The organism is Pseudomonadota bacterium (assembly GCA_039033415.1).
Taxonomy (GTDB): Bacteria; Pseudomonadota; Gammaproteobacteria; order Xanthomonadales; family SZUA-38; genus JANQOZ01.
On the sequence record JBCCCR010000034.1, the window covers coordinates 1 to 57,671 of the forward strand.

At 61.4% G+C, this 57,671-nt stretch carries 50 protein-coding genes (1 of these 50 running past the window's edge); 22 read left to right on the plus strand and 28 right to left on the minus strand.

All coding sequences use genetic code 11. From position 1 onward, the window contains the following. Positions 1-235: 235 nt before the first annotated feature. Positions 236-1,423 (minus strand): CaiB/BaiF CoA-transferase family protein, encoded by a 1,188-nt coding sequence (locus tag AAF358_22585; GenBank protein ID MEM7708358.1) that lies wholly within the window; start codon positions 1,421-1,423, stop codon positions 236-238. Between the two features lie 81 nt (positions 1,424-1,504). Here AAF358_22585 and AAF358_22590 point away from each other — a divergent pair, with 81 nt between their 5' ends. From AAF358_22590 to AAF358_22600, 3 genes are all read left to right on the plus strand, one after another. Then, positions 1,505-2,446: a hydroxymethylglutaryl-CoA lyase gene (locus AAF358_22590; protein MEM7708359.1), complete on the plus strand. Its 942-nt coding sequence runs from the start codon at positions 1,505-1,507 to the stop codon at positions 2,444-2,446. After that, entirely contained in the window at positions 2,439-3,002 is a 564-nt protein-coding gene (locus tag AAF358_22595) for a carboxymuconolactone decarboxylase family protein (protein MEM7708360.1), read from the plus strand. The genes AAF358_22590 and AAF358_22595 overlap by 8 nt, the downstream gene beginning before the upstream one ends. Positions 3,003-3,094: 92 nt before the next feature. Next, positions 3,095-3,535, plus strand: a complete 441-nt coding sequence (locus AAF358_22600; GenBank protein MEM7708361.1) for a TerB family tellurite resistance protein — start codon at positions 3,095-3,097, stop codon at positions 3,533-3,535. Between the two features lie 10 nt (positions 3,536-3,545). Here AAF358_22600 and AAF358_22605 read toward each other — a convergent pair whose 3' ends face one another. From AAF358_22605 to AAF358_22640, 8 genes are read right to left on the minus strand one after another with little or no spacing between them, the layout of a single operon-like run. Next, positions 3,546-4,145, minus strand: a complete 600-nt coding sequence (locus tag AAF358_22605; GenBank protein ID MEM7708362.1) for a glutathione S-transferase family protein — start codon at positions 4,143-4,145, stop codon at positions 3,546-3,548. A 10-nt stretch (positions 4,146-4,155) separates the two neighbouring features. Next, the gene (locus AAF358_22610; protein MEM7708363.1) at positions 4,156-5,016 is read right to left on the minus strand and encodes a hypothetical protein; all 861 of its coding nucleotides are present in this window, start codon (positions 5,014-5,016) and stop codon (positions 4,156-4,158) included. A gap of 4 nt (positions 5,017-5,020) precedes the next feature. Further along, positions 5,021-6,049, minus strand: coding sequence for a TRAP transporter substrate-binding protein (locus tag AAF358_22615; protein ID MEM7708364.1), 1,029 nt, complete (start codon positions 6,047-6,049; stop codon positions 5,021-5,023). Continuing rightward, positions 6,046-7,680 carry an alpha/beta fold hydrolase gene (locus AAF358_22620; protein MEM7708365.1) on the minus strand — a complete coding sequence of 545 codons (1,635 nt, stop codon included), beginning with the start codon at positions 7,678-7,680 and terminating at the stop codon, positions 6,046-6,048. Before AAF358_22620 ends, AAF358_22615 begins: the two co-directional genes overlap by 4 nt. Continuing rightward, complete coding sequence (locus tag AAF358_22625) at positions 7,677-8,579, minus strand: hypothetical protein (GenBank protein MEM7708366.1); 903 nt, start codon at positions 8,577-8,579, stop codon at positions 7,677-7,679. Before AAF358_22625 ends, AAF358_22620 begins: the two co-directional genes overlap by 4 nt. Further along, on the minus strand, positions 8,573-9,625 hold the full coding sequence (locus AAF358_22630) for a nitrilase-related carbon-nitrogen hydrolase (GenBank protein MEM7708367.1): 1,053 nt from the start codon (positions 9,623-9,625) through the stop codon (positions 8,573-8,575). Before AAF358_22630 ends, AAF358_22625 begins: the two co-directional genes overlap by 7 nt. Beyond that, entirely contained in the window at positions 9,625-10,338 is a 714-nt protein-coding gene (locus tag AAF358_22635) for a DUF3108 domain-containing protein (protein MEM7708368.1), read from the minus strand. The genes AAF358_22630 and AAF358_22635 overlap by 1 nt, the downstream gene beginning before the upstream one ends. A 2-nt stretch (positions 10,339-10,340) precedes the next feature. Beyond that, the gene (locus tag AAF358_22640) at positions 10,341-11,003 is read right to left on the minus strand and encodes a hypothetical protein (protein ID MEM7708369.1); all 663 of its coding nucleotides are present in this window, start codon (positions 11,001-11,003) and stop codon (positions 10,341-10,343) included. 92 nt (positions 11,004-11,095) lie between these two features. Here AAF358_22640 and AAF358_22645 point away from each other — a divergent pair, with 92 nt between their 5' ends. Continuing rightward, a complete protein-coding gene (locus AAF358_22645; protein MEM7708370.1) occupies positions 11,096-11,812 on the plus strand; it encodes a hypothetical protein in 717 nt (238 codons plus the stop codon). A gap of 8 nt (positions 11,813-11,820) precedes the next feature. On the opposite strand, the gene AAF358_22650 is transcribed toward AAF358_22645, so the two are convergent. After that, on the minus strand, positions 11,821-12,630 hold the full coding sequence (locus AAF358_22650; protein ID MEM7708371.1) for a DUF5694 domain-containing protein: 810 nt from the start codon (positions 12,628-12,630) through the stop codon (positions 11,821-11,823). A 67-nt stretch (positions 12,631-12,697) separates the two neighbouring features. Next, positions 12,698-13,504: an alpha/beta hydrolase gene (locus tag AAF358_22655; GenBank protein ID MEM7708372.1), complete on the minus strand. Its 807-nt coding sequence runs from the start codon at positions 13,502-13,504 to the stop codon at positions 12,698-12,700. Positions 13,505-13,685: 181 nt separating this feature from the next. On the opposite strand from AAF358_22655, the gene AAF358_22660 reads away from it, so the two are divergent. From AAF358_22660 to AAF358_22680, 5 genes are all read left to right on the plus strand, one after another. Then, the gene (locus AAF358_22660) at positions 13,686-15,926 is read left to right on the plus strand and encodes a Calx-beta domain-containing protein (GenBank protein ID MEM7708373.1); all 2,241 of its coding nucleotides are present in this window, start codon (positions 13,686-13,688) and stop codon (positions 15,924-15,926) included. 152 nt (positions 15,927-16,078) lie between these two features. Continuing rightward, positions 16,079-18,106, plus strand: coding sequence for a DUF3604 domain-containing protein (locus AAF358_22665; protein MEM7708374.1), 2,028 nt, complete (start codon positions 16,079-16,081; stop codon positions 18,104-18,106). A gap of 71 nt (positions 18,107-18,177) precedes the next feature. After that, a complete protein-coding gene (serC, locus tag AAF358_22670; GenBank protein ID MEM7708375.1) occupies positions 18,178-19,260 on the plus strand; it encodes a 3-phosphoserine/phosphohydroxythreonine transaminase in 1,083 nt (360 codons plus the stop codon). Then, complete coding sequence (locus AAF358_22675; GenBank protein ID MEM7708376.1) at positions 19,253-20,449, plus strand: phosphoglycerate dehydrogenase; 1,197 nt, start codon at positions 19,253-19,255, stop codon at positions 20,447-20,449. Before serC ends, AAF358_22675 begins: the two co-directional genes overlap by 8 nt. Positions 20,450-20,565: 116 nt before the next feature. Beyond that, entirely contained in the window at positions 20,566-21,936 is a 1,371-nt protein-coding gene (locus AAF358_22680) for an MFS transporter (GenBank protein ID MEM7708377.1), read from the plus strand. Between the two features lie 18 nt (positions 21,937-21,954). Here the strand turns inward: AAF358_22680 and AAF358_22685 are convergent, their stop codons facing one another. After that, entirely contained in the window at positions 21,955-22,656 is a 702-nt protein-coding gene (locus AAF358_22685; GenBank protein ID MEM7708378.1) for a pirin family protein, read from the minus strand. 201 nt (positions 22,657-22,857) lie between these two features. Between AAF358_22685 and AAF358_22690 the strand changes: the two genes are divergently transcribed. The 3 genes from AAF358_22690 to AAF358_22700 are packed head-to-tail and all read left to right on the plus strand — an operon-like array spanning position 22,858 to position 24,846. Continuing rightward, on the plus strand, positions 22,858-23,757 hold the full coding sequence (locus AAF358_22690) for a DUF1838 family protein (protein ID MEM7708379.1): 900 nt from the start codon (positions 22,858-22,860) through the stop codon (positions 23,755-23,757). A 55-nt stretch (positions 23,758-23,812) separates the two neighbouring features. Next, on the plus strand, positions 23,813-24,229 hold the full coding sequence (locus tag AAF358_22695) for a DUF1330 domain-containing protein (protein ID MEM7708380.1): 417 nt from the start codon (positions 23,813-23,815) through the stop codon (positions 24,227-24,229). Positions 24,230-24,267: 38 nt separating this feature from the next. Continuing rightward, positions 24,268-24,846: an acyl-CoA thioesterase gene (locus tag AAF358_22700; protein ID MEM7708381.1), complete on the plus strand. Its 579-nt coding sequence runs from the start codon at positions 24,268-24,270 to the stop codon at positions 24,844-24,846. Positions 24,847-24,885: 39 nt separating this feature from the next. On the opposite strand, the gene AAF358_22705 is transcribed toward AAF358_22700, so the two are convergent. Together AAF358_22705 and AAF358_22710 are read right to left on the minus strand one after the other, a co-directional pair. Then, a complete protein-coding gene (locus AAF358_22705; protein ID MEM7708382.1) occupies positions 24,886-25,740 on the minus strand; it encodes a DUF3667 domain-containing protein in 855 nt (284 codons plus the stop codon). A gap of 78 nt (positions 25,741-25,818) precedes the next feature. Beyond that, the gene (locus tag AAF358_22710) at positions 25,819-29,082 is read right to left on the minus strand and encodes a PDZ domain-containing protein (GenBank protein ID MEM7708383.1); all 3,264 of its coding nucleotides are present in this window, start codon (positions 29,080-29,082) and stop codon (positions 25,819-25,821) included. A 113-nt stretch (positions 29,083-29,195) separates the two neighbouring features. Between AAF358_22710 and AAF358_22715 the strand changes: the two genes are divergently transcribed. The 3 genes from AAF358_22715 (at position 29,196) to AAF358_22725 (ending at position 32,385) form a co-directional block, all read left to right on the plus strand. Next, a complete protein-coding gene (locus AAF358_22715; GenBank protein ID MEM7708384.1) occupies positions 29,196-29,654 on the plus strand; it encodes a RidA family protein in 459 nt (152 codons plus the stop codon). An 86-nt stretch (positions 29,655-29,740) separates the two neighbouring features. Further along, on the plus strand, positions 29,741-30,598 hold the full coding sequence (locus AAF358_22720) for an alpha/beta hydrolase (GenBank protein MEM7708385.1): 858 nt from the start codon (positions 29,741-29,743) through the stop codon (positions 30,596-30,598). A 122-nt stretch (positions 30,599-30,720) separates the two neighbouring features. Continuing rightward, positions 30,721-32,385 carry a hypothetical protein gene (locus AAF358_22725; GenBank protein ID MEM7708386.1) on the plus strand — a complete coding sequence of 555 codons (1,665 nt, stop codon included), beginning with the start codon at positions 30,721-30,723 and terminating at the stop codon, positions 32,383-32,385. A gap of 40 nt (positions 32,386-32,425) precedes the next feature. Here AAF358_22725 and AAF358_22730 read toward each other — a convergent pair whose 3' ends face one another. After that, complete coding sequence (locus tag AAF358_22730) at positions 32,426-32,764, minus strand: monooxygenase (protein MEM7708387.1); 339 nt, start codon at positions 32,762-32,764, stop codon at positions 32,426-32,428. Positions 32,765-32,866: 102 nt separating this feature from the next. Further along, entirely contained in the window at positions 32,867-34,276 is a 1,410-nt protein-coding gene (locus AAF358_22735) for a phospholipase D-like domain-containing protein (protein MEM7708388.1), read from the minus strand. A 167-nt stretch (positions 34,277-34,443) separates the two neighbouring features. Here AAF358_22735 and AAF358_22740 point away from each other — a divergent pair, with 167 nt between their 5' ends. Continuing rightward, positions 34,444-34,659 carry a TIGR02450 family Trp-rich protein gene (locus AAF358_22740; GenBank protein MEM7708389.1) on the plus strand — a complete coding sequence of 72 codons (216 nt, stop codon included), beginning with the start codon at positions 34,444-34,446 and terminating at the stop codon, positions 34,657-34,659. 12 nt (positions 34,660-34,671) lie between these two features. Here AAF358_22740 and AAF358_22745 read toward each other — a convergent pair whose 3' ends face one another. Continuing rightward, positions 34,672-35,202, minus strand: a complete 531-nt coding sequence (locus AAF358_22745; GenBank protein ID MEM7708390.1) for a phosphatase PAP2 family protein — start codon at positions 35,200-35,202, stop codon at positions 34,672-34,674. Between the two features lie 196 nt (positions 35,203-35,398). Here AAF358_22745 and AAF358_22750 point away from each other — a divergent pair, with 196 nt between their 5' ends. Further along, a complete protein-coding gene (locus AAF358_22750; protein MEM7708391.1) occupies positions 35,399-37,084 on the plus strand; it encodes a bifunctional UDP-sugar hydrolase/5'-nucleotidase in 1,686 nt (561 codons plus the stop codon). Here AAF358_22750 and AAF358_22755 read toward each other — a convergent pair whose 3' ends face one another. The 4 genes from AAF358_22755 to AAF358_22770 all read right to left on the minus strand — a co-directional run bounded on the left by AAF358_22755 (position 37,085) and on the right by AAF358_22770 (position 42,535). Beyond that, positions 37,085-38,287, minus strand: coding sequence for a cohesin domain-containing protein (locus AAF358_22755; protein MEM7708392.1), 1,203 nt, complete (start codon positions 38,285-38,287; stop codon positions 37,085-37,087). A gap of 203 nt (positions 38,288-38,490) precedes the next feature. Beyond that, on the minus strand, positions 38,491-40,509 hold the full coding sequence (locus AAF358_22760; protein MEM7708393.1) for a hypothetical protein: 2,019 nt from the start codon (positions 40,507-40,509) through the stop codon (positions 38,491-38,493). 102 nt (positions 40,510-40,611) lie between these two features. Beyond that, entirely contained in the window at positions 40,612-41,814 is a 1,203-nt protein-coding gene (locus AAF358_22765; protein ID MEM7708394.1) for an MFS transporter, read from the minus strand. Positions 41,815-41,908: 94 nt separating this feature from the next. After that, positions 41,909-42,535 carry a molybdopterin-dependent oxidoreductase gene (locus AAF358_22770; protein MEM7708395.1) on the minus strand — a complete coding sequence of 209 codons (627 nt, stop codon included), beginning with the start codon at positions 42,533-42,535 and terminating at the stop codon, positions 41,909-41,911. 123 nt (positions 42,536-42,658) lie between these two features. On the opposite strand from AAF358_22770, the gene AAF358_22775 reads away from it, so the two are divergent. Continuing rightward, positions 42,659-43,237: a TetR/AcrR family transcriptional regulator gene (locus AAF358_22775; GenBank protein MEM7708396.1), complete on the plus strand. Its 579-nt coding sequence runs from the start codon at positions 42,659-42,661 to the stop codon at positions 43,235-43,237. A gap of 236 nt (positions 43,238-43,473) precedes the next feature. Here the strand turns inward: AAF358_22775 and AAF358_22780 are convergent, their stop codons facing one another. Next, a complete protein-coding gene (locus tag AAF358_22780; protein MEM7708397.1) occupies positions 43,474-43,893 on the minus strand; it encodes an Lrp/AsnC family transcriptional regulator in 420 nt (139 codons plus the stop codon). 145 nt (positions 43,894-44,038) lie between these two features. On the opposite strand from AAF358_22780, the gene AAF358_22785 reads away from it, so the two are divergent. Next, entirely contained in the window at positions 44,039-45,088 is a 1,050-nt protein-coding gene (locus AAF358_22785; GenBank protein ID MEM7708398.1) for an ornithine cyclodeaminase, read from the plus strand. Positions 45,089-45,139: 51 nt separating this feature from the next. Here the strand turns inward: AAF358_22785 and AAF358_22790 are convergent, their stop codons facing one another. Then, positions 45,140-46,906: an acyl-CoA dehydrogenase gene (locus AAF358_22790; protein ID MEM7708399.1), complete on the minus strand. Its 1,767-nt coding sequence runs from the start codon at positions 46,904-46,906 to the stop codon at positions 45,140-45,142. Between the two features lie 379 nt (positions 46,907-47,285). Here AAF358_22790 and AAF358_22795 point away from each other — a divergent pair, with 379 nt between their 5' ends. The 3 genes from AAF358_22795 (at position 47,286) to AAF358_22805 (ending at position 52,425) form a co-directional block, all read left to right on the plus strand. Then, a complete protein-coding gene (locus AAF358_22795) occupies positions 47,286-49,088 on the plus strand; it encodes a toll/interleukin-1 receptor domain-containing protein (GenBank protein ID MEM7708400.1) in 1,803 nt (600 codons plus the stop codon). A gap of 205 nt (positions 49,089-49,293) precedes the next feature. Further along, entirely contained in the window at positions 49,294-50,241 is a 948-nt protein-coding gene (locus AAF358_22800) for an SDR family oxidoreductase (GenBank protein ID MEM7708401.1), read from the plus strand. A 63-nt stretch (positions 50,242-50,304) separates the two neighbouring features. Further along, positions 50,305-52,425 carry a PQQ-dependent dehydrogenase, methanol/ethanol family gene (locus AAF358_22805; GenBank protein ID MEM7708402.1) on the plus strand — a complete coding sequence of 707 codons (2,121 nt, stop codon included), beginning with the start codon at positions 50,305-50,307 and terminating at the stop codon, positions 52,423-52,425. A gap of 24 nt (positions 52,426-52,449) precedes the next feature. Here the strand turns inward: AAF358_22805 and AAF358_22810 are convergent, their stop codons facing one another. The 5 genes from AAF358_22810 to AAF358_22830 all read right to left on the minus strand — a co-directional run. Next, positions 52,450-52,956: a hypothetical protein gene (locus tag AAF358_22810; GenBank protein ID MEM7708403.1), complete on the minus strand. Its 507-nt coding sequence runs from the start codon at positions 52,954-52,956 to the stop codon at positions 52,450-52,452. A 96-nt stretch (positions 52,957-53,052) separates the two neighbouring features. After that, a complete protein-coding gene (locus tag AAF358_22815) occupies positions 53,053-55,155 on the minus strand; it encodes a TonB-dependent receptor (GenBank protein MEM7708404.1) in 2,103 nt (700 codons plus the stop codon). Then, positions 55,152-55,613, minus strand: coding sequence for a hypothetical protein (locus AAF358_22820; GenBank protein ID MEM7708405.1), 462 nt, complete (start codon positions 55,611-55,613; stop codon positions 55,152-55,154). Before AAF358_22820 ends, AAF358_22815 begins: the two co-directional genes overlap by 4 nt. A 61-nt stretch (positions 55,614-55,674) precedes the next feature. Beyond that, entirely contained in the window at positions 55,675-57,108 is a 1,434-nt protein-coding gene (locus AAF358_22825) for a DUF4331 domain-containing protein (protein MEM7708406.1), read from the minus strand. 54 nt (positions 57,109-57,162) lie between these two features. Beyond that, a protein-coding gene (locus tag AAF358_22830) for a hypothetical protein (GenBank protein MEM7708407.1) crosses the window boundary here: on the minus strand, positions 57,163-57,671 show its end. 694 nt of this gene lie beyond the right edge of the window; the window shows 509 of its 1,203 coding nt (coding positions 695-1,203); its start codon lies beyond the right edge, outside the window; the stop codon is at positions 57,163-57,165.

A 57,671-nucleotide genomic window follows, 5' to 3' on the forward strand; every position in this document is an offset into this window, starting at 1 on the left:
GGAGCCCCCTTGGGCACCAATAACCGCGTTGCATCGCTTGCCAAGGGCTACGGCCATTGCCGGCGCGATGCGCCTTATTCTTGGCGCCCAACGGGGCTCTGAAACGCAACAGACTTCTAACTCAGGACACTAGCCGCAACCGAACAAAATCGCTCGCTGGTCGAGTCGCTCATCGAGGAGATCGGTGCGTTTCTAGACTAGCGCCCTGGGCTGGTTACCGCGCGCTAAGGATCAATCAAGGCAGTTCGGCGACGCCAGCGTCCACCAGCGACTGGATGTCCTCAGCGGAATAACCCAATCCTTCCAGCACCGACCGACCATCTGCCCCCGGGTGAGGCACCGGCATGCGAACGCCCAGGCGCTGCTGCCCGAGCTGGATCGGCATTGCCGGCAGCTTCGTTTCGCCGCCGTCGGGCAAATCCAGGTCGAGTAATCCGCCCGAGGCGTTGAGATGCGGATCGTCGAACAGATCCTCCGGCTTGCCGATGGGCGCAAAAGGCACGCCACACTGGTCCAGCTCGTGCATCAACTCCGCCTTGTCCATCTCCATAAACCGCGCCTGAACTCGCGGGAGGATGACGTCGCGCTTACCCACCCGATTGCCGTTTTCCTTAAGCTCCGGGTCGTCCGCCAGGTCGTCCAGGCCAAAATGTCGAGTAAAGGTCTGCCACTGGCCATCGCTGACGACACCCACAAATACCTGATCGTCGCCTTGGCACTTGAAAACGTCATACACCGCCCAGGCTGAGACCCTTACGGGCATCGGCTGGGCCGGCTGGCCGGTCACCGCCATCTGCGCCATATGCTGGCCAACGAGGAATGCCGTCGTTTCAAACAGCGCACTGGTGACCTGTTGCCCTTGGCCGGTCGCCTGGCGCTGCTGCAGCGCCGCCAGCACGCCAATGGCTCCGAACATACCGCCGGTCACGTCGATCACCGACGCTCCGGCCCGCAGCGGTCGGCCGGGTGGCCCGGTCATGTAGGCCAGGCCGCCCATCATCTGCGTCACCTCATCCAGCGCCGTACGGTGTTCATACGGCCCGGCAAGAAAGCCGCGCGCTGAGCAGTAGATCAACCCGGGGTTTTCCGCCGAGAGGCTTTCGTAGTCAAACCCCAGCTTGTCCATCGCGCCGGGCCGAAAGTTCTCCAGCAAAACGTCAGCTTTCGTCGCCAGCGAGCGGGCGATCGCTTTTCCTTCGTCAGACTTGAGATTGAGGCACAGGCTTTGTTTGTTGCGGTTGTACATGGAGAAGTAGCCGGCCCCGGACCCTCGCAAACGCCGCGTCTTGTCCCCGCCGATCGGTTCGATTTTGATGACGTCAGCGCCGAGATCCGCCAGCATCAGCCCCACAACCGGACCCATGACCATGTGCGAGAACTCCACGACGGAGATGCCGGAGAGCGGCAGATTGGTGTCATTCATGGGCGGAATCCGGTTGGCTGAGGGATCGAGCAAATATGTTATATGATTATATCATTAGGACAAAAACGCGATGTCACTCCGATGCCCGAATCCTCTTCTACACCTCAGATTCTGATCAGCGAAGTTGGCCCCCGAGATGGCCTGCAGAGCGTTTCCGCCATTATGCCGCTTGAGGCTCGCAAAGCCTGGGTAGCAGCAGAGGCTGCAGCCGGAGTCCGGGAGATCGAGGTGGGATCATTTGTTCCGGCCAAGGTCATCCCCCAGATGGCCGGAACTGCCGAGCTCGTTGCCTACGCCCGTACCATCCCCGACCTGACCGTCGCAGCGCTTGTGCCAAACCTGCGCGGCGCCCAGGACGCCATCGAGGCCGGCGCCCACAAGATTTCGATTCCCTTTTCGGTCAGCGAAACGCACAGTCTGAAAAACGTTCGCCGAACACATGACCAGATGGTTGAGCAGGTTCGCGCGATTGCGGAGCTGGTCGCGCAGCAGCCGGAAGACCAGCGTCCACACTTTGAGGCGGGGCTCTCCACGGCTTTCGGCTGTACCCTGGAAGGGCCGGTGTCTGAAGATCTGGTTGTGCGCAGCGCAGAGCGATTGATCGAAGCCGGCTGCGCGGAAGTTGGACTCTCAGACACCACCGGCTACGCCAATCCGGCGCAGGTCCGGCGGCTGATCCGCAAGGTGCGAAGCGCCGTCGGTGACGACAAGCTGACAGGCGTGCACCTTCACAACACTCGAGGCGTGGGCCTGGCTAACGCGCTGGCGGCCCTCGATGAGGGCATCACGACGCTGGACAGCTCCCTTGGGGGTCTGGGCGGCTGTCCGTTTGCTCCCGGGGCCAGCGGCAACATCGTGACCGAAGACCTGGTTTTTATGCTCGAAGCGATGGGCTTTAACACCGGCATCGATATCCCGGCGCTCATGAAGGTCCGAGACGTCGTGCACAACGCATTGCCGGATGAACCGCTGTATGGATTTATCCCTGACGCCGGGCTGCCGCTAGGTTTCGCCCATGCCTGATACGCCGCTACGGCGGGTTAAGCCGGACCTGATGCCGGAGACGCTGCGCGCCAGCTGGGAAAAATCTCGCAACGTCCGCGGTGACGCCACCTTTATTGAGACCATGGCCAATGAACCGAGGCTTTTTGAGTGGTATCGGGATCAGTTTTATGGCCAGGTATTCCACGGCGGACGCGTACCCACCCGGCTTAAAGAGTTAGCCCGCTACCGTCTGTCGACCCGTCACGGCTGCCACTACTGCAATCAGGGCAATCGGCTCGACGCCCGGGCTGCCGGGCTCAACGATCAAGATCTGACCGCCATCGAAAACGATGAGCTGGACCATTTTTCCGGCCTTGACCGGGCGGTGTTGATGCTCGCCGATCAGATGCTGCTGACCGAACATCAGGGGCAGCTCAAAGGTCCGGTCTACGACTCGCTAAGTTCATTTCTTGACGACGGACAGATCATTGAGCTGGGTATGACCCTGGCGGTCCTGACCGGTATGGCCCGCTTTCTGTTTGTTTTTGACCTGGTGGAGAAAGAGGCCAACTGCCCGTTTCACCTGGGGGATTAAGCTTTTCACACTTTCCAAACCCTGCCGCAGGCCCTACCATTGCCAGCCTTGACGGCAATTCGCGCCCGCCGCGGAAAAATAAGGAGCAGTTCGTGAGCGTAGGAGACTTCAGCAGCATTCTGAAATTTTTCGGCGGCAGCCAGCCCAGCCCGGAGGAACAGGAAGTCCTGTTCAAAGAAGCGGCCATGATGGCGCTCGCCAGGGCCACCAGCGCTGATACCAACATCAAGCAGGTAGAGCTCGAGCACGTGCAGGACCTGCTCCGTGAAGCGACCGGCGACGAGTACAGCATTGGCGACATTCGAACCGCCGCCAAGTCGGAGGTGTTCGAGAGCCAGCCGCTGGAGAAATACCTGGCAGGCGTGGCCAAGAAGCTGGAAAACCACGACCGAATCAAGCTGATTCAGCTCGTCGGGCGTGTCATCCACGTCGACGACCGCGTCAGCCAGCTGGAAATCGACTACTTCAATCGCGTTGCGGCAGCGCTAAACGCCACGCCGGCAGATGTCCTCGGCCTGATTGCCGAGGACTAGTTCGGAGGGGTCAGGTTCGGGCCATCCCGCGGATGACCCCGGGCCTCGATCCGATGTTAGCCGCCCAGCGCTGGATGTTGGGCCAAGGTGGCAGCGAATCGGGTAAGCGAGCGGCCGACGTTGCGGCGGACGGATACGCGAGCAGGTCGGTCACCGTCAGCTCATCTCCCACCAGGTAGTCCCGAGCCGCCAGGTGCTCATCGAGCACCGCAAACAGGCGGCAGGCTGACTCGACGAAATAATCCACCGCCCGCGGGTCCTCCAGCGGGAATATCTCGCTGAACATAAACTGCCCGGCCAACGCGGGACTCAAGTCCGACGCGAGCATCCCGGCCCACTGATACATGTCCCGCCGTTCCGCCAGCGAATCCGGAATCAGCTTGCCGGCCTTTTCGCAAAGATAAAAAGCGATGGCCATGCTGCCGTAGACGGCCTCTCCCTCATCCAGCAGGAACGGCAGCTTGCCGAAGGGATTGAGCTTCAGCATTTCCGGGGTGCGGTGCTCTCCGGCAACTAGGTCTGCGGTTCGCGTTTCGTAGTCGAAACCGAGCTCTTCGAGCACCACCTGGGCTTTCTGCCCGTTGGCCGTCGGAACGGTATAAAGGATCATGGGTTAAGCCTCATTGGGTCACCAGCTCGAGCCATTCGCCGCTGGCTCCCACCACCTGCGCCGCCAAAGCGTCACTGCCCGGCAGCCCGACCGCCGCCGAACCCGGTGGCAGTTCGCTGACAGAAAAACCCATCGAGATTATCCCGGCCGGCACTCCAGCGACCGTCGGCCTCTCATCGGCAGTAGGCATCTGATCGATCTCAACCAGGTAGCCGGGCGCCAGCGGCAGCGCGCAGATCGGGTGCCGGGTCTCACGATCCAGATCAAAAGCAAGCGACAGGCCCTGTACCCGCGCGTCCACCAGCGGGGGGTCTGGCTCGAGCTGAAACTGCTTTCGGTACCACTGCTTCAAGGCATCGCCATCCTGTCCCGCGACAATACCGACAAAACAATGGCCAACACCACGCTCGAGGATCGGTAGATCAAAGCCTGGGATGGGGGCTTTGATCTGAGTGAGATACAGCAGCTCACCGCCCGGACCTTCAACCTGCATAGCGCGGATGTCCTTGGAAATCGACAGCTCAGCCGGCGGCCCAAGAATGCGGAACGGCGACTCCCCCAGCGACTCGGCTAGAGTGTCCACGTCGGCGACGGCAATTTCCGCAGCGTTCCAGCCCGGGTAGCGGAACGGCACATAGCCCGGCGCAGCCTCCACCTGCACAAAGCGCACAAAACCTGATTGTGCACCGCGAGGCAGCAGCTCCGCGCAGGGGGCGTCAGCCAGCGCCGGCGCGCTCCAGAGTTCGGCCAGTGATCCAGCTGACCCTTCCCATCGTCGCTCATACTCAAGAAATGTCTCATAGCAGGAGACCGCAGCGCCGAGGTCGGGAACGCCAACCGTGAACCCCGCAATGATCGGGAGGTGTGCCATGGGCCTAACCTCGCTCCCGGAAGGCCTGCTTGCCTTCCTGAATCAGGTTGTACACTTCCTGGGCCCGGCCGCCGATCTGCTCCAGCATCGCCTCGTGCGTCGCCAGGCCAACGGCTTTCCATTGCGCCATCTGCTCCGGACTGGGCTGGTGCATCGTGACCCCCAGCTCACCAAAGCCCTGCGCGATTCGGGCGATGTCTTCGCGAATGAGGCGACGCCCCTCAGCGGTTTCGTCCAGACTGCTCATGACCCGCGTTTGCCCCTCAGGACCCTGAGCCTCAAACCAGTCGAGGTTGGCCACGGTGAGGCCCGTGTCGAGCGCATGGCGGGTGAGATTGAAGTGTTTGGCCTCGCGGGAGATGCCGCCGATGGCAAACATGCCGATACCCCCCTGACCGCTGGCGATGAGCCCAGTTTGAAGCGACGGGATCACCTCAGAGAACGTCACCGGAATCAGGTCAGCGCCGATCGCCTCGCCAAAGATCCGCGAACCGAGCGCATTGGATGACCGCATGGACAGCCCCGCAGCATCCTCGGGAGTCAGGATCGGTTTGCGCGCATAGATATGAAACCAGCCAACCTCAGACCACTGGAGCAGCGCCAGCCGCTTATCCGCCAGCAGCTCGCGAAACACCTCGGTGAGGTATTCATCGAGCACATAGTCCGCTTCAGCCTGGGTCTCAAAAAGATAGGGCGCCAGCAGCACGCTGAGCTCCGGCACCACCGTTGCCAGCCCCTGGAGCGAGAACCCGCTGATCTGGATTCGGCCGCGACGAACGTTGGAGAGCGCCGTTTCCTCGCTGCCGATCTGGCCGGTAATAAACAGGTCCAGCTTCATGTCCGCCGGCATCTGGGCCTCGAAGCGCTCACCAAACCGCAGCCACATGTCGTGCCAGGGGGTATTGGGTACCGCCAGCGAAGAGACTCGTATAACCTGCGTGCGCTCAGCCGTGCTCGGCTCTGCGTCGTCCCCGCAGCCGCTTAGCAAAACGATCAGCGTGATATTGGCGACTAGCGTTGTTAACGGCTTCATCCATTCACCCTCAGCAGCTCAAGCGCCGCGTGTGCGTGTGCCGACGCCGCAGCGTTTAGGTCGGACACCGTTTGAAGTCGCGCAGCGGCGCTCGATTCCGGGCGCCCTTCGATACCGGTCGTCAACTTGGCCTCGCCCAGGAGACTCGAGAGCTCACTCTCGATCGCTGCCCGCCATAACCCGGTCGCATGCTCGCCGCAGCGGAGCGCGTCAAAGAGCTGCTGCTGAAGCGACTCGGGATCGGGCGGCCTCGTCGATCGGACCGCGCCGTTTGCGGTGTTGTCATACCAGGGAAAAAACAACTGAGCGTGACGCAGCTGTCGCCAGCGGCGAAGCAGGTGGGCTCCGCAGTCGTCCATCGGCAGGAGCGGCCACCATCGCGCCGCATCGAGTGGAACCCCGTCAGGACAAAGCGGTTGGTGCAGAGCAACCGGCACCGCCGGCGTCAGGTTCTGCATGTGAGCGGCGATCGCCGCCGCCCCGCCCAGGGCAACCAGACCCAGACAATGCTCATCCACAAACTGTTCATGGACTGCGCGCGCGATGGCCTCGAGATCATCAGCCGCCGCCTGCAGCGGGCCGGTCTCGCCATGAAACGGCAGATCGGGGAGCACCACTCGGTAGGCGTCGTCGCCGGCTTTTTGCAGCTCGGCGGCAAATTCAGCGGCGCTGTCTCCCGAGCCGCCCAGGTCGTGCAGCAGCAGGAGAGATCGATCGGCGTCTCCAAATTGACGAACACGCCATTGGCCGAACTCGTCGCCGACAAAGCTATCGACCCGGCACGGCGTGGGCTCGACAGCCTCCAGCGCCGGCCCTGCCGTCACCTGGTCAAAGATCTCCCGCACCCGCGCCCGCACCACCTCAGGATTCATGTCGATAGACTCGATGCTCACACCCTCGGGGACGCCGCTCAGGCGGTCTGCCGTGTTCTCCAGTGGGTCTCCGCGGCGGAACAGGATATGGCACGGTCGGGTGATCCGCTCCGCCACCGGGACCGCATCCCAGGAAAAGGCGGCGCCGTAGCCAATCTTGTAGTCTTCACCGGCGTAGAGGTAATCGTGAATATAGCCATCCCAAACCTCGGGCGGTGCCTGGTTAAGCGTCATGCGCGCGGCCGGACGCTGATCAAACCAGGGAAAGAAAATGGTCTGCTCGGCGATCTTGCCCCACAGTTGGATCAGGTGGCTGCCATCCCAGCGCGGTGGGTTGGGCTCAAAATATCCCGAGAGAATGTGCGCCTGCTCCAGCTGATTAAACGCCGGCACGCCGTCGAGCACCATGTGGGCGACCGCATCGGGATGTTGGTCGGCCAGCGCCATGGCAATCTGCGCACCGGTGTGCACACCCATCACCAGCGCCTGGCGGATCCCCAGTTCCTCCAGCACCCGCTGCAGGTTATCGGCAAAGTCCGCGATCCTGGGCTGGTCTTGCGGCAGGAGATCCGAGAGACCAAAACCCGGCGTGTCGGGCGCGACAACCAGGTATTTTGGCGCCAGCTCCTCCATCAGCGTCAGCTGCGTGGCGGAAGTCTGGGGCGACTGATGAAGCAGCAGCACCGGCGGGCCGCTGCCGGCGTAGCGCAGGTGATTGCGCCGACCGTCGATCTCAATGATCTGGCGGCGAATGCTCACTCAGCCGCCGGCGGATCTTCGACCAGCTCGACATATTCTCCGGCCGCCCCTTTTAGCACCACGCTCCGCCGACCGTTGTAGGGAGCGCCAGGGTTAGCGGCCGGAATGCCGAGCCAGCGTTCTCGATAGGGTGAAATGTCGTCCACCAGGAACGTCACCATCGCGATACCCCCAGGCATCCCTTCTGAGGTTGGCGAACGGCTCGCGGCCTCGTCGGGATAGTCGTCCAGCTCCAGCAGGAAGCGCTGCGACAAAGGCACAATCGTCAGCGGATACATGGTGTCGTCAGGCACACCCCAGGCGCGTGACAGTACGCTCACCTTATAGTCGTAAGGACCATTCACTGGCATCCCCAGCGTATCGCGATAAAACGTATCGATCGCGGTGCGATCGCGCGCGGCCAGTACCATGATGAACACCCGGTCCACCGGGCTTGTGGCCGGCAGCAGCCCGAAGCCCGAGTTGTCGGGCGTGATGCGCGTAAAGTAGAGCAGTTCGTTGCCGGGCCCGATGGCCTGCATGGCCTTGATGCGCTTCTGCTCGGTCAGAAAGTTTGGCTGGCCAATCACCTCAAAGTGAGGGCTCGCTTCGAGGCGGAGGTTGAGCGCATCCGGGTCCTCCACCAGGATTTCGATGGCGTTCCAACCTTCGGTCTTGAGCGGCTCGTAGTTGCCCTGGTCGGGCGTCTGGACAAATCGGAGATAGACCGGCTCATTGCTTTCAGGCTGGATGATCTCGAACGGGTTGTCGGCCACGTCCGGCGCGTTCCAGCTGGCTGCGAGCACGGCGCCCACCTCACCGCTCGCAACCTCCTGATAGTTGAGAGTGTCCTGGTAAATGTCAGCGACCTGATTCGGGTCGCTGACCATGACGGTAACCATCAGGATCGCTTTCAGCATGGCGTGATAATACCCCGCTCCAGAAGGCGGCCAATGGCGGCCGCCTGTTGATCGACAAAAAACTTCCGCTCCGGCACCTGATACCCGTCGGGCTGACTTAACCCGTTGGCCGCATGGATCGGCTCGCCGGCATAAATGTGCTCGAACAGCTCCAGCCGCTGGCGGGAAAGCAGATTCGGCATGCCGGGGCGGTTGCGGTAGCGGCGCAACGACGCCAGGTCGAGCGCCCCCGTCGCGGCGCAGGTTTCGCCGGTGCCGGCCTCGGCCATCACCGCGCCCTTGTAGTCCAGCACCTTCGACATGCCGTCGGTGGAGTTCACGGGAATCCCCGCCTGATAAAGACCGGCGCTGTTGGCCGAGACGACATAAGCGAGGTTCTCCATGGCCCGCGCCCGCTTGGCAATGTCTTTTGGCGTCAGCATTGGGCTCCCCATTTCGCTGGTGGAATGGGTCAAGACCTCGGCTCCGCGGAGCGCCAGCGCTCGACTGATCTCCGGATAAAGAATCTCTTCAGACGCCACGCAGGCGATTCGTCCGAGCACGGTGTCGGCCACCGGGAAGACGCCCTCAATGCCGTACCGGTCCAGGTAGGCGTCCCACACATCATGGGGCGTTGGCGCATACATCGAGATCAATCGACGATAGCGCAGCACCACGTCGCCGTTGTCGGCGATGAGAAAGCAGGTCTGAAAATAGATGTCCGAAAAGTGCGGGTCGACCTCATACGCGTTGCCAGCGATAAAAACCTGATTGTCCACCGCGACTTTGCCCAGCGCCTCGTACTCCGGGCCGTCGATCTCGATCGCCGCCAGCGCTTTCCAGGCGGGAATCGGTTCGCCCGCCGGATAGCAGGTGAGAAAGTACTCCGGCAAAACGATCAGCCGCACGTCGGGCCCGGTGAACAGCTTGGCAGCGCGGATCTGGACCGCAATGGCATCGATGGTTTCGAGCATGCGGGCGCGCGCCTGCTCGTGGGTCATGCCGTTTACCGCATGACAGGCGGTTTGCAGCGCAATGGCCTGATACGCGGGATGGTCGGTAGCCATCAGCGCTCGAGTTCAACCAGCTCGTAGAAGGTTTGCATGTAGCCACCGACGGCGCCGCGCACAAAGATGTAGTCGTCGTCCGCCGTGCACCACACCTCGTACGGGGGGTGCTCTTCCGGCAGGCCACCCTCAGCGGTGTCGGTGTACTGGAATTTGTGGCAATCGAACGTCCCGGCCGGCACTTCAATCGTTTCGTCACCGAGATACTCGAGCCCGAAGCCAACCTTAAACAGCAGCGGCCCGGTGGCGCCACGATGGTCTGGGGAGGTCAGCATCATGTTGGGGAAGTATTGCTTCCTGGGACCTGACTGATCGAAGACCGCAAAACACATCCCGTCCGCTACGAGCGGATGGGTTCCCAGCCATGGCACGGGCTGATCCAGGTCCATCCGCTGGCTCAATCTGCCGTCACGCTGGTTGTAGGACTCACACTCGGCCACCCTGTCGGTGAAGCGGAACCAGGCGGTGCCTTCAAACTTGTCAGCGATTGTCAGCCGATTAAAGCAGTCGACGGGCCTCCAGTTCTTGTCCCAGCTGACAGTCACATCACGGAGCACCGAAGGGGCGTCGTCGATTTCGCAGTGAGCCCGCAGCGTGCGCGCACCGTCGCCGTGGACGGTGACAATAAAACTCTCCCGGCCGCGTTCATGGCCCATGCGCTCCGGCTTGGTGCTGGTGTAAAGGAGTTTTCCGCGAATCGTTCGATGGTCCATAGTTAAGTTCCGATGATGTGTAAGCCAAGCATGGCGTTGATCAAAAGCCCCACCCAGATCGTGACGACAAAAGGTTTCACCTTACGCAACGAGGCTTTGATGGTGGCGTTGACCTCGTCGTCAGGCCCGACGGTAACAAGCTTGCCGAAGGCAGGCCCAAACGGTTTCAGGTTGACCCGGATCAGCAGCCCCATGGTCATCAAACCCGCAAAGACGATCAGCTTCCAGGCAAACCAGTCGGCGCGGATCAGCTCACCACCCGCGAGCGTGTAGCCGGCCAATGCCAGCAGGGCGGTAATCACCAGGACCCTACCCCACCAGTCAACCTTCGTCAGAATGACGGCCTGACCGTGGCTGATATGCAGCTTGATCACGGTGGCCACCCAGAGGAGGCCGAAGATCCACAGCCCGACCACCGACACCATGGACATGTCAACGATGCCCAGCCGCCAGGCGATGTGAAATCCCACCGGCAACGACAGCGCCATGCAGATCCGGGGCGCCTGGTCGACAAACAGCATGATGTCCGCCGCCGTCCGGCGCGCCTCGACGCTCCGCGAGTCGTCGGCGATGTATTTGCTGGAATAGAAGACGCCCAGGTCGCCGCCCAGCCAGTACACAAACAGCAGCAGATGAAAGAGCTTTAGCAGCAGGATTTCGGACATCGCGTAGGATCCGAGGGAGAGAGGCGGAATTGTACTAAAAGTATAACTTTAGTACAGTTTCGTCTCCCTTCGAAAACCGGCATCGACGACCTTTGGACTGGCTGACCCCCGAGATTGCAGCCCTCTCCGCGACCGCGGTGACCATCGCGTTTGTCCATACTCTGCTGGGACCCGATCACTACCTCCCTTTTGTCGCCCTCAGCAAAGCGCGCGGCTGGACCGTTAAAAAAACGCTGGCGATTACGGCTGGCTGCGGCCTGGGTCATGCAGCCGGTTCGGTGGCGCTGGGTTTTATCGGCATCGCGCTGGGCACAGCCCTCAGCACCATGACCGGCATTGAAAGCTGGCGCGGCGATCTGGCGGCCTGGGGACTCACCGCGTTCGGCGTTGTGTATCTGGCAATCAGCCTAAAACGGCCGGCCAGGAAGCAGCGCCACAGTCACCCTCACGTACATGCCGACGGCACCGTGCATCAGCATGCCCACGATCATCATGGCGTTCACGTCCATGCTCATGAAGAGGCCAGGAGCAGCAACGTGTCCTGGGCGATCTTTATTGTGTTTGTGCTGGGGCCTTGCGAAGCGTTAATCCCGCTGTTGATGGTGCCGGCGAGTCAGAGCGACATGGCTGGAGTGTGGCTGGTCACCGGGCTGTTCGTCTCGGTTACGCTCGTAACGATGCTGGCTGCCGTGGCGCTGTCGCTGGTTGGCCTGAAACAGGTCAGGCTCCCCGCCATCCAGCGCTATGGCGGCGTGGTGGCCGGCGCTGCTATCTGCTGCTGTGGTCTGGCGATGCTGGCCGGACTTTAGCGGGCCGCTTATAACAGCGGCATCACGTCGATCGGCTGTCGATCAGGGTCGTCTGCCAGAAGACCGCGCAAGATCGCAATATGCCCCTGACCGCCGATAACCACCACCCTTGACCCCGGCGTCGCGTGCCGCTGCACGTTGGCGTACATCCGGAAGTTTCGATGCCACCAGCTGGCTGCCGCATCCGCGCCGACAAAATCCTCTCCCGCACCTAGGTGGTTAGTCAGGAGATAGAACGATCGATTCCGCTGATCCTCCGCGGGGCTATTGTGGTCGTGCAGCAGTTCCGCCAATGGCAAGGTCGCCTGCTTTCGGTTGGTTTCCTCGGTGATTTCCGCAATGAGTGCGTCGAGCCTGGCCTTGGTCTCCGGATCAGATTCAATGCGCTTAAAGAGTTCTTCAGCTTCCCAGCCCACCTCGCGCTCATCGAAGGGGTGCACCTCTTTGAGGTTCGCCAGCGCCGCGACGCGAAATCCCAGCTGATAGATTTCGTTGTGTGTGAGCTCAAAACTTCCGGCGCGATAGCCCTCGTACTCAGCCTGCATCTCCTGCTGCATGGCCGGATCGTACTCAAGCAGCACGCTCGTCGGCTTGAGCGCCGCGATCCGCTGGCTCAGCGCCTGAAGATAAGCCTGATTTTCGTCCGTCATCACGTCTAGGACATCGGTCTTGACCACGTCCTGGCCAGGATTATGGAAATGGAACAGGCCGATGAGCAGCACCTGTGCGGGCGGCTCATCAGCGGCCAGAGCGGGCGATGCGAGCGCCAGCAGGGTGGTCAGTGTCGTGCAGCGCAGAAGAAAACCCTTTCCGATCATCGTTGAAGCTCCGGCCGTTGCTGTACGGATCGTCGCGCTGCGACACCGCCACGTCTACGGTCTAAAGTCACACAGGCGCTGCGCTTCGAACGTAGGCCGCGACCGCCTCAACCCACTCGTGAGGGCGCTGATCCACGATGTCGATAGCGCCGCCCTCGATAGCGACAAAATCGAAGTCCGGGCGCAGCTCGTGGGACCATTTGGCGTGCTCGTAGATCTGATCGCCGGTGTTGGTCAGGATCAGCGTAGGGTGCGTGATTTGGCTGAGCGTTCTCGCGTGGTCGTAGGCAAAAGCGGCGTTGTGCCCGTACCAAAACGGGCCGAAGCCCTGCAGTTGTTCAACGACGTATCGGGTCACCAGGGCGGGATCGGTGCCCTCTCCGGCCCACTGGTAGCGGTTGGCGTAAAGGCTCGACAGATGGCTGCCGTCCACGTGGTGCTCAAAGCCCTTTTCGTTGTCTTCCACCATGTTGATGAACGCCTGCCGCTCATCATGCTTCAGCGGAACCGGGCCGTTGAGAATCAGGCGCTGCACCCGATCAGGAAACTGCAGCGCCACCTCGGTCACGATCAGCGCCCCCGTGTGGTGACCGAGCAGGACGGCCTGATCGATGCTCAGCTGATCGAGCACCGGCGGCACGGCCTGAGCATAGTCAGAAACCGAGGGCACAAAGTCCGGCGCGTCGGACAGACCGAAACCCGGTGTGTCGATGCCCACCGCTCTTAGCCCCTGATCCCGGAGCAGCGGATAGACCGTGTCGAACTGCCGCAGCGTCATCGGTGCCTGATGGCACAAGATCAGGGGCGGACCATCACCCTGGGTATCCATAAAGTGAACCTGGCCAAATGGTCCGTCCGCGTAGCCTCGTTTCATCGTTGAACCCCCTTACTGTCCGATTCTTAGCCCACGACCTGTTTCCGCCGGCTCGGCTGCCTACATCATAAGGCTCGTCAGAGGTTGCTCAAAAAGCCGTCGTCTTAAAGGTGGTGAGACGAATCTGCACCCGGCCGCGTCCCATGGCTCAACGAGAAGGGACTTACAGAGGCGAAAAATCATGGAATGTCTCAACACTTACGCAAAAAGACGATCGTTGCGGGCGCTGCGTTGGGCTTGTGGCCTGCTGCTGGTAGGTAGCTTTCAGCTTGCGCTGGCCGGCGTTGAGCCGGCGGTCAGCATCACCTCGGTTGATTTGACCGCGGACGAAGCCGGCCCTGATACCGCGACTTTCACGATAACGCGGTCGGTGGTAGCGCCACAGCAACTGATCGTCAATCTTGACATCACCGGCTCAGCAGCCAGGCTGACCGATTACCAGATCGACCGCATTCTTAGCGGCGCGCCCCTGGCGGTGGGTATTCCGGCCAACCAGGCCAGTGTAACGGTTACCATTACACCGATTGCCGACAACCAGGTTGAGGGGACGGAGGACGTAGTGGCAGCACTTCAGCCCGGAACCGGCTACCAGGTCGATAGTGTTGATGATGAGGTCACGCTGACCATTGCCGACGACGTGCCCGAAGTGAACCTTACCCTGATCGACGCGGCCATGGACGAGCAGGGCCAGGTGCCGGGCCGCTTTCGGGTTACGCGATCCCCCAACGGCAACACGCTCGCCTCGCTGACGGTCGATATCGATATCGCCGGCACGGCGACACGCAACGTGGACTACTCCATCACGGGGGTAATCGGCGGTAATCCGCTGGCGGTCAACATTCCGTCCAACCAGTTGGAGGTCATCGTAGTGCTGACGCCCCGGCTGGACTCGATGGTGGAAGGCACTGAAACGATTCAGGTGACACTGGTGCCCGACCCAACGAGCTATACAGTGGGTGCCGACACGCAGGCGGAGCTGACGCTGGCCGACTCAGTGCCCGAAGTGAATCTGAGCCTGGTAGAGGGCGCGATGGACGAAGCGGGACCGGTGACCGGGCGATTTCGCGTAACCCGGACCAACGCCGGCAATCCGACCGCGGCGCTGACGGTCAACATCGACATCACTGGCACTGCCCAGCGCAACGTCGACTACAATCTCGGGAGCATCTTTGCCGGCAGTCCGCTGGCCGTCCAGATCCCTGCCAACGTCAACGAGGCGGAGTTTGTTCTCACGCCGCGCCCGGACAATATCGTTGAAGGCGTGGAGGACGTCCAGATTACGCTCCAACCTGATCCGTCGCTCTACACTGTGGGCACTCAGACCCAGGCGGACCTTACGCTGGCCGACAGCGTGACCGAGGTCAACCTGAGCGTCGTCGACAGCTCGATGGATGAGGCCGGACTGGTCGCCGGTACGTATCGGGTGACCCGCACCAACGCCGGCAATATCAACCAGGCGATAACGGTCAACGTGGACGTCACCGGAACCGCCGCGATCAACACCGACTACCGCCCCATCAGTCTGTTTGCCGGCGCACCCTTTGCGGTGAATCTGGGTATCGGAGAAACCGAAGCGATCTTTACCTTCGAGCCTCGTGCCGACAACGTGCTTGAGGAAACCGAGACGATTGTTGTGACCCTGCAGCCGAACGCATCGACCTACACGGTCGGCTCCCAAACCCAGGCCGACTTTACGCTCGCGGACGATCCGGTGGTGGTGACCTTGACCCAGGAAGACGACACCCTGGCTGAACAGGACCTGGAGACCGGCAGCTTTCTGGTAACCCGGAGCAACAACGGCGACCTGACACGCTCTCTTCTGGTCAACCTGGAGGTCGGCGGAACCGCCACTCAAAACGTCGACTACCGCATTGAAGACGTCTTCGGCTCCTCACCCGCAACAACCACCATACCGGCCAACGAGCTGGAGGCGCGAATTGTTCTCACGCCCATCGCCGACCAGCCAGACAACGAGCCGGATGAAAGCATCGAGCTGCGGCTGCTGGAGAGCACCAGCTATAGCGTGGGGACCACCGCTCCGCTGACCTTTACGCTGTTCGATCTGATCGACTTTCTGTTTGCCGACGGGTTTGAGCTGGCGCCTGTGCCCCAGTCTTGCAGTCTCAGCGAACTCTCGAAGTTAGTGCCGGAGCGTTTTGTCGACCAGGGCAGCAGCTTGCTGGACCTGGATACCGGGCTGAGCTGGTCGCGCTGCGGCCTGACCGGCCGCCAGGACCCGCTTGGCTCGGGCTGCCTGCCGGACAACCTAGCCGCCTGGCCGGCGCTGACCGACGGATTCTGGCTCCAGCGATTCAACGAAGGCTGGGTCGGCGACAACGAAGGCTTCAGCGACTGGCGCCAGGCGAGCGAGCGCGAGCTCAAGTCTTTGCCTATGGCGTGCGGCAACGCCCTGGTCCGCTGAGGTGGTCTCCGAAACCCGCTAGATCGGAGTTATGCCCGGGCGCCGAAGCCGTCGGCGTCCGGGCGGCGACCCAATCACCAATCCGCTGGGTAGCTGGAGAGCTTGGCTGGTAAAGTCTCCCCTTACGAGGTGAGAGACCCACGCTACGCATCATGACACCAGCGACCCTGCCCCTTCGTCTTTGGCTGTCCGCTGGCGCGACGCTGCTGCTGGCCGCCTGCGTCAGCCGAGTGGGCCCCGTCACCGAGACCGCAACCGATGACCTGGTCGTCTACAGCGAACAGCGTCAACCCTGTGCGCAGCGATCACCAACCAAACGGGCACTGTTCGGCGACCTGCACATCCACACGGCGTTTTCCTACGACGCCCGCCCACGCGGGACCGAGACCACGCCGGCGGACGCCTATCGATTCGCCAGAGGCGAGCCGCTGGGCATTCCGCCCTATGACGAGAACGGCAGGCCTGCAGCAACCCAGCAGCTCGACTATCCGCTGGACTTCGCCGCAGTCACCGACCACTCCGAGTTCTTTGGCGAGATGACGCGCTGTTACGATGCGGAGAGTGTCGTTTACGACCTGCCGACCTGCCGCCTGATTCGGCAGAACGAAAACGAGGGCATGTTTGCCATGTTTCGTGTCGTTGGCGCGACCGATCCGAAACACCTGCCGGACGTTTGCGGCGAGGACGGCGAGGCGTGCATCGAGCCGGCGAACGACCTCTGGCGACAGATTCAGGACATGGCGGAGGCCGCCTATGATCGGACATCAGCCTGCACCTTCACCACCTTTGTCGGCTACGAGCACACCGGCACACCCAACTCCAACAACATTCATCGGAACGTGCTGTTTCGAAACGCCGTAGTCCCGACCCGCGCGATTTCCTACATTGAGACGCCCAGCGACCGGCTGCTCTGGGATCAACTCAAAGAACAGTGCCTGGAGGGGCTCGACGGCTGCGACGTGCTGGCGATTCCGCACAACGCCAATCTCAGTTCTGGGGCGATGTTCCCCTCCTACATCAGCGGCTTCGAGTCCGTGGAATCCGCCCGCGCGATGGCAGAGCTGCGAAACGCGATGGAGCCGGTGATGGAGGTGTTTCAGCACAAAGGCAACTCGGAGTGTTTCAACGGGCTGCCCGATATCCTCGGCGCACCCGATGAGCTTTGCCAGACCGAGCAGGTCCTGGAGCTAAACCGTGAGGTTGATGTGTTTGGCGAGTACCGGATCGTCGATTTCTGCGAGGACGGCGAGGTCGGGACACGCGGGTTTCTCCGGGTCGGGTGCATCTCGAAGAACGATTTTTATCGAAGCGTGCTGCTGACCGGCCTGCAGGATGAGGCGGCTATCGGCATCAATTCCTACAAGCTCGGCGTCATCGCCTCGACCGATACCCACATGTCGCTGGCCGGCGATACGTCGGAAGAACACTGGAAAGGTCATCTGGTCAGCGAGGTGGACCTCGGCGGCCGGCTGCGGAACATCGAGACGTCCGCCACGAGCCTCGCGGGCAATCCCGGCGGTCTGGCGGGCGTCTGGAGCGTTGAGAACTCGCGCGACGCGATTTTCGACGCGCTGCGACGCCGCGAGGTGTTCGGCACCACGGGAACACGAATCGAGCCCCGGCTGTTCGGCGGCTGGGATTTGAGCAATGACGCCTGCGGGATGAACGACCGGGCGGCTCACGGCTACGCCGTGGGCACACCCATGGGCAGCGACCTGGCGCCCCGGCCGGCAGGTGCCGCGCCGAAGCTGCTCGCCAGCGCCGTTGCGGGCCCGGACGGCGCGCCGCTCCAAAAACTGCAGCTAATCAAAGGCTGGGTCGACGAGGCGGGTCGCTCGAACTACAGGATCTACCACCTCGCCGGGGCGCAGCATCCCTATCACAACGCGCCCGATCCGGCAGAGAGCAACGAGCAGAGCCATGGTGAGCAGGCGCTGTGCCGTGTATTTGAGGATCCCGACTTCGAGCCAGACCAGCCGGCGTATTACTACCTTCGCGCGGTCGAAATACCCACCCTGCGCTGGAGCTCGCACGCCTGCCTTGCCTTGGCGCCGGATCAGCGACCGAGGGAATGTGATAACGAGGCACCCAAAACGATCCAGGAGATGGCCTGGACCTCGCCCATCTGGTACCTCCCCGACAGCCAGGCCGCAACCCCTGATGCCGGAAGCCCCAAATAGCACTCGTCCAACGCCAAACCCGGTATTAAAATCTCCCGCTTTCGGGTCATAACCACAGGAAACCCCAACCCATGAATCGCGTTTTTAACTTCAGCGCCGGGCCGGCCGTTTTGCCGCTTGAGGTTCTCCAGCAGGCCGCGGAGGAAATGTGTGACTGGCAAGGCACCGGGATGTCGGTGATGGAAATGAGTCACCGCGGCCCGCAGTTCATTTCGATCTACGAGCGGGCGGTCGCTGATCTGCGCAAGCTGCTGAGCATCCCCGACGACTACGAGGTGCTTTTCCTGCAGGGTGGCGCAACGGCCCAGAACGCGCTGGTCCCGATGAACCTGCTGCGGGGCATGACAACCGCCGACTATGTGAATACCGGCGCCTGGTCCAGCAAGTCCATTCGGGAAGCCGGGAAGTTTTGCCAGGTAAACGTGGCCGCGAGCTCCGAGGCTCAGAGCTTCACCTGCATCCCAGACGTGGCGGACTGGCAGCTTGACCCCAAGGCTGCTTACGTCCACATCTGCGCCAACGAGACCATCGGCGGCGTGGAGTACCACTTTGTTCCGGACACCGGGGACGTCCCGCTGGCGGCCGATATGTCGTCCAACATCCTCTCACGACCGGTCGATGTGTCCCGCTTTGGCCTGATCTACGCCGGCGCTCAGAAAAACATTGGTCCCGCTGGAGTGACGATCATCATCGTTCGCAAAGACCTGCTTGGGCACGCGATGCCCAGCACGCCTTCAGTGCTTAACTACCAGCTGCAGGCCGAGAAAGACTCCATGCTCAACACCCCTACCAGCTACGGCATTTACGTTGCCGGGCTGGTTTTTCAGTGGATCGACCGGCAGGGCGGCCTGGCGGCGATGGAAACGCGAAATCGAGAAAAGGCGGCCATTCTCTATGACTACCTCGACCGCAGTGAATTCTTCAGCAGCCCCGTGGCGGTCAGCGACCGCTCGTTGATGAATGTGCCTTTTCGACTGCGGGACGAATCACTGAACCAAACATTTCTCGACGGTGCTCAGGAGCGGGATATGCTGCAGCTGAAGGGCCACCGATCCGTCGGCGGCATGCGGGCAAGTATCTACAACGCCATGCCGCTGGCCGGCGTCGAGGCCCTGGCGGCGTACATGGCAGATTTCGAACAGCAGCATGGGTGAGTCACCGACGCGCGCAGCGCCCTTCCGGGTACTCACGCTTAACAACATCTCCGTCCGGGGCCTCCAGCGCCTTCCTCGCGAGCGCTATGAGGTCGCGTCGGAGATCGGCAGCCCTGACGCCATTTTGGTGCGCTCCGCAAACATGCACGACCAGGAGATTGCGGCCAGCGTTCTGGCCGTTGGCAGAGCCGGCGCTGGGACCAACAATATTCCGATCGAAGAGCTATCAGGCCGAGGAATCCCGGTCTTTAACGCGCCGGGCGCTAACGCCAACGCGGTCAAAGAACTCGTTCTTGCCGGCATGCTTCTGGCCGCCCGCAATATCTGTCAGGCGTGGCGGTACACGCTGGCCCTGGACGGTGACGACAGCTCCCTCGCCAAAGAAGTGGAAGTTGGGAAGAAACGTTTTGTCGGCTATGAGCTGCCCGGGCGGACGCTGGGCGTGATCGGCTTAGGCGCCATCGGTGTTGAGGTTGCCAACGCGGCGCACCTGCTCGGGATGAAGGTGCTGGGGTTTGACCCCGCCATCACGGTTCAACGGGCCTGGCAGCTCTCCTCAGGCGTGGAGCAAGCGCTGTCGCTCGACGATCTGTTCACCCGAAGTGACCTGATCACCATCCACGTACCGCTACTGGAGGCAACCCGAAACCTGGTCAACGCCGGGCGATTGGCGCTCCTGCCCGAGGGGAGCGTGGTGCTCAATTTTGCCCGCGCGGGTATCGTTGATGACAAAGCCATGGTGGCGGCCCTGGACGCTGGCCAGCTAGGCGCCTACGTCTGCGACTTTCCCACGCGCGAGCTCAAAGATCATGCAAAAATTGTCACGCTGCCCCACCTCGGCGCGTCAACGGCGGAAGCCGAAGAAAACTGCGCGGTGATGGTGGCAAACACGCTGCGCGAGTTTCTCGAAGACGGCACCATCCGAAACTCAGTCAATTTCCCTCAGGCGGTACTCCCACGGACTCAGCCGGCGGTCCGCATGGCCATCGCCAATCGAAACGTCCCCAATATGGTGGGGCAGATTTCGAGCATTCTGGCGGAGGCCAACCTGAACATTGCCGACCTGCTCAATAAATCTCGCGGGGAGGTGGCATACACGCTACTGGACGTGGACGGTGACGTGGTGCCCAAATCGGTGGTCACGCAGCTCGAGCAGATTAGCGGCGTGCTGTCGGTACGGCTGCTTTAGGCGCTCCAGTAGCGCGTAGCCAGGCTAAGTCTCGAAGATGGGTGGCTGCTACCATAACGAAGCGCGCGTCCGCTGCCCGGGACAGGCCGCACAATTAGTCAAAGGGGAGTCCACCGTTGTCCGAAGTCATCATCGCCAAGGATCAGGGCCTGCGGGGCCGGACGATCGCCTGGTCCGCTGGCCAGATCGCCGTGCAGATCTACCGGGACGTGCCGTCGCTGCTGCTGCTCTTTTACATGACCCAGGTGCTCGGCATCAGCCCCGGGCTGGCCGGCGGCGCCATCTTTGTCCCGAAGCTGATTGTCGCCGTACTGGCCGATCTCGGTGCCGGGTGGTTCAGTGACCGCCTAAAAGAAACCAATCGGCGGGCGCATCTGCTGCTGCTGGGCGCCGTGATTTCGCCGCCACTTCTGGTGCTGCTGTTCCAAGCGCCGGGGGACGGTACCGAGATGATGCGTGCGCTGCAGGTGTCCCTCGTGCTGTCAGCGTACATGATCGTTTTCTCGCTGTTTTCCGTGCCTCATCTCGCGCTGGGCACCCAGATCTCCGCAGACCCCGGGCGCCGCACTGCCGCCATGGCCTGGCGAACCGCCATGGCGGCCGTTGGCCTGCTGGTCGCGGCATCCGTTGCCCCTATCCTGGTTGAGCGCTTCGGCGGCGGTGCGTCAGGCTACAGCCTGATGGCTTGGATTCTTGGCGCAATCTGCCTGGTGACGCTACTGATCGCCTGGTGGGGCAGTCGGCATATCGATATTCGCGATGCCGCCCGAGCGATTCCTCAGGCGGCCGCACAGGCCACTGGAAAGGCGATGGGTCGCTGGCGTGCGCTGGCGGCGAACCGTGCTGCGCTGGGGTTGCTGGGCGCGTTCCTTTGTCAGCTGTGTGCCATGGGCATGGCCTACGCGACTTTGGCCTATCTCTTCAGCTTCAACCTCGAGTTCCCGAATCCCCTGGAGACCATCGGGATTATGGTGCTGCTGACCAGCGTGATGGCCATGGCCATGCAGCCGATCTGGGTGGCTGTGTCCCGCAAGATCGGGCGACGCGCAGTCTATCTGCTGGGTTTGCTGGGCTATACGTTTTCCCTGTGCCTGATCGCGTTTGCGCCGGCTGGCAACAGCCTGTGGGTCTACGTGGGCGGGGTCATTATGGGAACGTTTCAGTCGGCGTGCTTTACCACCGCTTTTTCCTTGCTGTCCGACGTCATCGAGCACGACCGCGAGATCAGCGGTGAATCGCGCGCGGGGTTCTTCTCAGCGTTGTTTACCATCATCGACAAAGTCGGTTTTGCCCTGGGCGGCACGCTGCTGGTGGGCCTGGTGCTTGAGTTCACGGGATTCGCCGCGGGACAGCCGACGCAAAGCAAAGACGCGCTGTCCGGCATCACGCTCGGTTTCGCGCTGCTGCCGGCGTTTTTCAACGTTCTCTCGATGGCGCTGTTGTTGTTTGTTTATCCGCGAGAAAAGCCGGCCGCTACGGTTTCGTAGCGGCCAGACAACGCGGCGTTAGCGCCCCATATCGAAGAGCAGTACCTCGGCGTCACTGACGCCCTCGATCTCATGGCGATCCGCGCCGGTCATCGCGACACCGTCTCCAGCCTTCAGGGTTTTTCCGTTCAGCCTGACCGAGCCGCGCGCGACCTGGAGCCAGCCGTTTCGCTGCGCTGCCAGCTCAAACTCCACCTGATCACCCGCATCGAGCAGTGAGGCGTAGAGGTCCACGTCCTGATGGATCGTGACCGAACCGTCCCGGCCGTCGCGGGAACCGACGAGACGCAGCTTGCCGCGCTTTTCGGCATGGGTGAAGGCCTTTTGCTCGTAGCTGGGCTCCAGCCCCTTCTTTTCCGGCATGATCCAGATTTGCAGGAAGTGCACCGGGTCAACGTCGGAAGCGTTGTATTCGCTGTGCCGCACGCCGGTGCCCGCAGTCATGCGCTGCACGTCACCCGGGCGGATCACCGATCCGGTGCCGAGGCTGTCCTTGTGCTCCAGCGCACCGTCCAGCACGTAGGAAATAATTTCCATGTCGCTGTGGCCGTGAGTATCGAACCCCTTACCAGGCTGCACCTGATCTTCGTTGATCACCCGCAGCGGCCCAAAACCCATAAATTGTGGGTCGTAATAATGGCCAAAGGAAAAGGTGTGCCGGCTGTCCAGCCAGCCAAAGTTAGCGACGCCGCGTTCGTTTGCCGGTCGAATTGCAAGCATGATGTGCTCCTTCAAATTCGTCGCTAATTGATGGGAGCTATTTTCGACTATCCTTCAATAGATAACAATAATACAGATAACTGACATTTTGTCGCCCTTACGACGACAATTAAAACAACCAGTAGTCCCACGAGTTCGTTTTGCGACGTCGAGTTTCCCGAGTATGGTGTGCGCTGATCACCATTTCTTGAGGCCGTGCTCATGATTCGAAAAACGCTTTTTGCCCTGCTGCTCGCCGGCTCCTTTAGCGCCGCCGCCGAAAAACTGACCCTGACCGGCAGCGACGCGTTTGTCGCTATGCAGAAAACGACGTGCGGCACGGTCGAGGCCGGCGTGATCCGCTATGGCGTTTTTGAAGGACGGGCCTACAGCCGCATTCCCGGCGAAAAGGATCGCCATATGTTTGACCTCCTTGGGGTGAACGTTCGTCACTGCAGGGTCAGCGAAGATCCGAAGCGGGGCCGCTCCTTCCGGAGCGTTTCTCGAGAGATCATGGTCTACCTTGATCCAGAGACGGGAGAGCTCATCGACAGCTGGGAAAATCCGTGGACCGGCGAGACGATCAAGGTGCTCCATGTCGCCAACGACCCGGTGAACATGCGGGAGCCGAGATACGAGCAGGAGGCTGACGGCAGCTCCAACCTGTCCATGCCCCTGCGTCGCTATGGCGACATCACCGCGCGATCCTCCGAAATCCCGCTGTTCTATACCAACCCTCTGGGCGGTGACTATCAGCCCTATGTTGGCGGCACTTACCACGCGATGGAGATTTTCGACAGCTTCTACGACACCAAGAAGTTGCTCGACAGCAGCGAGCCCTCGATTGGTCAATCGCATCTCGGATGGGTACGGGTCGCCAAGTGGCTGCCCTGGCTCAAGATGGGCGACCGGCCGGGCTGGATGATTTTTAATGCGACCGGCTTCAACACGTTTGATCGCGAGCTGCTGCCCGAGCGCCTGGTCAAGATCCTCGACCAGCGTTTCCCGGAATACTGGAATCCGCCACCGCTCGACGACGATCGCCCCAACGAGACGTCCTGGACCGTCTTTAAGCAATATATTGAGGAGCATGGCGATGCGAGCAGCAGCGAGGACCACTAAGTACTCACGTGACCTCGGCAGATTGCTGTGCGCCGCTGGGGGTGTGGCGTGCATCTTGGCCTGCGCATGGGCGAGCGCCGAGGGGCAGGCCACGGCCTGCGATGAGCCGGTGCTGATGCTGGTCATCGGCCAGCTCGAGAGCCGTGATGCGCTGAAGGAGTACGGCGTGGCCCTGCGCAAGCTGAACACCTACCCGGAGCAGCAGGGCTATTACGAATTTTCCACCCGACCCAGCGAGACTTTTGAGGGCCAGTGGCCGGACAACCAGTTCATCATTGGGGCCAACTTCCCCTGCGTCGAGGCCGCTCGAGGTTTCTGGTTCTCAGACGACTACCAGTCCATCCGGCACCTAAGGTCCGGGGCCGGCAAGATCTCGGTCACCATCCATCCGGTGAATGAGGTCCCTGAGTACATCGGCAAAGCCGCCCCAAAACGCCTGCTGCCACCGCAGCCCACCCAGTCGCCACCTTAGTCGGCGCGCAAGCACAACGATCACCATAGGGTTCATTGATGGACGGACAATCGGTCAGCTTCTCCCGCACCACCATGACGGAACTGATGATCCCGGCCTACGCCAACTTCGGCGGTAAAATTCACGGCGGACACCTCTTGTCGCTGATGGACAAGGTGGCCTACGCCTGCGCCAGCCGTCATGCGGGGACGTATTGTGTCACCGTCTCCGTCGACACCGTGCACTTTCTCAAGCCGGTTGAGGTCGGGGAGCTGGTATCGTTTCAAGCGTCGGTGAACTATGTGGGGAACAGCTCGCTGGTTGTGGGCATGCGGGTGACTTCCGAAAACGTTCAGTCGCGCGTCGTCAACCACACCAATACGAGCTACTTCACCATGGTGGCGCGCTCCGAGACCGGCGGAAAAGTCCAGGTGCCACCGCTGATTCTCGAAACAACCGACGACGTTCGGCGCTTCTTTGCCGCACTCAAACGTCGCGAGCTCAGCCAGCGCAATCGCGAGACGATGAAAGCCTACGACCACAGCGACTTCCGGCTGAGCGGAGAAGCTGGTGCCGCGCTGGCTGACGAACGCTGCATCATTCACCTGCTAGATGAATCGTCAGACATGGGCTCTTAGCGTCGCGCATTCGGCATGCTGCGAGGGCGGCGGCGACGCCTAGAGGCTCCAAAGCGTAGCCAGCAGGAGCGCCAGTCGGTAGCCAAATGTAATCAGCAGCAAGCCTGCCAACACAATCACGGTAAGGGCAAGCGCCGGTAGCCGCTCAAGGCCGTAGAATCCGCGTAGCGTGAAATACCAGTACACGCCTTTGATTGGCTCGACTCCAAGTTCCAGAACGACCCAGGCCACCGACCGGTAGGAGGCCAACGTGTCCGGGGTGAACACCGCAAAGACCAGGTGCGGCCAGACCGAGGCAAAAAGGCTAAAGATGATCAGCAGCTCAAAGGCGTAGTAGTGAATGGCGATCACGCTGTGTTCGACCATGCGGTTCGGCCGGCGGAACAGGATCATCGACAGGAAGAGCGCCAAGGCTGGCACCATCAGGAAAACCAAGGTTCGCGCCAAGACGTCTGACCGAACGTTGAACACCTGCTCAAAGTCTGCATATCCAAGGTTCAGCGCCGACGACTTAGCCGCCACCCACGCCTCCGCCGGGATATAGTCGCTGTAGATTTGTTGGCTCATCTGGGATGCGAGCGGTGTGTTGTAGCCGGAAAACAGCGCCCAGGACTGAACAAAAAAATAGACGACGTTCGCCAGGAGAAAAAGCTGCAGTGGCCGCAGATAGGGCACCCGGCGCCCTGCAAAATGTTCGCTCGCGAGTCCGCCGGGGCGCAGCGCCAACCATCGAAGCGACCGCAACAGTCTCGAGTCAATATCAGCCAGCTGGCCAAAAGCATCCAAAAGCAGTCGCGAAACGGACCAGTCTTTTCCGACCAGCACGCGCTCACCGCACTCGTGACAAAACGGGCCCGCCAGCGTAGAACCACAGTTGGCGCAACGATTCACCACTTACGGTGAATATCCGATCTCAGCGAGCAGGTTAATAAAGCGCAACTGAACCTAGCTCCGAGCGGCCCGATATGCTGCCTAGTTGCGAGCGGCGCGGGTGGGAAAAGGCGGACGAGTCGGCTTAGTGTAGGCACGGTCTTTTAGCCCCGCCAGCGCCAGCTCGATCGCTTTTTCCAGCTGCGGATCCCGACCGGCGTTGATTTCGCTCGGCCACTGAACGACCTCAACATCGGGAGCGACGCCCACGTTTTCGACAATCCAGCCGTCTTCGTTCCAGATCGCCAGGTTGGGCGCGGTGATGCCGCCGCCGTCCATCAGCGGAGGAAAACCGAGGATCCCAACCAGGCCGCCCCACGTCCGTGTGCCTACCACAGGCCCCAGCTCATACTTCTTGAACATCCAGGGCAGAAGATCGCCACCTGATCCGGCATTTTCGTCAGCGATCATGACCTTAGGGCCGTAAACGGCGCCTCGCGGACTCACCAGATCATCGCCGTAGCGCATCGCCCACCAGGCGGCGAACGGGCGGCTCAGGATGTCGATGTAGTAATCCGCGAACAGTCCGCCGCCGTTGTAGCGTTCGTCGATAATCATCCCGGCCTTGTGGGACTGGGGATAAAAATAGCGCTTGAAGTATTCATGCCCCGCGCCGGCGGTGTTGGGGACGTGCACGTAGCCGATCTGGCCGTCGGTGGCCTCGTGAACTTTGCGCATGTTGTCCTCGACCCAGTGACGATTGCGCAAGGCGGCCTCGTTGGCGATCGGGGTCACCTCAACCTGCCGGGTCTCCGCACCCGGCGATTCGGCCACCGTCAGCGTTACCGGCTGACCGACTTTCTGCTCGAAGTACCGAAACAGACTTTGGCTTGCCGTGACCGCCTGCCCATCAACCGCCAGTAGATAGTCGCCGACATTCACCTGGACGCCGGCCTCGGCCAGGGGCGCTTTGAGCTCCGGACTCCAGTTCAACCCGCCGTAGATTCGCGCAAAGCGATAGAGGTTGTTCTCGATCTTGTAGTCAGCGCCCAGCAGCCCCACCGAGACGTTGTCAGGATCTTCGATGCTGTCCCCGTCGGTCGAATAGCTGTGCCCGACCGCCAGCTCACTGGCCATCCAGCGCATAATCCGCAGCAGGTCATCGCGAGTCGCGACATGGGCGACCATCGGCTGGTAGCGTTCGCGGACCGCCTCCCAGTCTGCGCCGTGGTAGTTGTCGGCGTAGAAATAATCTCGATTGATGCGCCAGGCCTCGTCGAAGATCTGAGCCCATTCCTTGCGCGGCTCGACCCGGACCTTGACCTTGTCCAGCGCGAGCTGACCCTCACCGGGCTTAAGCTCAGCACCCGCGTCAACCACGTACCACTGGCCCTGCTGCAGATAGAACAGCTTTTCACCGTTGGCGCTGAGCTGAAACGCCGCCACGCCCGCCGCCAGGGTTTTGCTTTCCCGATCTTCGAACGAAAACCGCTTGAGTTCACCGGCGCCGCTGAACGCCTCAAAGGAGGTCTTGCCGGTCGTTTCGATCCAGTAAAGCGTGCCGGTTTTGCCGACCGCCAGGCTATGCCGCGTGGCTGCCTCACCGGGCACCACCTGGATTCGATGATTCAGGCCAGCAAAATCCACCCGGGTTTCTGATGCCTTCTCGCCCTCGTCGTCGCCCCCTTCTTCCGAGGCCTCATCCTCGGGCGCACTCTCCTGAATTGCGACCTCGTCGTCCTCCGGAGGCAACGGATTGGGACCGTCTGCCGCCAGGGTCGCCACGTAGATCTGATGTTTCATGGTGACGTCGATGCTCGACTGGGCAAACCAGTCCTTAAGCGGTCCAGCCTGCGTGGAGGCCAGCATATAGAGATGGTCACCGCTGGGATCGAAGACCGGATAGCTGACCTCTGCCATCCCGTCGGTCACCCGCCGCGACTCCTGGCTGGCAACGTCGTAGAGGTGCACCACCTGCGTCAGGCCAGCATCGTTGAGCGTGTAGGCAAGCCACCGCGAGTCCGGACTGAAGCTGTAGGTGAGTGTGATCACCGGGCTGTAGACCGGCTCCTGACCTATCTTCACCACGGTGCCCTTCGCAACGTCCAGCAGGTGCAGGGCCAGCGCATTGTCCCGAAAGGCAAGCTGCTGGCTGTCCGGCGACCAGACCGGGTCAAAATAGAAGCCGGCGCCGTCGAGTTCGATGCGACGCGTTTCGCCATCGGGCATCGACTGGATGTGCAGCCCATATTCACCCCCCTGGTCAGAAAACCAGGCCAGGCTGGCGCCATCGGGAGACCAGGCCGGACTCCGGTCGTGAACACCGGGCGACTCGGTGACGGCTTTAGGGAAACCCTTCTTGGCCGGGACGGTGACAATTTCGCCGCGATACTCCAGCGCCACCCGCTGACCATCAGGCGCTAGGTGCGCATCGCGAACCCATTCTTTGCCGCTGGCCCAGCGCGGTCGGGCCTCGCGCAGATCGGACGCCGCGCCGACCTTTAGGGTCTTCACGGTGTTGCCTTTCGCCTCGAGCACCTTCAGCTGGCCTCCGTGTTCAAACACAATCGCGTTGTCGCCCGACCGCGCGTTCAACACCGGAAACTCATCAAACTCCGTCAGCTGCTCTACCTGACCGTCTGCAAAGCGAAAGAGATTGAACTCCCCCGCCCGGTCGGAATTAAAGTAGACGGTGTCGCCAACCCACATCGGATCGGTGTCGTTCGAACCACCTTCAGGTTTGGGGATTTCCACAACCTCATAATCGTCAAGATCCATGATCCAGATTCGGCTGATCGTACCGCCGCGATAGTTTTTCCACTGCGTGTGGGCAGCGCGATGCGGGGTGTAGGCAATCTTCGACCCGTCGGGCGACAGCGCCGCGAGGAATCCCGTTGGAACGGGCAACCGCGTCGCGGGTCCACCGGAGACCGCCACGGTATAGAGGTGACGGTGCCGTCGCGTATGGACGCTCCGGGCACTCGAAAACAACACCCGGCTGCTGTCACCGCTAAACCCGAGGGTCAAATCGAGACCAGGGTGCCACGTGAGTCGCTGCACCACGCCGCCGCCGGCAGGCATCACGTACACATCGGTATTCCCGTCATAGTTCCCGCTGAACGCCAGCCATCGACCGTCGGGGGACAGCACGGGGCGCGACTCGCCGCCTTCAGCAGTGGTGACCCGTCTGGCGACGCCGCCGTCGCGAGGCGCAATCCAAATATCGTTGTCATAGACAAAAGCCAGCTGGTAGCCGCTAAGGGCTGGCGATCGAAGCAAACGCGTGTCGGCGCTGGCAACCGCCGAAGTTTCGAAGCTGATGGCCAGCAACAGCGTGGCAAAAAGGACTAGCAGAAGTGATCGCACTGGGCAGGCTCCCAAATCGTGATGAGCGGACGTTAGCAGATCCCGCGTGGCGTAGTTACCCCGCCGTCGAGTATTCTCTGGGTCAGACCGGTGCTGACCTCGAGGCGCAACCCATGAAACCACTCATCCCAAACTTCTTGATGCGATTCCTGGCTCTGGCCGCGCTCTGGGCGGCAACGGCGCTGGCGGACACTCCGGTCAAGTACCCCAACACCCAATATCCCGATTTTCCGTTCTCTGAAGCGGTCGCCCACGGCGGCGTGCTGTATCTTTCCGGGGAAATCGGCACGGGCGCCGATGGCAAGCTTGTCGCCGGTGGTATCCAGGGCGAGGCCAAACAAACGATGGACAATATCCGGGACAAGCTCGAGCGCCACGACCTGACCATGGATGACGTCATCAAATGCACCGTGTTTCTCGCTGACATCGACGAGTGGGGGGATTTCAATCAGGTCTACGCCCGCTACTTTGACAAAGGGCGCTTTCCGGCTCGCAGTGCGCTGGCGGCCTCCGGACTGGCCCTGAATGCCAGGGTAGAGGTGGAATGCCTGGCCGCGATGCAGGACAACTGATCGCTGAAACCTAAACCGCAAAGCCTCAGTAGGTCCCATCGAGTCGCAATTCAGCCGCTGGCCCTCCAGGCTCGGAAGGAGTGGGCGTGCCGCTGCTAAGCCTGGAGGACTTCGATCTCCACTATGAAGTGACGGGATCCGGACCTCCCACCCTCCTGGTTCATGGCCTTGGATCGAGCGGCGCCGACTGGGCATTCCAGGTAGCGCGGCTCTCTTCGTCCTACCAGCTAATCTGCCCGGACCTGCGCGGGTCGGGCTTAAGTGGCAAACCCGTTGGCCCCTACAGTGTCCACCAGCTTGCGGCGGACTTGTGGCAGCTGATCGATGAGCTTGGTCTCCAGTCATGCAACTTGGTGGGATTTTCTCTCGGCGGCGCGGTGGCCCTGGAGATGGCGCTGCAGCAGGGCGAGCGTGCAGATCGACTGGTGATGATCAATGCGCTGCCAACCTACCGCATCGATCACTGGCGAAAGTGGATGCAGGCTCAGCTGCAGCTGAATCTGGTCCGCTGGCTGGGCTTACCCCATACCGCTCGGGTCATCGCCAAACGCATCTTTCCCCATGAGTTTCAGGCGCCGATGCGCCGTCGGGTCGAACAGGTTGTCGGGCAGAACGCCAAGGCACCCTACCTGGCAACGCTGCGGGCCCTGATGGACTGGTGCGCCGCCGATCGGCTTCACCAGATTAACAAGCCAACGCTGTTTCTTTCCGCAGAATTTGACTACACGCCGGCCGAAGAAAAGCGTGCGTTCGCCGAAGAGATCGGCGCCGAGTTTCTGCTGGTCAAAGGCTCGCGCCACGGCACACCGTTTGACGCCATCAGCGCAACCAATCGTGTGCTCGAAGCTTTCCTTGGCCAGCAGCCTCTTCCGACTAACGTCTCGGCAGATGACGAAGCCGAGTTTGTCGCCAACACGGAACCGGCAACCCACGCCAACCGCTAGCCTGTTGCACCGCCACACGCGCTGGCTGGCCTCCTTTGGTGAGTTCTTGCGTACATCTCTTTAAGACGCCGGGGCTGCGCCTCGATCAGCAAAACGGCGTCTCTCGCGTGAGGACAACCGCCATGAGAAACCGATGGATAAGCATTCTTTTGCTGCTGCCGCTTCTGGCGGCTGCGCAACCCCTGACCACTAGTTTTTCTTACCAGGGCAGCCTCAGTCGGTCCGGCAGCCTGGCTACGGGCGTGTTTGATCTGCAGTTCGAGCTGTTTGACGCGCTGGAAAACGGCGCGCCCGTTGGCGTGCCAATCATAGTTGAGGACGTGGCGGTGGTCGACGGGATTTTTACCGTCACGCTGGACTTTGGCGCGATGCCGTTTGCCGGCGACCAGCTCTGGCTGGAAATTGGCGTTCGCGAGGGAGCTAGCGTCGATGATTATCAAGGCCTGGCGCCGCGGCAGGCCGTTACCGCAACCCCTTACGCGCTGCATGCGGAAATGGTGGCTATGGACGCCATCACTAGCAACGAGATCGCGGCGAATGCGGTAGGCGTCGGCGAAATCGATTCATCCGAGGTGCAGCGCCGGCTGCAGGGCGCCTGCGCCGCTGAGTCCGCGATCCGCCAGATCAATGCTGACGGCAGTGTGGTTTGCGAGGCTGACGACGTGAATCCCAGCTACTGGACGCCCAATTCGGATGACGCCCTGGAGCCGGATCGCAGCCTCCGGATCGAGCCGGGGACTCCGTTTCCGATGCAGGTGCGCTCCGCCAGCGCGTTCGACGACCCTCAGCTGGCGCTAGTCGAGGACAGTACCAATCAACTCGCGCGGCTGAGCTTTTACAATGCGCCGGCCAGCTTTGCCGACTTCGACAATCCGGTGATGTGGACCATTGCCGCGCAGATTACCGGGACGCCAGAAAACGACCGGATGAACTTCTTTAACCGCAACTTCGGAGACGTCCTCAGTCTCACCGGTGACGGTCTGGTGGGCGTCAACACGGTCAGCCCGCTGGCGTCGCTGGATCTCCGTTCCGACGACCAGTTCTTCTGGGGCGTCGGCAACGGCCGGGGCGACTTCTATCTCGGCGACGGACAGGTGGGCCTATCGATGGGCACGACGCTGGCCGGCGACGAGCGCGGAACGGCGCGGATCTGGACTAAAGGAGGCGTCGAGCGGCTGCTGCTCGGCTCGGAGACCCACGGCGATCAGCTGACGCTTCGCGACGGCAACATCGGGCTGGGCAATAGCGATCCAGGCGTTGCCGTGGACATTGCCGGCCAGATCCGGGCCCGCGACCTGGCGCACGGCGACAGCAGCAACCGGGCGGTGGCCGTTGAACCCGACGGCGACCTGGTGACGGTTGCACCGCAAACGCGGTTTCTTTCGCTATCGCCAGCGGCGTTTACGCCGCGAGATTCAGCAACTGCCTACTTTCGAACAGGGCAGTTTGTTCAGATCTCCGACACTGGCCTGCGGCAACTTTGGGCTCCGGTGAATTTGCCGCACGGCGCGCTCGTGACTGAGGTGACTTTCTGGTTCCGCGACAACAGCTCGGAGGACCTCTTGTTTCAGCTCTTTTACTACAGCCCGGACAGCACCGCGAATTTCGGAGCCATGGCCGCCATCGCCAGCAACGGCGCCAGCACCGACGTTCGAAGCGTCACGGACAACAGCATTTCGCAAGCCACCATCGACACGCAAAACCGCAACTACGCGATTGTTATCCAGAGCACCAACTGGCAGTCGCAACTTCGGGTGCACACCGTACGAATTACCTACACGCTTTAGTCGCTTGCAGACCAGGCTGCATCGCCTTTAGCCGGCGCAATCAACCGTCAGCAACGTAAATCGCCAGCTCATGGGCGACACCGTCCGCGATGGCCGGACTGTCGAAAAACTGAACCGTCGGCTTGGCGCCGGTCTGTTCCCGCATCCGATCGAACCACGGCTGATCGTAAAACTGCTCGGCTAGCGCCCGTGACTCCCACTCATACACACCGCCGCCTGAGTCTTCTCCGGAGAGAAAGTACTTACGACGCAGTCCCGGGATGTTGGTATAGCGCGGACCGGTTTGCTCAAGAAGTTCACGGAGGGCCACCTCCGGCATTGATCCCGACACCGGAAACGTGACCACAACAACAACAGGTATCGATGGCGGACGCACCATGACCACTCCTTAGCGTTGGTTTGCCCACAGTCTGGCAAATCACTCCAACAACGTCACTTCCCGCAGGCGGCGGCCTGTCTGGCCGGCTGCGCCTCACTCAATTCATAGATAGGGAGAAAACAGGAAGACAAACGAGTCTCTCAGCCTGACCAGCGTCGATCGACTCAAAAGCTGATCGCTGGTCACAGGATGGCTGAGGGCGATCACCCGATCCATGTGTGTCCGAAGCTCGCGGTTTAGGTCGCGACAGAACACCTCGACGCCGAGCTCAAAATTCAGCCGCAGGCTCCGGGGATCAAGGTTGGCTGAACCGATCAAACAGTATTCCTGGTCGACGCACAGCAGCTTGGAATGGCAAAAAGGTGGGGGTTGGTAATAGACCTCAATCCCCCACTGGATCAGCTCAAGCAGCAGGTTGCGGTTGGCCCAGTGCACAAAAAACAGGTTGTTTTTCGCGGGCAACACCACACGAACGCGGGTACCCCGATGGGCCGCGGCCTGCAGGGCGGCAATCAGTTCGCGGCTAGGCAAGAAATAGGGTGTCATGATGTCGACCGAATCCGACGCGCCGGCCACAACGCCCTGAATCGTGAACGACAGGGCATCCAAAAGGTCGTCCGGCCCGTCGGGCACCACTCGGCATCGCGCTTTGCCGCCGGAACTGGACTGCACCACCTCGGGAACCTCGATCGGCTGGCCGGTCGCAAAGCGCCAGTCATCATGGAATACCGCCTCCAGCTCGGTCACCACCGGGCCCTGCAGGCGGAAATGAACGTCGGTCACGGCGCGGGGCACGGCCGGGCTCTGGCAGTTTTCATCACCGATGTTCATCCCCCCGGCGTAGGCGACCCGGTGATCGACCACCAGCAGCTTGCGGTGATTGCGCAGATTGACGTAGACGCTGGGGGGGATCAGGCGAGGCGGCAAGAACCGACCTATGTTGACGCCTCGTCGGTCGAGCGCGCGGGAGGGCTTTCGCCAGGAATACAGCTCACCGACTCCGTCGATCAGCACCATGACGTCCACCCCCCGGGCCGCTGCGGCACTCAGCGCGTCGACAAAGGTCTGGCCGGTTTCGTCGAGCTTGAAAATGTAGGTGGCCAGCAAAATCTGGCTTCGGGCGCCCTCGATTTCCGCCAGCATAGCCGGATAGGCCTCATCGCCGTTGTGGAACGCCTCCACGGCGTTGCTATCGGTTAGCTCACGGCCGGTGATTCGCTGGCCCACAGCCGCAACCCCCTTCGCGGCGGGTCCGAGCAGGTTGCCGCGGGGGCGGCTCAACTCATAGCGGACGGCCAACGGGGAGCGCCGCATGCCTCGCGCTCGGGTCCTGACTCGATTGATACCAAACACGAAGTAGGCCAATGGACCGCCATAAGGGACAAAAGCGCACGCCATGATCCACCCCATGGCCGCCCGGGAATCGCGCTTAAAGAGCAGAATGTGATAGACGCCCCAGGACGCGGGAGCGATATGCAGCAAAGCCAGGAGATAAACAGACAGGACGTCCACGGCGCTCGTTTTAGACCGGCGATAGACCCTCGATTTTAGCACCGCAGGTCTTAAGCTAGCCCTTTCGACGCCCAAAACGAGCGGGTATACGGTAGGCGGAATGCTTCAGCAGGCCTCGGTTCAGCGGCACAATAGGCGCTCCCGTCTACCGATCAGGACACCTGCGTTTGAACCAGATCAATCCCCGCAAGCTGATGCGCAGCAAGTGGACCGCCGCGACGCCAGTCAACCGGGAGAAGCATTTTATGGTGACCAAAGTCGAGTTCGATGAAGACGGCACGGTGGTGTACTGCGAACTGGAAGCCGTGATGAGCAAGCGCACGCAGTCGATCGACTGGCGCGAGCTGAAGGACGTCTCCCGCTGGCGTTTCGGTTGGCGCTAATGACTCGTTTGGTCAAAAACGACCGCTGATCGATAGGCCCACGTAACCGTCCTGAGCGAGGGGTGATACCTGCAGATCCTTATACCGGGTCGTGAATAGGTGGCTGCTCGCGATGCCGATCAGCGCGCCCGCAATCACATCCGCCTCGTCGTGCCTATCCGACTCGACCCGACTGTAGGCCACAAATGCGGCAGCACCGTAGGCTGCCGTGCCGTAGCGCCAGCCGTAGCGACGCTGGATAAAATGCGCCGCCGTGAACGCCTTGCTGGCATGCCCGGACGGAAACGCGGTACAGCAGCTACCGGTGGGCCGTTCCTTATCGATCACCGTCTTTAGCGTTTCGGTGACCAGCTCGCTAACCACATAGGATTTGAGCAGCTGCATGGCGCCCTCGTTGCCTTCCTCATATAGGAGCGTCGCAGCGAGCGCAGAAGCCGGCAGCAATATGACGCCAACCTCACCCGCCTCCTTGAGATCAGCCTGCGCCGGGCTAAGCCAGCAGAGGACTACGGCGAGCAGTGGACAGATGTATTTCCGAGGCAAGGGTCCGATCTCCGGTTCAGCGATTTGGCAGCATGGCTGACGAGCCGCGTTGACCAACATCATAACGACAATCGCGACGCGTTGAGCTACGCAGATACCACGGTGCGCCCAGCCACAGCCACCATCGACGACCCAAGCTGTACAGCAATCCGGGTGCGGTTGGTGACCGGATGATGCGGCGTGTACGCTGTGCGCCATGAGGAGTCTAAGGATCCTGCTACTCAGCGTGGCCGCGATGCTGGCGGCTGGCTGCGCCGTCCGGGAAAATCGGCCGGACACCTTCACGCTGACGGTGATCGGCAGCAACGATATCCACGGGGAGCTGGCGGCACGCGACGGCCCTGGGGGACTCGAAACGTTCTCTGGCTATGTCGACGCCCTCCGTGCGGCTCGCAACGCCGACGGCGGCGAGGTGCTGCTGATCGATGCCGGCGATATGTGGCAGGGCACCCTGGCATCCAACCTGAATGAAGGGCGCGCCGCCGTGGCGGCTTTCAACGCCATGGGTTATGACGCGGCGGCAGTCGGCAACCATGAGTTCGACTTTGGGCCGGTCGGAGACCTGGCGATCCCGGAGTCGGCAGCCGACGATCCGCGTGGGGCTCTGAAACAGCGGGCCCGCGAGGCGCAATATCCGCTGCTCGCTGCCAACCTCCACCAAAAGGACGGCGGCGATCGGTGGCTGGCTGACAACGTGATGCCCTCAGTCATGCTCAATCGTAGCGGCTTTAAGATCGGAGTGATCGGCGTTATGACGGCGCGAGCCCTGGATGCAACCATCGCCGCCAACGTCATGGACCTTGTCGTCAGACCGCTCGTGCCAACGATTGAAGCGGAAGCTCGGCAGCTGCGGGGCCGCGGTGCTGATCTGGTCATCGTCGCGGCCCATGCCGGCGGACGATGCCAGTCTTTCGAAGATCCCGAGGATCTCTCAAGCTGTCGGATGGAAAGCGAGATCTTTCGAGTTGCCGAGGCGCTGCCACCGGGGCTGGTCGACCAGATTGTCGCCGGCCACGTCCATCAGGGCGTCGCTCATCGGGTCAATGGGATCGTGATCACCTCCGCTTTTTCCAATACCCGGGCCTTCGACCGAGTGGACTATCGCATTGAGAGAACCAGCGGAAAGATCCTCGGCCAAAAGATCTTCCCACCCCAGCTCATTGTTTCCGGCAACCGCTATGAAGGCCGCAGCGTTAAACCAAACCCGGCGGTCGTCGAGATTGCCCGCCAGGCCACGGCAGACGCGGAGGAACTGAAGAACCGACTGCTCGGCGTTCGGCTCAGCGGTGAATTTGGACTCCAGGGCAGCCCGGACTCAGCGCTCGGCAACCTGTTTACCCATGCGATTTATGAATCGATCGAGGTTGATATCGCGCTACAGAATGTCGTCGGCGGACTGCGCCAACCGTTGCCGGCAGGTGAGCTGACTTACGGCGACCTGTTCATGACGTTTCCCTTCGACAACCGCCTCGTGCTGTTTGACATCACCGGCCGCGAGCTTCGACGGGTTTTGGCCTCCGAAGCAAGGCGCGGAGCACGTACCGCCGGTATTGCCGGGGTTGCGGCTGAGATCGAATGTCAGGACGATGTCCTCAGTGTTCGTATGACACACCGCGATGGGTGGATTGTTGAGGATGACGATAAGTTGAGCGTCGGAACCAGCGACTACCTGGCCCTTGGGGGCGCCAACGTGTTGACCGCCATCATTCCCGAAGGCGGCTTTCCCATCGACACCAGCCTTCCGCTGATCAGGGACATCCTGATCGACTGGCTCGCCAAGCAGCCCTTGGCCTTGGACCCAGCGACCTTCACAACCCGGGAGCAGCAGAATTGGTTTCGGCCCGAGTCGCTGCCGGCCAGCTGTGTGTTTAGCGAGCCCTGACTATTCGAAGCCGTCGGTAAAAACGAGATTGGCGATTACGCGGAGATCGACAGTCCGCACTTCCATGGGTGCCAGCGCCGGCACCATAAACGTCTGCGTCTGGGCTGAGCCCGACATGATGGTCACCTCCAGGTCCTCACCCGGATCAACGACCGTTCCGTAGGCGCCATCCTCTGGGTTGGTAGCGGTCACCTGGCTGCTGCTGACAAACAGGAAAGCTCCAATCGGCACGCTGGCCTCACCCGCTGTCACGTTACCGATGATCATCGCGGCCTGCTGGTCTACGGTCTCGACGTTCATGAACAGGTCGTAAGGGAACTCTGGGCCGTGCAGTCCGTAGCAGTCGCGGATCCTCAGCAGGTACACCTGATTGTCCGGGAGAACTGGCGGCTCGGCCCCGACAACTTCGGTGCCGGGCGGCGGACCACTGCCTTGATCACACTGGTTGTATTCCGCGATCGGGGCTGCGTTTTCGTCGATGATTCGATCAGGACCGAAAACCTCCACGTTGGGGGTGATCTCGCCGCCATCCCCGCACATGCCGTTGCAAACGTCGAATTGGAATGTGCCCTGCCCCATGTCGACCAGCACCCAGTCTTCGTCGGTGTCGGAGTCGAACGCGTGACTGTCAGAGCGGATCATCGAACTATCGCTCGCCCTGGCGCTCAAGGGCGTATCGTCATCTTCGAATCGATCGACGGCGTTTGGTTCACCCGGAGCGATAACTCGGACAAATCCGCCCGAAGAATCACCCGAAGGGTCGATCACCTGCGCCTGCGTGTCAGAGTAGTTCTCAGAGAGGATCGACAGCAGGATCGTGGCTGGGCCAGGCAAGTCTGACGTAACGCGGAACGTCACACGGCCAATGAAGCCGTTAGGCAACGCTTCCAGAAAAAATGAAAAGCCGAGAAAGGTCACCCTTCCAGGCTGGTCGCGACACGCGGCGCTGATGCCCTCGGCGAGAAGGGCTGAGCAGCTTTCGAAGGTAAGAAATTCGGTAGGAAACCCGATCTCAAAATCTACCGCGGAGATGTCCAGGTCGCCGCCATCGAATTGGATGTCTACCGTGACGGTATCGCCGGCAACCGTGATACCCGAACCGACATCAACCAGCGGCTGAGAAAAAGAGGGCGACATAAAGACAAGAGTCGCCAGCAGGATACAAAGCATCAGCAGGGGCTTTGTCGGTATCTTGCTCGTCATACAGATGGTGCCTCTGGGTCCGAAGGTCTGCTATAGCATCAGCTCGCTATTAGAACGACCGATCACGTCGAAACTTGACCCAAGGGCGGGTAAAAAGTGTGTCGCAGGTCTCACCCCAGGAAAGAAAACGAGGTTTTGGGTAAGGGTGGCAAACGTGCCGCGAGGACGCAGCGTTAAACGACTCGGATTTGCGGGTTGGTCAGCTAAGCGTCTTCTGGCTCTTCATTCGTGAGCATCCACCGGAGTGCGGCGACCTCACCCTCCGTAGCCAGCTTTTCGATGTACATACGGTGAAATGACGGATCGGACATAAGCCGATCGGCGCCCGAGATCAGGTCGTCGCGGAGTTGCCTGGCCTGCGCAAGGCCGTCAATCGCGTCCCCGAGTTCAGCGCCGTCACTGATCTCCAGCATACGGGCTTCCAACTCAGTACCCATGATGAGCTCGATGAGCGATCCACCGGGCAGCTGCATCGCCCGGGCGGCGGCAACGCAACCGGCCAGCATCCGCTCTTCAAGCTCGCCCACACAGTGATAGGACAGCCGGGCCACGGGAAGGCTGAGAGCCGCCGCATAGCCAATGCTCACAAGAGCGGGAGCCATGTCCCAGACGCCCAGCAGGTCACTTTCTGGAGCCAAGCCCATGTGCCGAGAAATGACGTCAGCGCCGATCGCGGTCATCAGTCCATAGGCGCCTTTCATGAGTTTGGCCTGTCCAGACTTTTCCAGGTAGATCACACCATTTTCGGTGTCCCCGGCGTCGAGGTAGTAGACGGCCGCCAGCAGATAGCCCTGGGAATCCTCTGGCTCATGCTCTATTAGGCGCTCCGCGACGCCTTTGAGACACTCGGGTTCCCGAAAGCAGCGGTCGGCCACCAGGCGATGGGCCAGCGGGTGCCCGGGGAATTGCTTGGCTATCGCATAAGCCGCCGCCAGCCGATCGTCGTGAGAAGCATCGGGCCGATCGAGACCCGTATGCAGCAACAAAATCTGTGCTTCCGGCGAAGGGTCTGCCGCCAAACTTTGACGAAAAGGCTTCGTCTGCATTCTTTCATAAAGCACGTCGGTAAGGCGTTCAACCTCGGCCTTCACCATGTCCGGCGTCACGCAGTCGGGCGCCTCCGGTGCCGCATCCGTATCGACACAACGCCGGCGCTCGGGCGTCGAGGCCTTTAGCACCATCTGGTGATAGTTGCCGGTCGCCTCCTTTTTGGCGTGGGTTGCGCCAAAGTCGATTACGGTGTCCAGCTCACCAAAGTTGACGTAGGCTTCCAGCATGGGCGCCGCGAGTCCGGTTTGATACATCTCTTCCTGAACTGCAGCCACCTGATCAAATCGGTGTTTCAAGCTTTGCCGCTCAAGCGCGAGTGCCGTTAGCTTGTCGGTCTCGCCCCGACGCTCGAAAATTCGTTCTTCGATCGCCAGCGCCCGGTTGTAGGCCAACCGGCCGGTTCCCGGCAGCTTCATCGCTTTGGCGACGGCCAGGCAGCCGGTCATCAGCGGCTCATCTCCTGCCCTCTGACACCGCCGGCCCAGGACATTGATCGGGTGTGTCGAGAGGTGCGCGATCATCCCCTCGCCCAGGCCTTCTCTGGCAGCCTCTCTGAGCTTGAGCGGGTCGTCGAGCAACGGCTCGGCCTCGCCAAACACTTCAAACTGGGCCTTCGTGATCGCCCAGTAGCCGGTCCGGAACCGCTCCCGCTCCGCTGCCTGCACCATCCACGATGCCGCTTGAGTCACGTCGCCGTGGGCCAGCGCCTCCTGGGCAAGAAAAAGCGGGCCAAGCGCGTTGTCGGGCTGGTGCTGATCAAGGGCGGCGCCATGGCGCTGCAGGCACTCATCCGGGGGCTCCAGCAAAGCCTCGTTGCAGTGCAACAGAGCGAGAACCCGCGGCGCCAGCTCCGCTGGCACTGTCTCGACGACCGCATTGAGCGATCGCTCGAACGCTCGGTTTTCCCGGCTGGCACGCCGATCACCCCAGGGACCCTCCGGATAACGCAGCAGCAGGCTCTGGACCATCCGATACCGCCAGTCGGTGCTTTCCTGAAGCCTCTCCTGGAACGGCGGGCTGGAAACCTCCCACCAGTAGGCTTCCATCAGCGCGTCGAGTTCCGTGTTCAGCTCCTCTTGGGTGATCTGCTGGCCGCCCACCCAGAGCAGCTTTTCCTCCGCCAAGACCGACGAACAGAGATTCAGGAACACGAACCAGAGCAAGATACGCATGTCGATTTTATAACCGAAAAAAAACCCGGCCGCCAAGGCCATAGGACACAAACAGCGAGCAAAACCGTGGCCGGACGATCCTGCTCGCCACGATGGTCGTCCTCACCCCGTCTGCTCTGCGGTCTTTCCTTGCCGCGCCAGCAGCGGGCTGCGCCGCACCCAGAACAGCGCGCCCAGCATGATGACCAGCAGCGGCAGCGGCACCGCCGCCGTGTTGAACCAGCCGAACAGGTGCATAGTGGTGCCAGCCAACAGTGACCCGGTAGCGGCCGTGCCGAAGACACAAAACTCGTTGAATGCCTGTGCCCGAAACCGTTCGCTGTCCCGATAGGCGAAAGTCAGCATGGTGGTTCCACCGACGTAGAGAAAATTCCAGCCCACGCCGAGCAAAATCAGCGCCCACGTGTAGTGCCCAAGCGAATGCCCGTCCATGCCGGTAACTAGCGCGGCCAGCAGCAGCAGCGCACCCGCGGTCATCATTTTCAAGACGCCTAGCCGGTCGATCAGAAAACCGGACACCAGCGAGGGTAAGTACATACCCAGCACGTGCGCCCGGATGACCGCCGCTGTCTCAGCCAGCGAATAGCCGTCCACCTCGTGCATGCTGAGCGGGGTGGCCGTCATCAGGAAACTCATCACGCCGTAGCCAGCGGTGCCGCCGAGCACCGCGACGACAAAAACCGGCTGCCGAAGAAGGTCGCGCACCGACCGCCCGCGGTCCGACATTGCGGTGTCCTCCGTGGGTTTAGCCATCCTCAGGGCACCAACGAGAAACGCGCCAAGCAGATACAGACCGCACAGCACCAGCAGCGCAAGATCGTAGGGTGCCGAGGGGTTAACGCGGGCGGCATGCTGGACAAGATAAGGCCCGAGCAACGCGCCGCCGACCGCCCCCAGGAGCACAAAAGAAACGGCTCTGCCCGCGCGAGCCCGGCCAACACTCTCGATGGCGGCAAAACGGTACTGCTGGGAAAACGCCATGTTGATCCCCAGGGCACTCATGGCGCAGCAAAAGCCCAGGAAGCTCCCCTGGGACACGGCCCACAGCGTCAGCGCGGATGCCGTCAGTGCTGACAGACAGCCGACGGCAAAACCGACCGGGCGGCCATAGCGGCGCATCACCAGCGCCGCAGGAATGGTGCTGAGCGCGGTGATGACGACCATCAGGGAAATTGGCAGCGTGGCCAGTGCCGGCACCCGGGTAAGCTGTGCACCGATGATGCTGCCGAGCGTCACCATCACTACCGAACCGGTGGCCGCCACCAGCTGGCAGCAGAACAAGATGAGCAGGTCGCGATTCAACATGGCTGGTGGGTGACCAACATCCGGAAGGTGCGCAGCGTAGCGCACGCGGATCCCCTGCGGCTATGTCGACGGCCGCCGTCGACACACCAGCCCGTCAGCGGTCTTTTTCAAATCGCTTCAGATGGCGGTCGAACAAGCGAGCCGTCTGGTCGACAAATGGCCGATAAACGTGGCGCAGAAGCGTTCCCGGAATCCCACGAGCACGCTCTTCCAGGGCCACCCTGCCCCTCTGGTGCATCATCCAGCGCAGATACCACGGCCGGAAGTGAAATTCCTCCCGCCAAAATTCAATCGCCGCCAGGTGCTTCGCGTTCTTATATCCGTAGTGGCCTGGCGCGACTAGGCGCAGCGGCGCGCCGTGGGCGATGCTCAGGGGCTCACCGTTCAGCGTATCAGCGAGCATGACGTCATCCCCCATCAGGTCTTCCAGCGGCAGGCTGGTTCGGAAACCGTCCTGGCAGCGCAGCAGCACAAACTCTGCATCCGCCACCGGCCGCGCCAGCGGCAGCACCAGCTTTCGATACAGGTCGGCAAAGCGGTATCCACTCCAGCTTAAGCCACTGACGCTCCAGGTCGTCACGCAGTGGAAGTCAGACGTTTGGCCGACACGCTCGAGCTTTTTCAGTTCGTCGCTGAGCTCCAGCGGTTGCTCGACGTCGCCGCCGATAGCCAGCGAAACGGTGCTCGGCTGGTCCGGAAACCGGTTCGCGAATTGGCTCATTCCGAATCGCGGCATCGCGTGCCGCAGCCTTTGGCCGGGAGGTAAGTCGCAAACCTGATTCGTCATGTCATCATCCTCTTTACTAGAACATATGTTCTATTATATAAATACGCTATGGGTCGAGTGTCAACATTTTCGGAGCAGGACGTGTTCCGGACGGTGAGCCGCCAGATGAGCGGCGAGGGGGCGGTAACGTTTCGTTCGCTGGTCAAAGAAACCGGTGTCTCCATCGGCTCGCTGTACCACCGGTTTGACTCGCGAGAGGGATTGCTCGCCGAAACCTGGGCGGACGCGCTGACGAGTTTTCAGAGACGTTTTCTTGCGGCGCTGGAGGATGACGACGAAGACGCGGGAGTGAACGCGGCGTTGGCCACACCGCGCTTCTGCCGCGCTGAACCCGAGAGGGCAGCGCTGCTGGCCTGCTGCCGCGCTTCGGAGTTTCTGTCCGCGGCGACGCCCTCGGCAATCCGCGATTGCATCAACGACGGCAACGACGAGGTGCAGCGGACGGTCAGGCGCTACGCGTCACGCGTCGGTCTGTCGCTGCAGGCATGCCGGATGGGTCTGATGGCCTTTCCGCTGGGGGCCGTTCGCGCCTACCTGCCGAATCGAGTGGTGCCTCACAGCGTTGATCGCTACGTTTCGGCCGCGTTCAGAGCCATCGAGGCAGCAGACCGAAAGCTGGACGCTCCGAAAGACTGAGGCTCCGCTGTTGTCCTCAATCCGTTTCGGGCTGCCGCTGCTAAAGGTGAACGGACTCAACCGGTCAGCGCAGCTTGGACGCGTTCAGGATGCTGGACGGGAACCGCAGCGAGGAGCGGATGCGCTGCAACACCCAAACCTTTGGGATTGATATGGTATTGCAGGCTAGAGGTCTCTCGGCCGAGCACTGGCGTGGAGGTTTACTGAACACGCGCACCAAAAGAACGTCTTGCCAACTACTCGAAAGACTCCAGCAGCAAATTGGATTCGGTCGCCGAAATGCCGGGCAGGAGCCGGATCTCGCCGACGATATGGTTGAACGACGCGAGCGCGTCGGTTTGGACTTCGGCGATCAAATCCCAGCGCCCGGTCGTGTGATGAACCGCCGTGACCTGCGGATGGCCGCGCAATCGAGCGATCACCGCGGCCTCTTCAGCACTCTCCGTCTTGATGCTCATCAGCGCGCGCACCGCCGTGCTGGATAGCTCAGCGCCCAGCTTGACGGTGTAACCCGAAATCACCCCCTGCGCTTCGAGGCGCCGCATGCGGTTCTGCACGGTCGCCCGGGAAACGCCGAGGGCCCGCGCCAGGTCCACCACGGACGTTCTGGCGTTATCACGAAGCAGCGTAATCAGCTTCCGATCTTTACTGTCCAGTTCCACAAAAATCCTCAGATTAGACAAATCGACATTTAGATATTAGCAAAATGCTTATTTAGCCTTCATTCTGTTCATTCTTCCTCCTAAAAATTGGCCACAAACCGCATTACGCTTACCCCTAAATGCTAGAGGAGAAAAAGCGATGACCCGATTTGTCGACGTACCAACCGTCAGCCGTATGATCAACCGCATCGGCCCAGCCGAGTTTGTGAGAGGCATGGCTGACACCATGCGGGAAGACTTCTGCCGCTGGGAGCGCTTTGATAAATGCGCGCGGGTGGCGAGCCACAGCGATGTCGGCGTCATCGAGATCATGCCGATCTCCGACCAGCAGCGTTATGGGTTTAAGTACGTCAACGGACACCCGGGCAACCCCGCGCGAGGAGTCTCCACCGTCATGGCCTTTGGGGCGCTGGCCGATGTGGACACCGGCTATCCGGTGCTGCTGTCCGAGCTGACGCTGGTGACCGCGTTTCGAACAGCTGCCGCCTCCGCGATTGCTGCCCAGGCGCTAGCGCGGCCGGAGTCGCGGACACTAGGCCTGATCGGGTGTGGCGCACAAAGCGAGTTCCAGGTACTGGCGTTTCACACGCTGCTAGGAATCGAAGAGGTCCGCATCTTTGACATCGACCCTGCCGCCATGGAGAAACTGCGTCGCCATATGACGCGCTTCCCGGATCTGCGAGTTCTGCCCGCCGCTTCCGCCGCCGAGGCCGTTCGCGGCGCTGACATTGTGACCACCTGCACCGCCGACAAAACCTGGGCCACCATCTTGACCCCGGACATGGTTGAGCCAGGAATGCATATCAACGGTGTTGGTGGCGACTGCCCCGGCAAAACCGAGCTGCACGTCGACGTGCTGCGGGGCGCCAAGATTTTCGTCGAGTATGAGGCGCAAACCCGAATTGAAGGGGACATCCAGCAGCTGCCGGCGGATTATCCCGTCCACGATCTTTGGCGCGCGATTGCGGATCCGACAGCGGGTCGAGACGATCCGGATCAGGTCACGATTTTTGATTCGGTCGGCTTTGCCCTGGAAGACTTTTCCGCCCTGCGCTACGTCCATCGGATGGCGCTGGAGCTGGAAGAAGGCCAGGACATTGCGCTGATCCCGGAGCTCGACGACCCGAAGGATCTGTTCGAGCGCGTCATCGACAATGCCGGCCAGTCGGTCAGCCGAAAGGCCGCCTGACTTAGTCCGATAAGCGGGACGGCCACTCGGCCGTCCAGCCCGTTACCTCAGTTAGAACTGTTCATCCGCCAGCGCCATGGTGCTGGCGCTGCCGACGGTTGCTGCGGCGAGGTAGGCACTGGAACGCGACAGCAGATGGTCAGCGTAAAACCGTGCCGTGGCGACCTTGGCCTGATAAAACGCCTCGTTGTCGCTGCATTCGTCAAGCCGGCGCTGAGCCGCGACCGCGCTGCGCGCCATCTGCCAGCCACCCACCACGGTTCCGGCGAGCATCAGAAAATTGAATGACGCAGCACCCGGCGCATGCAGGTCGTCGCCGCCGTGGGTCAGGAGCCAGCGCGTGGCCTCCTCGAGCTGACCTGCGGCCTGAGCCAGCGAGTCTTCCCAACCAAAGCCGCCCTGCTCCGCCACGGCGTTGATCTCGGCCAGCATGGCCTGCATCGCCTGACCGCCGTCACGCATCACCTTTCGACCGACGAGATCGCCGGCCTGGATGCCGGTGGTGCCTTCATAGATGGTGGTGATGCGAGCATCCCGATAGTACTGGGCTGCACCCGTCTCCTCGACAAATCCCATACCGCCGTGGATCTGGATCCCGAGGCTCGTAACCTCTTGCGACACCTCGGTGCACCAGCCCTTGACGATTGGCGTGAGCAGCTCCCAGCGGGCCCGGTGCCGGGCGCGGGTTTCTTCGTCCTCGTGGTGTTTGAAGAAATCGCTGGCGGAAGCCGACGCGTAGGCGACCGCTCGGCAGGCTTCGGTTTGGGCTTTCATCAGCATCAACATGCGACGCACGTCAGCGTGTTTGATGATGCTGACCCTCTCCCGCTCACCCGGCAGGTTGCCCTGGACCCGGTCCTTGGCGTAAGTCACCGCCTGCTGGTAAGCGCGCTCGCAAAGGGCGAGACCCTGGAGGCCAACACCGATCCGAGCGTCATTCATCATGGTGAACATACAGGCTAAACCACGGTTTTCCTCACCAACCAGATAACCGATGGCCCCCTCCGATTCGCCGAAGCTCATCACGCAGGTCGGGCTGGCGTTGATTCCCAGCTTGTGCTCGATGGAAACCACCTTCAGGTCGTTGCGCTCGCCCGGCGCGCCGTCAGCGTTGGGCAGGAACTTGGGCACCAGGAACAGCGAAATTCCGCCGACGCCGGGGGGCGCATCGGGCAGCCGCGCCAGCACCAAATGAATAATGTTGCCAGTCAGCTCGTGTTCACCCCAGGTGATATAGATCTTCTGGCCGCGGATTCGATAGTGATCGCCTTGAGGGGTAGCCTCGGTCCGCACGGCGGCCAGATCCGAACCTGCCTGCGGCTCGGTCAAATTCATGGTGGCGGACCATTCACCGCTGATCAGCTTTGGCAGGTAAGCGTCTTTCAGAGCGCCCGCGGCGTGCGCCTCGATGGCCTCGATGGCACCTTTGGTCAGCAGCGGGCAAAGCGACAGCGACAGGTTGGCGGAATTCCACATCTCCTCCACGGCCATGCTGACCAGCTGCGGCAGACCTTGACCGCCAAACTCAGGGTTGTGGACCAGGCTCAGCCAACCGCCATCCGACAATTCGCTGTAGGCCTCACCAAATCCATCGGGGAGGAGGACCTGGTCCCCCTCGACGCGGGCACCCTCCGTGTCGCCCACCCGATTCAGCGGGGTCAGCACCTCACCGGCCAGTTTCGCTGCTTCCTCCAGTACGGTTTCCACAAGCTCCGGCGACGCCTCTTCGAAACCTGGCAGCGAGGCAATCTCCTCGAGCCCGGACAGCTCGTGCTGAACGAACTGCATATCGGTGACGGGGGCACTATAGGTGGTCATTTCTTAATCTCCATTCATCATTTCAGTCGCTTTGCGCCACGCGTTCCTGAGAGCAAAGCAGTCCATATCTGTGTCGCGGCCATCGCAGAGACCGCCCCTTTCCTGGCCGGCCAGCGGCAACGAACGTTCTTCAGGCCGGCGGTAGATTCTGGGTACTTTCAGGTGTCCGTACTCAAGCCTTGAGGGTGTCGCTGATCTTACAGCCGGACTGGCCACGAAGTCACATGAAGACCATTCGCTCGACGCCAGTTCGAATAGATATGCGCGAATCGTGGCGATGCAAGTCCTGACCTCGCTTTTCTGACCGCAGTTTTTCCCGCGCTGCTTGCCATTTGTGCTGGTGTTATCCTAGTTCACGAGGAGTTCAGTCGAGCGACCCATGCTCAGATATCGCGCGTTCATCAGCTATTGTCATCACGACGAGATTGCAGCCACTCGGCTGCACGAAGCGCTGGAGCGATACCGTTTGCCCACAACCGTGACCCGAGAGACCGGCGTTGCGAGGGTAGTACCCATATTTCGGGACAAGGAGGTTCTCGGGGCATCCGCTGACCTCACCCAGGAACTCGTCGATGCGCTAAGCCAGTCTGAAAACCTGATCGTGCTGTGCTCGGTGAGTGCACGCAACTCGGAATGGGTAGATCGCGAAATCCGGGCATTTCAGGAGTTGCGACCGCTCGGTCGCATTCTCGCCGTCATCGTCGATGGTCAGGGTGAACCGCACGAGCTGTTTCCTCCTGCACTTCTGGAAGGCGACAGCGAACCACTGGCTGCGGATCTGCGGCAGCAAGGTGATGGGCGAAAAGACGGTCTACTGCGGCTTGTAGCGGGCCTCGTGGGTACCAGTTTCGAGCGACTCAAGGGACGGGCCGAGCGGAGACGGTTATGGGCGGTTGCCGCTTTGGCGGTGGTAAGCCTGGTCGGCATGACGCTGGCGATTGGCGTCGCCTCCATTGCTGTACGGGCAGAGCGCGAGGCAAGTCGCCAGGCTGAGATTGCGAACAGCATTTTTTTGTTTATGAACAACCTGTTTCGCTCCGCGAAACCCGCGGACAAAAATCCAGATTCGGTCAAAGTCATTGATCTACTGGAACTCGGCAGGGCCCGGATCGACGACATCGAAGATGCGACGGTCAAGATTCGATTACAGAACTCGATTGCAGACGCCTATGTCAGCCTCACCGCGTTTGATCACGCGGAACCACTGCTACGAGATTCGCTTAAACTGAACGACGAACTCAACGGAGCACAGGACTCGAAGGCATTCGAAACACTGCTCCTCCTGTCAAACCTGATGAAGCAGCGCGGTTCCCTTGAACAGGCCGAATACTACTCACGGCGGGCTATAGATCTAAACTATGACGACACGGATGCGCAACAGCGCCATTACGCCCGTGCGATGGGAACCCTGGCGCTGATCCAAAGCGACATGGGACGACACGAAGACGCGGAGGCGAGCTATCGCGCAACACTGAAAATCAAGGAACAGCTACCGCCGGATCGACAGCTTCTCCTGAGCTCTACGCTATCCAATCTCGCAATTTCCAACCACAGACTTGGCAGGTATTCGGAGGCGCTCGGTTACTACCGTAGAGCCCTGGCTGATGAAGTGCACTACGCAGGAGAGGAGCATATTCGGGTCGCCGGGATTTTGCACAATATGGCGAACGCGCAGCGCCAGCTGGGAGACCTGCAGGGCGCTGAGGAGGGATACAAGCGCGCGCTGACGATCAAGCGCAGAGTGCTTGGCGAGGCCCACCCCAGCGTGGCGAGCACGCTGAACGGAATGGGAACGCTGGCAGCCGAACGAGGCGATTTTGACGCTGCCTTGAACCTGTTCATGGACTCGGCCGAGATCAAAACAGCAGCGTTGGGCGAATCTCACTATTCAGTGGCCAACAGCCTTACGAACGCCGCTGACGCAAACCTGGCGCTGGGGAACTTAAGTGAAGCGGAGTTGCTTGCCGAGCGCGCCCTGACGATCAGACGCGTGGCTTTCTCGAATCAGCATGATCTGGTTGCAAGATCATTGATGAGTTTAGGGGACATTCGAGCCAGGCAAGATCGAACTGAGGAAGCCCGCGAATACTATCGCGACGCACTCGATATGTTTGTCGCCACGCTCGGGGCAGATCATGAAGAGGCTTTGCGCGCCAGCGAGGCCCTCAACAGGATGAAGTGACGCTGGAACAGCCTACCGCTGTTTTTGACTGACAGGCTCCAACTCTTCTCTTCTCAATCTGCCAGTATTGACCGTCCGACCCTCGTGAGGCTCCGAGCCCTTGTGGCGGCGCGAACAAAGCATCCAGATCTCGAATAGCCTCGCCGCAGCGGATCAGGCATAGTCGAGCGTCATCACGACTGAACTTCACCGGAAAAGCACGCCCATGAAGACCCTGATCTCAGCCGCTGTCCTGATCCTTTGCTTCCTAGAGGGCAACGCCTTCGCTGATGAGACAAGCCAGAAGGCCGTCCTGGTCACAGGGGCGAGTTCGGGCAGCGGACGCGTGATCGCCGAGACCCTGGCGCAGCGGGGCTACTTCGTCTACGCAACGGCTCGCAAGCAGGCAGACCTCGACGCGATCAACGCGATCGACAACATCCAGGCCGTACGCCTCGACGTCACCGAGCAGGCTGAGATCGACGCGGCGGTCGAGACCGTTCGAAGAGGTGGCCGGGGACTCTACGGGCTGGTCAACAATGCCGGTGTCGGCGTGATGGGCCCGCTGATCGAGATTCCGGAATCCGAGGTCGACTTTGTCATGGAGGTCAACGTCCTCGGGCCTTATCGAGTGACACAGGCGTTTGCGCCGATGATCATCGAGTCGAAGGGGCGCATCACCACCACCGGCTCGATCTCCGGAATCTTGTCGAGCCGCTTCTATGGCCCCTACAGCATGAGCAAACACGCTATGGAGGCTTTCACCGATTCACTGGCCGCCGAGATGGAGAAGTTCGGGGTCTACGTGAGCATCATCGAGCCGGGCGGCTTTAGTTCCAAGATCGGCAAGAGCATCTACGAGAAAATGCAGGCGGACGGTTTCAGCATGGAAGACTCCCGGTATAAAGAAGAATGGGAGAGCAACTGGCTCCTGAGCGGTAAAGGCGAAATCGCTATCGACAATGATGTGCCCGAACGGATCGCGGCCGCCGTCATCGACACCCTCGAAGCCAACAGCCCACGCAGACGCTACATGGTTGTCGGCGCTCGCGATTCGGCGGTCGCCACCATTCGGCAAGCGATGCAGGAGATGGTCCAGCTCAACCAGGGCCAGCCCCACGCGCTCAGTCGCGAAGAACTCGTTGCCATGCTCGATGAGCTGATCGGCGAATGATCGGGTTACGGGAGCCGCTGGCGAGTCTGCCTATGGGGCCTTTTCTAGTTGAGTAACTGCACGATGACCAGCAATTCCAAACTCCTGCGTTGGCTTGCCTGCCTAAGCGTCGTCGCGCTGGGTGTTCTCATCGGGGCCTGCAGCGAGCCGCCTGAGGACGGCGTTGCGCGAGAGGCAAAACCACAACCCGATGCCCTGGCCAGCACAGGTTTTGAGTCGCGCGGCGATGTCGACTGGACTCTGCACGGCAATGATCCCGGAGAGAAGCGCTTTTCAACGCTGGACCTGATCAACCGGGACAACGTCAACCGCCTGGGGCTTGCGTTCGAAGTGCCGCTGCAGTCCACGCGCGGCATCGAGGTGACGCCCATCATGGTGGACGGCACGCTGTACCTCACCAGCACGTGGTCGCGGGTGCTGGCGGTGGATGCGGTCAGCGGCGCCGTTAAGTGGCGCTTCGATCCACAGGTCCCTCGATCCTGGGCGCGGAAGTTGTGCTGCGATGTTGTCAACCGCGGCGTCGCCGTCTGGGGCAACCGGGTCATCTTCGGGACGCTTGATGGCCGCCTGATCTCACTGGATCGTGGGTCCGGTGAAGTCGTTTGGGAAATCGATACGCTGATCGACCGCAATCGGTGGTATTCGATTACGGGCGCGCCGCGCATCGTTAAGGACAAAGTCATAATCGGCAACGGCGGGGCTGAGTATGGCGTTCGCGGTTACGTCAGCGCCTACGCGGTGGACAGCGGTGAGCTGGCCTGGCGCTTCTTCACCGTTCCCGGCGACCCGGCACAGCCGTTTGAACACCCGGAGCTCCAAAAGGCCGCGGCAACGTGGGAGGGCGTTCCGGACTGGAGCGGCCTTGGCGGCACGGTTTGGGATTCCATGGCCTACGATGCCGAACAGAACCTGCTTTACGTAGGCACCGGGAACGGGTCGCCCTGGTCTCGCGACAAGCGAAGTGCTGGCGGTGGAGACAACCTGTTTCTCGCTTCAATTCTCGCGCTGAACCCCGACACCGGCGAGCTGGTGTGGCATTACCAGACGACCCCTGGAGACAACTGGGACTACACGGCCACCCAGCAGATCACGCTCGTCGATCTGATGATCGACGGCGAGCCGCGCAAGGTACTTATGCAGGCGCCCAAGAACGGGTTTTTCTATGTGCTGGACCGCACCGACGGCGAGCTGATTTCCGCCGAGCCGTTTGTCCACGTGAACTGGGCCAGCCACGTCGACCCGGAGAGCGGCCGGCCGGTGGAGACCGGGCTGGGCGAGTACAACAACGAGCGCGACGCGTACGTATTTCCCTCGCCCGCCGGCGGGCACAACTGGCAGCCGATGTCATTCAGCGAAGCGACGGGCCTGGTTTACATCCCGACGCGCGACGTAGGCTGGGTGTTCACGCCGGAGGACGACAAGTGGTTTACCTACGGCGTGGACAACCTGGAGGAGCTTACGGGTGGCGCCAAAGTGCCGGACGTCGCCGGTCACCTCAAAGCCTGGGACCCTAGACTGCAGAAAGTCGTCTGGCAAAAGGAGTCCACGCTGATCTGGAACGGCGGCGTGCTGTCGACATCCGGTGGGCTTGTGTTTTACGGCACCGCCGCCGGCGAGCTGCTGGTGCTGGATGACCGCAGTGGTGAAACCCTACACACCATCCCTCTAGGAACCGGCGTGATTGCGCCACCGATCACCTACGCCATCGACGGCGTGCAGTACGTCGCGCTGGCTGCCGGTTGGGGCGGACCGGCATTCAATACGATGCAAGGCACAGAAGCGGCCATGACCTACCTCAACAGCGGCCGTCTTCTGGTGTTCAAGCTGGATGGTGGTCCCGTGCCGATGCCGGCAGCTCGCCCGCCGCTCGCACCGTTTCATGCGCCGGATTTGGTTCAGCTTGACTCAGCAACCCTCGAGCACGGCCGCGGGCTCTACGGCGTCCACTGCGGTGCGTGTCATGGGTTTTACGGCAGCACGCCGCTGCTGCCGGACCTGAGACGCCTGACCCCGGAAAAGCATGCGCTGTTCAGCGAGATTGTGATCGGCGGCGCTTTGGAAGCGAACGGCATGCCGAATTTCTCCGACACCTTTAGCGAAGCGGACGTGTTGGCGATCCAGGCATACGTGACGAGTCTTGCGCGAGAGGCACTTGCTGCCGAGGCATCACCCTCTGCCCCATAAAACCTGGGGAAGGACGGCGATTCCTCAGGGATTGAGTTGAACCGGGTGAAAACCGCCCGCGGCATTGCTCCCGCGGAGCTCGCTGATGCGGCGCCGCAGTGACTCGCGCTCCTGGCTGATCAAATGCCAATAGCGGCTCTGGCAGGGCTGACTGTTGCCGATCAATCGAACCTGCTCGCGATCGTCAAAATGCAGCGTGTTGGTGAAGCGGCAATCATCGATCTGTCGCGAGTAGCCGTCGATGACCTTTTGCGAGAGACGTCGTGCAGCGGCAACCTGCTGGCGAATCTCGTCGCTGTCGGCATCAGTTTCCCGCCCCTCGTCAGCGACCTCCGGCGGAAGATCCTCCAGCGTTGGCGCCGGCACGGGGTAGGGCCACAGCGGGTCCGCTGGCGCCGACGCTGCCTGAGCAGCCGCGACGGTTCCTGCTTGCGGCGAAGCGGGTGCATCGGCGGCGCTGACCAGCGGCCACGCCAGCGGCGCGACCAGCACAATGGCTTTTGACAGGTTGTTCATCACGTTCGACCTCATGTCATCATCCTACGGCAACCGGACGCAGGCACCAATCAGGAAAGACTTGGTGGTGTCGTCAGCTTCAGCCGTCGCGCAACGAATCCCAACTTCCGGCTAATCCCAATGCCAGCTGACGGATCCCCGCAGGCTGCGCGGCTCAAGCGGGTGAAAATGAACGTCGTCGACCCCAGCTGCCGACTCTCCTGGAAGACGGGATCGATAGAAATAGGCCACGTCGCTGTCGCGGGAATTGAAGAGGTTGAAAACATCGAGCCGCAGCTCCAGGTTTTGTCGTCGATAGGATAGACCAGCGTTCGCCAGGAACGAGCTGCGGCTGCGCACCGAGTTGTCTTCGACAAGCGGCGCCGGGCCAAGCCATCGCAATCGAGCACTGGCGGAAACCCCGTTCTGCCACGCCGCGTTCAGGCCCAGCGTGCCTGTCGAAGCAATCGCGCCGGGAATCCGTCTTCCGCCAGCCTGAGGCCCTCGAAACCGTGCCTCGGTAGCGGTTACGGCGGCGTTAAGCGCCAGCCAGTCGTTGGCCTGCCAGAACGCGGAAGCCTCAACGCCGGTGCGCCGGGTCGGACCATTCGCCTCGGTGGTTCCCGCGTCGCCGACGTAGACCAGCTCTGAATCAAGGTCGAGCCGAAAAGCGGTGACCGATACATTTAGATCATTGCCAGCTTCGTAACGCAGCCCCACTTCTGCGCCTTCCGAAGCCACGAGCACGGGCACAGACGCCGCCGGATCGCCGCTCACCGGATCAACGGCGATGGTTGCGCCCCTCACATCGTTGGAATGGAAACCGCGCCCATAGTTGAGATAAGTCTCAACACTGTCGGAGGCTCGCCAGGCAAGCGTGGCTTTGGGGCTCGACAGCGCGTCGCTGGCGCGGCCGGAATTAGCCTCGCGCAGAGCGTCGACGTCCCAGCCGTAGAAATCGGTACGAAGTCCGAGCATAGCGCGAAGGCTGTCTGTGGGTGCCCATCGGGCGTCTGCCCAAAGGCCAAGCGACCATTCATGCAGCCGGTCTTGCCGTACCGTGCCCAGACGTCGTCGCCCGGCCGTGCGATAGAGCCCGACCTCCTGAGCATCGTCCCATCGAAATTCTGCGCCCCAACGAACGGCATCGACCGGAGTGATCGACCTCAGCGTGTTCTCACCGCGTAAACCCAGACCCAAAACCCGGCGGCGGTCGCGCTGCTCGAACTCGTCGCCAGCGAGGGGGTCTTCCAGAAAATAGGTGAAGTTGGAATAGAGGGTGAAGTCGTAGTCGACCGCATATGCGTTGATGGAAAAGCCCTCAAGATCCAGCGCGCCGGTCAGGGCCAAACGAGAAGAGCGACCGCCAAGATCTTCATCCAGGTTCCCCAGCCGGCTGATGATTCCCTGGCGTACGGCCCGCTGAGGAATTTGGTCAGTCGCCGTCCACCGGCTGTCATAACCCTGTAGCGTCATGCGCAGATCGGCTTCACCGACACGACCTGCATAGGCGCCAAAGAGTTTGAACTGACGAAGCCGTTCATCAAGCTCCCACGGGCCGCGATAGCCGGTCAGATCAACGGCCCCGGTGAACCCAGTCTGCTGGTCATGCTGAGAGGCGGCGGCGAGTACGCGCTGAAAACCAAACTCTCCCGACGTAACTGTCAGCACCGATTCATCCAGATGATCATAGAGATCAAATTCGACGCTCGCGGCCGAAGAAAAGTCCCCGACCTGCGCCGCATAGGGCCCGCGCTGATAGCGGGTTTTCTCGACCAGTTCCGGAATCAAGAAATTGAGATCCAGGTAACCCTGACCATGCCCGTGGCTGCGTAGGTTAACGGGAACACCTTCCACGGAGACGGCAAAGTCTGTGCCGTGATCAAGATTGAAGCCTCGGATAAAGTACTGATTCGCCTTGCCGGTACCGGAATGCTGAGTCGCCACCATGCCGGGGACCGCCTCAACCAGCTCACCCACCCGCAGCAGCGGGGGCAGCCGAATGTCGTCATGGGCGACGATTCCCGCCGACGCCGAAAGGTGGTTTCCCAGCTGCTGCTGCGCTCGCCCATAGACAACAATTTCCTCCAGCTCGACGACGTTCTTGTCCGGCTCCGCTTCCTGTGGCGAGGGCGAGGAAGGCTCAACGGAACCGAGCGCTGACCCGCACCAGACCACCGCCGCGCACAACCCAACCGAGCTTCGCCGTCTTCGCGATACTCGAAGCCCCATCATCGGTGAGTTCCGCTGGCGCCGATTGTCGTGGGGTTCGACACTGCCTGCGCCGGAGCGGCCGATCCTTCGGTTGGCAGCAGCCACCGATCCTGCCACTGGCTGAGTACCGCCCGGCGCGAACCGTCGCAGCTGGTCGCCAGCACCCGGTGCCCATGAGGCAATTGCGCCAAACCGACGGCCGTCAGCTCCACGTCGTCATCGACGTCGAGTCCGGCAAACGACCAGCTCAGCTTGACGTTGTGCTGCCCGGCTCGCTCGAAGGCCGTGACTTGCTGAGCCCCGCGACTTCCCTTGAGTTCCACCCAGCTACGGCCGACGCCGGCAGCTTCGTGCAGCTCCCAGGTCACCTCTACCGTCGAGTCCCCGCGGCACAGCTGGAGCGTGCTGACGCCACCGTCGTGGGCCCAGACGCCCACACAGAATCCTGCCGCCAAGGCGGCGCTTATCCATCGCTTCATGGTTTTCTCCTTCGGATGGTGGCGGCCGAAACGGCCGCCACCGCTGTCACCGCCTGACGGGTCAGGGGTTGTGTTTTACGTTACGACCGTTATGCGGCGTGGCTGCATAAGGAAAGACTTTGTTGTAGCCGATGTCGTTGGCGCTAACGTTGTCGATACCATCGGCCACCGTGATCTGCAGATTGTCGAGGTCGCGCAGGTCACTCAGGGCTGCCGATACCGCAATATCAACCACGTCGTCCCCGAAACGCCGGCCGTTGGGCCAGCCGCCGGGCACCGCGCCATCACCAAAGCCGTTGCTGATCTGGCTGACCAGCACGTCTCCGCCAAAAATAGACAGACGGGAGAACCCTTCGTCGTCCGGATTGGTGGCGTGGTCCGCACCAGAGCCGGCCAGGCGAGCGGCTTCGGTCGACAGGTCAACCTTGATAACGTCAGGAATAAAGATCCCGGCCAGGTCCGATCGGTCGCTGGCCAGCGCTACCTCTTCGCCCCCAAAAATCAGGGCATTGATCAGTGCGGCTAGTTCCGGCGTCTCGGCATATTTGCGAAACAGTCGGGCATCAACATGAGGCAGCGACTGGTTGTAGAGATCCTTGTCCTCCAGCGCAATAAAGCCTTCGGCAAAGAGCGGATTGCCCTGACGCCCGACCTGGCGATGCAGGCCCTGGGCCCGCCCGAATATCGACACCACCTGCCGGCTGGTCGTCGCAAACACACCCACCTGCTGCAGATCGCCACCCAGTTCCTCTACGGGGATGTTGAGCACGATGGTGTGGACGTTGAAGCCTGACTGGCTGTCGAACACGTCATCGCCATTACGCAGCGAAAGCAGGTCGAAAATGGCCTGGATGTCAGCATAGAAGCCGTCATCGCGCTGTCCCGCAAAGGCCAGGTAACCGTCGTCCAACTCAGCGACCGTTTGGCTGGTATAACGATCGAGCTCAGCGGCTGTTGCCACGCCATCGCGGGCCGGCGCTTCGCCGTCGTTATTGGTGTTGTAAAACGGCGTTGCGATACCCTGGTTATTCGGCGGCACCACGCCAGATCCGAGGAGCTCGCGGCGATTCCGACCTCGTTCTCGACGATCGATTTTGGTCACCGAGTAGGTCTGGGTGCGGTTCTGTGCTTCGTCATCAACGTTTTCAATCACGCCGAGGTAACCCTGCAGAATCGTTTGCTGGTTCTTAAAGGCGGTATCGAAGTCGAACCGGTACGTAATGGTGGGCCGCCCACGAGCCAGATCGTCGCCGAGACTGACATGGATCTCATAGCGTACGGTCGGATCGAAGTCATACGCGTTGGGCCCGATGCCTGGCTCCTCGAACGGATAGACCGACAGCGAGGTGCTCAGGTACTTCTGATTCCCGTCGCTCGCCACAAAGGCATAGACATCGGTCGTGTTGGCCGGATCGTCGCGGGTGATCAGCGGCGCATCCATGTGGCTGGACGCCAGGACGCTGCCGCTGGCCGCGACCAGGCTGGCAAGAAGCATCGGTCTCCAGGCCGACTTTGAGGGGCATAACTTTGGCAAAATCATCTTATTCTCCTAAAGGTTTTGCGGTTGAAGCGCTGAGTCTTTGAGACGGGCATAGATCTCCCGCTCCCGCGGACTCAGCAGAAAAAATTGTTGGGACAAGCGAGCCAGGTGCCGCTCGCTAGCGGGAGCATCCTCACGCTGCGCCGCGACCATGGCGGCCACCAGGTAGGGCAAGGGTTCCGGGTATCGGCTCACGAGCGCCTCCCGAATCTTGAGTTCCGCCGCCGCGGCGTAGCCCAGTTCGAGATCCGCCCAGGCTGCTAGGGCCAGCGTAACGGGGTCCCGCCGCTGCAGCAGCTCGCCGCGCAGCAGCTGCGCGGCGGTTGCAGTGTCCCGCGCATCGAGCAGCAGGTTGCGGGCGTAGCCCCGCGCATCCAGCCGCCCCCCATTGCTCGAGCGAACCTGATTCAAACCCTGCTCCTCAGCACAGGCCGGCAGTTCGCTGAACCAGGCGACAGCGTCCGGAGCCGGGTGATCTTGGATCAACCCGGCTAGCGTGGTGCAGGCAGCAATGGACT

What these genes read in the sequence shown, in the direction of transcription:
- AAF358_22810 (MEM7708403.1), bottom strand. Translation starts at nt 52,956, where the DNA reads ATGAGGTCGAACGTGATGAACAACCTGTCAAAAGCCATTGTGCTGGTC.
- AAF358_22605 (MEM7708362.1), bottom strand. Translation starts at nt 4,145, where the DNA reads ATGATCCTTTATACCGTTCCGACGGCCAACGGGCAGAAAGCCCAGGTG.
- AAF358_22640 (MEM7708369.1), bottom strand. Translation starts at nt 11,003, where the DNA reads ATGTCCGAAATCCTGCTGCTAAAGCTCTTTCATCTGCTGCTGTTTGTG.
- AAF358_22625 (MEM7708366.1), bottom strand. Translation starts at nt 8,579, where the DNA reads ATGCTGAAAGCGATCCTGATGGTTACCGTCATGGTCAGCGACCCGAAT.
- AAF358_22760 (MEM7708393.1), bottom strand. Translation starts at nt 40,509, where the DNA reads ATGCGTATCTTGCTCTGGTTCGTGTTCCTGAATCTCTGTTCGTCGGTC.
- AAF358_22655 (MEM7708372.1), bottom strand. Translation starts at nt 13,504, where the DNA reads ATGAAACGAGGCTACGCGGACGGACCATTTGGCCAGGTTCACTTTATG.
- AAF358_22755 (MEM7708392.1), bottom strand. Translation starts at nt 38,287, where the DNA reads ATGACGAGCAAGATACCGACAAAGCCCCTGCTGATGCTTTGTATCCTG.
- AAF358_22590 (MEM7708359.1), top strand. Translation starts at nt 1,505, where the DNA reads ATGCCCGAATCCTCTTCTACACCTCAGATTCTGATCAGCGAAGTTGGC.
- AAF358_22630 (MEM7708367.1), bottom strand. Translation starts at nt 9,625, where the DNA reads ATGGCTACCGACCATCCCGCGTATCAGGCCATTGCGCTGCAAACCGCC.
- AAF358_22750 (MEM7708391.1), top strand. Translation starts at nt 35,399, where the DNA reads ATGAGGAGTCTAAGGATCCTGCTACTCAGCGTGGCCGCGATGCTGGCG.
- AAF358_22675 (MEM7708376.1), top strand. Translation starts at nt 19,253, where the DNA reads ATGGGTGAGTCACCGACGCGCGCAGCGCCCTTCCGGGTACTCACGCTT.
- AAF358_22805 (MEM7708402.1), top strand. Translation starts at nt 50,305, where the DNA reads ATGACCAGCAATTCCAAACTCCTGCGTTGGCTTGCCTGCCTAAGCGTC.
- AAF358_22790 (MEM7708399.1), bottom strand. Translation starts at nt 46,906, where the DNA reads ATGACCACCTATAGTGCCCCCGTCACCGATATGCAGTTCGTTCAGCAC.
- AAF358_22800 (MEM7708401.1), top strand. Translation starts at nt 49,294, where the DNA reads ATGAAGACCCTGATCTCAGCCGCTGTCCTGATCCTTTGCTTCCTAGAG.
- AAF358_22820 (MEM7708405.1), bottom strand. Translation starts at nt 55,613, where the DNA reads ATGAAGCGATGGATAAGCGCCGCCTTGGCGGCAGGATTCTGTGTGGGC.
- AAF358_22665 (MEM7708374.1), top strand. Translation starts at nt 16,079, where the DNA reads ATGACACCAGCGACCCTGCCCCTTCGTCTTTGGCTGTCCGCTGGCGCG.
- AAF358_22715 (MEM7708384.1), top strand. Translation starts at nt 29,196, where the DNA reads ATGAAACCACTCATCCCAAACTTCTTGATGCGATTCCTGGCTCTGGCC.
- AAF358_22635 (MEM7708368.1), bottom strand. Translation starts at nt 10,338, where the DNA reads ATGGACCATCGAACGATTCGCGGAAAACTCCTTTACACCAGCACCAAG.
- AAF358_22650 (MEM7708371.1), bottom strand. Translation starts at nt 12,630, where the DNA reads ATGATCGGAAAGGGTTTTCTTCTGCGCTGCACGACACTGACCACCCTG.
- AAF358_22685 (MEM7708378.1), bottom strand. Translation starts at nt 22,656, where the DNA reads ATGCTTGCAATTCGACCGGCAAACGAACGCGGCGTCGCTAACTTTGGC.
- AAF358_22815 (MEM7708404.1), bottom strand. Translation starts at nt 55,155, where the DNA reads ATGATGGGGCTTCGAGTATCGCGAAGACGGCGAAGCTCGGTTGGGTTG.
- AAF358_22585 (MEM7708358.1), bottom strand. Translation starts at nt 1,423, where the DNA reads ATGAATGACACCAATCTGCCGCTCTCCGGCATCTCCGTCGTGGAGTTC.
- AAF358_22700 (MEM7708381.1), top strand. Translation starts at nt 24,268, where the DNA reads ATGGACGGACAATCGGTCAGCTTCTCCCGCACCACCATGACGGAACTG.
- AAF358_22765 (MEM7708394.1), bottom strand. Translation starts at nt 41,814, where the DNA reads ATGTTGAATCGCGACCTGCTCATCTTGTTCTGCTGCCAGCTGGTGGCG.
- AAF358_22690 (MEM7708379.1), top strand. Translation starts at nt 22,858, where the DNA reads ATGATTCGAAAAACGCTTTTTGCCCTGCTGCTCGCCGGCTCCTTTAGC.
- AAF358_22825 (MEM7708406.1), bottom strand. Translation starts at nt 57,108, where the DNA reads ATGCTTCTTGCCAGCCTGGTCGCGGCCAGCGGCAGCGTCCTGGCGTCC.
- AAF358_22595 (MEM7708360.1), top strand. Translation starts at nt 2,439, where the DNA reads ATGCCTGATACGCCGCTACGGCGGGTTAAGCCGGACCTGATGCCGGAG.
- AAF358_22610 (MEM7708363.1), bottom strand. Translation starts at nt 5,016, where the DNA reads ATGGCACACCTCCCGATCATTGCGGGGTTCACGGTTGGCGTTCCCGAC.
- AAF358_22660 (MEM7708373.1), top strand. Translation starts at nt 13,686, where the DNA reads ATGGAATGTCTCAACACTTACGCAAAAAGACGATCGTTGCGGGCGCTG.
- AAF358_22785 (MEM7708398.1), top strand. Translation starts at nt 44,039, where the DNA reads ATGACCCGATTTGTCGACGTACCAACCGTCAGCCGTATGATCAACCGC.
- serC (MEM7708375.1), top strand. Translation starts at nt 18,178, where the DNA reads ATGAATCGCGTTTTTAACTTCAGCGCCGGGCCGGCCGTTTTGCCGCTT.
- AAF358_22770 (MEM7708395.1), bottom strand. Translation starts at nt 42,535, where the DNA reads ATGAGCCAATTCGCGAACCGGTTTCCGGACCAGCCGAGCACCGTTTCG.
- AAF358_22725 (MEM7708386.1), top strand. Translation starts at nt 30,721, where the DNA reads ATGAGAAACCGATGGATAAGCATTCTTTTGCTGCTGCCGCTTCTGGCG.
- AAF358_22615 (MEM7708364.1), bottom strand. Translation starts at nt 6,049, where the DNA reads ATGAAGCCGTTAACAACGCTAGTCGCCAATATCACGCTGATCGTTTTG.
- AAF358_22795 (MEM7708400.1), top strand. Translation starts at nt 47,286, where the DNA reads ATGCTCAGATATCGCGCGTTCATCAGCTATTGTCATCACGACGAGATT.
- AAF358_22730 (MEM7708387.1), bottom strand. Translation starts at nt 32,764, where the DNA reads ATGGTGCGTCCGCCATCGATACCTGTTGTTGTTGTGGTCACGTTTCCG.